The sequence below is a fragment of the Alkalilacustris brevis genome, from assembly GCF_003350345.1.
In the GTDB taxonomy this organism is placed as follows: Bacteria; Pseudomonadota; Alphaproteobacteria; order Rhodobacterales; family Rhodobacteraceae; genus Alkalilacustris; species Alkalilacustris brevis.
Map to the genome: position 1 here is coordinate 285,308 of NZ_QNVJ01000064.1, position 57,671 is coordinate 342,978.

Consider the following 57,671-nt stretch of genomic DNA (forward strand, 5'->3'; position numbering starts at 1 on the left):
CTCGTAGGTGACGCCATTGGCGTATTCGACGCGCCCCTCGCCCGTCATCTCGCCGGTGTCCCAGTCGCCTTCGTAGTGGCCGCCATCGGCGAAGACCATGCGGCCATGCCCGTGCGGGCGCCCGCGCAGGAACATGCCCTCGTAAACAGCGCCGTTGGGATAGCGCGCCACCCCCTGGCCGGTGATTTCGCCCTCGACCCATTCGCCGGAATACTCGAACCCGTTGGGCAGCCGGTAAGTGCCCTGGCCATGCTGACGACCGTCGCGGAAGGTGCCCTCATAGACACCGCCATTATCGTATTGCCTGACAACAATCTCGCCCGGCTCCTGCGCCCAGGTCGCGCTGCCCTGCGCCAACAACGCCACCGCACCCAGACCTGCCGCCATGATCGTGCCGCGGCAACCGCCGATATCCGCCATGCGATACGCCCTCGCTTGCCTCACCTGAGCCCCCGTAACCTGTTGCCCCCCGGCGGTGCCGAGACTAGATGACCCCCTTGCACCTGGCAAGCTTTTGTCCCCGCTCAAGGCGCAAGACCGCCGGGAAAGGCACGCGGTAGCGACCATCCGCGGATCGCCATTCAGAACATGTCTTGGCCCAGCGGCTGCCGCGTCATCAGCGGACGCCCGCACGCTTCAGCCCCTCGAGATACAGGTCAAGCTGCCCGCTGCGCCTGAGGTAGAACAGCCGCGACCTGGCAAGCGCGAGGCTGAAATCGGGCCGCACCCGCGCCAGACTTTCCCGCACCTGCGAGATCTGCCGCTTGTCGCCCAGATGGCCAAGGGCCGCCAGCAGGTTCGCCTGCGCCGAGTAATGCGCATTGGGCACCTGAACGGCACGCCGCGCCACCCGGACGGCGGCTTTGAAATCCTCGCCGAACAAAAGCGCAAGCGACATGTAGGAATGAAACGCCCAGCGAAACGGGTCATGCGGGCTCAACTCGATCGCCCGTTCGAAATGCTGGATGGATTCGGCAATCCGCCCCTCATAGGCCAGCGAGTCGCCAAGCCCGCAATGCGACACCGCCAGATAGGGGTTCAGGTCCAACGCGTGCTCCAGCGCATCGATGGCCAGATCATACTCGCGCCGGGCAAGCCGCACCCGGCCGAGCGCGAAATAGCCCTGCGGATCGCGATCGTCGCGCTCAAGCCCCTGCAGCGCCAGCGTCAGCGCATCATCCAGCCGCGCCTGGCTCGCCGGATCCTCGAAATAGACCATGCCCAGCGTGATCGCATAGGCGAGGCGGGTATACGGCTCGGCGAATTCCGGGTCGGTCCGGATTGCCATGCGCAGGAAATCGCGCGCACGGCGATTGCTTGGCGCGGTGAACCTGTAGAATTCGCTCATACCCAGATGATAAAGTTCCCAGGCACCGCGGTTTTCGCGTGGTGTCCGCTGCGCCCGGCGCTGCTCGAACCCGCCGACCTCGACCGCCAGCCGCGAGGCGATGAGGCCGCACAGCTCGTCCTGGAAGTCGAAAAGCCGTGTCATGTCGAGGTCGAACCGGTCCGCCCAGATGGCACGCATCGACCTGACCTCGATGGCTTCCGCTGAAATGCGCATCCGGTCGGCGGATTTGCGCACGCTGCCGGTGACAACATGGGTCGCGCCAAGCTGCCGGGCGATGGCATCGACCCCCTCGCCGGACTTGCGGAAGGCAAAGGCCGGGTTGCGCGCAACAACATTCATCCAGCGGTGCTTGCTGAGGCAGTTCAGGATATCCTCAGTGATGCCGTCAGCAAAGAAGCCGCCGCTGTTATCGGTGGAGCGGTTCTCGAACGGCAGCACGGCAATCACCGGGCGCATCAACCCCGGCTCTGGGTGGGGCGCAGCCGGAGCAGCCGGGGTTGATGCGCCCCCGCCCGTCACCTCCTGCAGAAAGCGGAAACCCCGCCCATGCACCGTGCGGATCGTGTGCTGCGCGCTTCCGCTATCGCCCAGCGCCTGACGCAGCGCCTTTACCTGGCTGCTCAGCGCGGTCTCTGAAACGGCACGACCGCCCCAGAGCGTGCGAAAGATTTCATCGCGCGAAACCGTCCTGTCGCGGTTTTCCATCAACAAGAGCAGCAGGTCGAAGGTGAGCGGCTCCAGCGGGACACGCCGGCCATTGCGATGCAGTTCAAACTTGGCGGTATCGACCGAAAAGGGACCGAAGTGGCGAACCGCACCCAACCCTGCCCCGTCAGGGCCGAGGGCCACGCCATGCACGCGGCGTCTTGCAGGCGGGCTTTCCCCTCCGGGTTTTCCGGAAAGATCGACAACGGCCGAGGCTGAGGTCTGTCCAGGCATCGCGGTTCCCGAGATCTGCCGCTCAAGGGCCGGACGCTGCCCGCAAGCACCGAGCTGCAATCCTGCGTCAGCGCCGCGGCACCTTCGGCGTCAAGGCTGTATTATCCACGAAAATGCTTGAAAATGCAAATGAGCCACACCTTTTCCACGGCGCCACGCCCCGACCGCAACTGGCCGGGGCGGGTGCTGTAGGGGCGTGGTCCAACTGTCACCCGGCCGGGTTGCGCGCCGAAATGAACCAGGACGAACTGTCCATGACGATGCCGTCGCTGTCGCGTTTCTGCCGGTTGATTGCCTCTTCCAGCGCGGCCTCGATCTGCGTGCGCTTTTCCTCGGCCTCGGCGCCGGCCTCGCGGAACACTTCACCCGCCGGGCCGATGGCAAGTTGAAAGGCGATCGCGTCCTTCACATCGTGGCCGATCATCACCGGCGCGTCGATCCGTTCAAAGGTGATGTCTTCGTAACCGGCGATCTCCATCATTTTGCGCACCGTCGGCTCGTCGGACATCGAGAACGGGCCTGGTCCGCAGGTGCGAGCGTCCTCACCCGGTGGTGGCAGGAAGCGCAGCACCTCCTGCTTGGCCATCGACAGCCAGGGGTTATCCTCGGGACTGCGCCAGACGATATGCACCATCCGCCCACCGGGCTTGAGCGACTTGCGCATGTTCCGCAGCCCTGCGACGGGGTTTGCAAAGAACATCGTCCCGAACCGTGCAAAGGCGAAATCGAATTCCGCCTCGGGCAGGGCGACTTCGGCGTCACCGCGTACGAAGCTGACATTCTTCAGCCCGGTCTCGGCCAGATCCTTGCGGGCTATTTCCAGGAACATGTCGCAACAGTCGATCCCGACGACCTGGCCATCCGGCCCGACCATGCGCGCCAGCTTGAGCGCGGTATCCCCCCAGCCGCAGCCGACATCGACGGCCCTGTCACCCTCGCGCACCGGCAGTTTGGGAAAGACGGCCTCGCTGTGGCGGGTCAGCCCGCCGACCAGGATATGCCGGAAACGGTTGAACTTGGGCCCGAGCACCTCGTTCCAGAATTGCACGAACTCCGAATCCGCGCCCTGTCCGGGTACCTGTTGCAGCGTTTCTGTCTGTGTCATGCGCGCCTCCCATGCTGATTTGCACAAGCATGTCGCGAAGCCCGCCACCATGCTTGAGGGAAATCTGGAGAAAACATGAGGAGCGCGTGGATTCGTACGGTGGCCGCCTTCACCCGCGTCCGCGCGCAGGCGGCCCGCCTGAAATCCTTTCGCCGAAGCGGGGCCGGATCAGTCCGCCTTGCGGCGCAGACGGATCACCACATCGACACGCGCAATCTCGGCATTCCGGGGCGGGCTGGGCAGGCGCGCGATTTCCATTTCGCTGGCCGGCGCATCCGTCAGCTCAGCCGTGTCTTCCCAGTAGAAATGCGGGTGGTCGTCGATCCGGGTGTCGAAATAGCTTCGCGCCCCGTCCACCGTAACCTCCTGCATCAGCCCCGCATCGCAGAAGGCACGCAGGGTGTTGTAGACAGTGGCAAGCGAAACCCGCTCGCCCGCGGCCTTGGCGGCGCTGAACAGGCTTTCGGCGGTGACATGCCGGTGCTGGCCATCACCCACGAGAAGCTCTGCCAGACTTAGGCGTTGCCGGGTCGGGCGCAGCCCGGCACGGGCAAGCCAGTTTGCGGCGCTGTGCGTCGCGGCATCAACGGCATTGATCTGGGTTTTCTGCGTGGTCATGTGGTAAATAATAGGTCTGCCCGTTACGGTTTTCAAACGCTTTCACTGCATCACCGGGCGCGCCGGCACAATCGCGACGTCTGTCCGGCTGACCGTGGGCGCCGCGCCCTGCAGACTTGCCAGCGCCGCGACCGCGATGATAGAGGTGCGGCTGACCAGAATGAGGAAGGAATATCCCCCGATGCCCGATTTCCCGAGCCATTTCGACAAGGAGGCTCTGCTGGCCTGCGCAAGGGGCGAATTGTTCGGGCCGGGCAACGCGCAGCTGCCTGCGCCGCCCATGCTGATGATGGATCGCATCACCGACATTTCGGGCGACGGCGGCGAACATGGCAAGGGCCATGTGGTGGCCGAATTCGACATCACTCCCGACCTGTGGTTCTTCGAGTGCCATTTTCCCGGCAATCCGATCATGCCGGGCTGCCTGGGCCTTGACGGGCTGTGGCAGCTGACCGGGTTCAACCTGGGCTGGCGTGGCTGGCAGGGGCGTGGCTATGCGCTGGGGGTGGGCGAGGTCAAGTTGACCGGCATGGTGCGCCCCGACCGCAAGCTGCTGCGCTATTTCGTGGATTTCACCAAGGCGGTGCAGACCCGCCGGCTGACCATGGGGGTTGCCGATGGCCGCGTCGAAGCCGATGGTGAAACCATCTATTTGGTCAAGGACATGAAGGTCGCCCTTTCGGAAACCTGATCAACAGCTATTCAAGGAGAGCGCAATGCGCCGTGTCGTCGTTACCGGGCTCGGGATCATCGCGCCCATAGGCAATTCCGCCGCCGAGGTCGAAGCCAGCCTGCGCGCGGGCCGTTCGGGGATCGTGGCCGCGCCCGAATATGCCGAACTGGGCTTTCGCAGTCAGATCCACGGCAAACCGCAGATCGCGCTGGAAGACCATATCGACAAACGACAGCTGCGGTTCATGGGGGCCGGTGCCGCCTATAATTATCTGGCAATGGAACAGGCCATCGCCGATAGCGGCCTTGAAGAGGCCGATATCTCGAACCCGCGCAGCGGTCTGGTGACGGGCTCGGGCGGGCCGTCGACCTCGAACTTCTTTCTTGCGCACAACATCGTGAAGGAAAAGGGCAGCCCCAAGCGGATGGGCCCTTTCATGGTCACCCGCTGCATGAGCAGCACCAATTCGGCCTGCCTGGCCACGCCGTTCAAGATCAAGGGCGTGAACTATTCCATCACCTCGGCCTGTTCGACCAGCGCGCATTGCATCGGCCACGGCGCCGAGCTGATCCAGATGGGCAAGCAGGACATTGTCTTTGCCGGCGGCGGCGAGGAACTGGATTGGACGCTTTCCTGCCTGTTCGACGCGATGGGCGCGATGTCGTCGAAGTACAATGACGCGCCCGAGACCGCCTCGCGCCCCTTTGATGCCACGCGCGACGGCTTTGTCATCGGCGGCGGCGGTGGGATGCTGGTGCTCGAGGAACTGGAGCACGCCAAGGCGCGCGGCGCCAAGATCTATGCCGAACTGACCGGCTATGGCGCCACCTCCGATGGCTATGACATGGTCGCGCCCTCGGGCGAGGGCGGCGAGCGGTCGATGCGGCTGGCGCTGGACACCCTGCCTGCAGGGCGGCGGATCGACTACATCAACGCGCATGGCACCTCGACGCCCGCGGGCGACGTGACCGAAGTGGAAGCCGTGCGCCGCGTCTTTGGCGAGGGCGACATGCCGCCCATCGCCTCGACCAAATCGCTCACCGGGCACAGCCTTGGCGCCACCGGCGTGCACGAGGCGATCTACAGCCTCCTGATGATGCAGGGAAGTTTCATCGCCGCCTCGGCAAATATCACCGAGCTGGACCCGGCCCTGAAACCCGGCGAAATCGTTACCGAACTGCGCGAGGGGGTCGAGCTGGACAGCGTCCTGTCCAACAGCTTCGGCTTTGGCGGCACCAACGCGACACTCGTTTTAAGCAAATTTCTGGATTGAGCCGGGGAAAACCGAATGGCCGAATTGATGAAGGGCAAGCGCGGGCTCATCATGGGCGTCGCGAACGAACGTTCGATCGCCTGGGGTATTGCCAAAGCGCTGGCTGATGAAGGCGCAGAGCTTGCCTTTACCTACCAGGGTGAAGCCTTCGGAAAACGGGTGGAGCCGCTGGCGGCATCGGTCGGCTCAGACATCCTCGTGGATGTGGATGTGACCGACGATGCCTCGATGGACGCAGCCTTCGCGCACCTGCGCGAAAAATGGGGCAGCATGGATTTTCTGGTCCATGCGATAGCCTTCTCCGACAAGAAGGAACTGCACGGCCGTTTCATTCATACCAGCCGCGAGAACTTCACCAACTCGTTGTTGATCTCGAGCTATTCCTTCATCGATGTGGCGCGCCGCGCCTCCGAGATGATGCCGGATGGTGGCACGCTGCTGACGCTGACCTACCAGGGCTCGAACCGGGTGACGCCGTTCTACAACGTGATGGGCGTGGCAAAGGCGGCGCTGGAATCGGCAGTGCGCTACCTTGCCAACGATCTGGGGCCTGACGGTATTCGCGTGAACGCCATTTCGCCGGGGCCGATGAAGACACTGGCGGGCGCGGCCATTGGCGGCGCGCGGCGCACCTATCGCCAGGCCGAGCTGAATTCGCCCCTGCGCGCCAACCCCACGCTTGAGGCAGTGGGCGGCACTGCCGTCTACCTGGCCAGCGATTACGGAGCCTGCACCACGGGCGAAATCTTGCATGTCGATGGCGGCTATCACGTGATCGGGATGCCGCAGTCGGAGAATATCTGAGCCTGCACTCCCCGGCCACGCGGGGCGCTCTTCGCTTGTATCCGGTCAGCCCGCGCGCACCTATTCAGGCGCGGGCGCGACGCTCCAGCCGCCGATAGACCCAAGGCATCACCAGCGGCGTCAGATACATGGGAAACTGATAGACGCCCAGAAACAGCAATAGCCCCAGCGCCAGATCGGGTGGAAGCGCGCCGAAGAACAGCGCAAGGTTGCGGTTGCCCGCGATGATCCCGATGGCCGGGGCGGCGTTGCGCGCGCCAGCCTGCCGCGCCAGCGCCCAGGCCAGGATCTGCGCGCCGAAGTTCAGCACCAGAAGCAGCGCAAGGATCCACCAGAACTCGGGCGCGCCGCTCAACAGCGCGGGGCTGACCGCCGACATCAGCGCCACGACCACGGCCATCATGCTCAGCGCCGTGAGCCCGTCGATCGCCTGCACCGAGCCGGGGCTGCCAAAACGCGGCACCAGCGCACGCAACAAAAGGCCACCGCCGCCAGCCACCGCGATGATCGCCATCAGCCGCCCCGCCGCCGCAAGCGTGGCGCCCGCATCGCCGAACACCGGCATCAGCCACAGCACCGGCAGCGCCGTGAGCGGCAACAGCGCCGTGCCCAGCACAAGCTGGCGCAGGGCCGGCACCGGGTCGGAGCCCGACAGCACCGCCAGACCGGGGCTGCCCGAAATCGGGCTGGCCGCCAAGAGCAGCACCACGCCGATTCCGATCAGGCTGTCAGCCCAGCCCGCCAGGAACAGCACCCCCAGCGCCAGCATCGGTGGCAAGGTCTGCAACACCAGCGTCAGCGCAACCTGCCCCGGCAATTCCGCCAGACGCGGGCGCGCCGCCGCAGGCCCGATGCGCAGCGCCGCCAGAAACAGCAGGAAGGCGATGATCGGCACGATGGCCGGTTGCAGGTGTTGCGCCAGCCCCGGCAGCGCCACCCCAAGGACCAGCCCGCCCACCAGAACCAGCCGCCCGTTGCGGGCGCTCCACCACAGAAAGCGCAGCATCCTAGAGCGCCGCCGCCGCGCGCGCCGCCTGGTCGTAGCTGCCCGACAGCATCCGCATCAGTGCCGCCAGCCGCGACATCTCGGCCTCGTCCAGCCCCAGCTGGCCCGCGCTGCGTAATAGAAGCGCCGCGCGCACCTCGGCATAGCGCGCGCAGAGCGCCTGCCCCGCATCAGTGATGGCGATGGTCTTCTCCTTGCCCTTGCGCCCCGGCGCGACCAGCCCGTGACCTTGCAGCTTGCGGATCGCATAATTGGCAAGGTGCGTATCCTCGATGTTGAGCACCAGGCAGATGTCGGCCAGCGTCTTGGGCCGCGCGCGGTGATGCACCAGATGCAGGATCAGCACCTCGAGCGGCGACATCGACGGCCCGCCCGCCGCCGCCATGCAGCGCACGATCCAGCGCTGATAGGCGTGCGTCTGCATGGTCAGGGCGAATTCAACCTCCGACAGGGCCGGCAGGCTGGCATCGGCCAGATGCGCCGCCGAGACCACCGGGCCGACCCCTGCGCCCTGCGGCCCGCTCTTTCGCGCCTCATCGGTCATGGCTGCGCCCTCATGCCGCCTGCGTTTGCGTTGACCCGATACTTGACCTTTCACTGACAATTTGTCAACAAAATGCCAGCGCCAGCCTGCAGCCCCCAGCGAAAGGACAGCCCATGCCCCGCCACGACCCGCATTGGGATTTCTGGATCGACCGCGGCGGCACCTTTACCGATGTGATCGGGCGCGCACCTGACGGGGCGCTACACCCGCTCAAGCTGCTCTCGGAAAACCCCGGCGTCTATGACGACGCCGCGATCGAGGGTATTCGCCAGCTTCTTGGCGGTGTGGTGGACCCGGCCCGGATCGGCACGGTGCGGATGGGCACCACAGTGGCCACCAACGCGCTGCTGGAGCGCAAGGGCGACCGCACGGCGCTGCTGATCACCCGAGGTTTCCGCGACGCGCTGCGGCTGGGCTATCAAGCCCGACCCGACATCTTCGCCAAGGAAATCATCCTGCCCGAGATGCTCTATGAGCGGGTGATCGAGGTGGAGGAACGCCTGCACGCCGATGGCGCGGTCGAGACTCCGCTCGACCTGTCGTCGCTGGACACCCCGCTGAAGGAGATACGCGAGGCCGGCATCGACGCGGTGGCCATCGTGCTGATGCACGCTTGGCGCAGCCCCGAACACGAGGTGAAGCTGGCCGAGCATGTGCGCGGCTTCGGCTTCGGCCAGGTTTCTGTCAGCCATGAGGTCTCGCCGCTGATCAAGCTGATCGGGCGTGGCGACACGACGGTCGTTGATGCCTATCTCTCGCCCATCCTGCGGCGCTATGTGGCGCGGGTGTCGGACGCGCTCGGCGCGACGCCGGCGGGCACGCCGGGGCCGACGCTGCAATTCATGATGTCCTCGGGCGGGCTGACCGCGGCGGAACGCTTTCAGGGCAAGGACGCCATCCTGTCCGGCCCCGCCGGCGGCGTCGTGGGCATGGCGCGCACGGCCGAGATCGCCGGTTTCGACCGGGCCATCGGCTTTGACATGGGCGGCACCAGCACCGATGTCGCGCATTACGCGGGCGACCATGAGCGGGCGTTTGATACCGAAGTTGCCGGTGTGCGGATGCGCGCGCCAATGATGCGGGTGCACACCGTGGCCGCCGGCGGCGGCTCGATCCTGCACGCCGAGCCGGGGCGCTTTCGGGTCGGCCCCGACAGCGCGGGCGCCGACCCAGGCCCGGCCTGCTATCGCCGCGCCGGGCCGCTCACCGTCACCGACGCCAATGTGATGCTGGGCAAACTCAACCCCGATTTCTTCCCCGCCATCTTCGGCCCCGGCCAGGACCAGCCACTGGATCGCGACACGGTGGCCAAGGCCTTTGCCGAAATCGCCGAAAGCACCGGCGAGGGGCGCAGCCCCGAAGAGGTCGCCGAGGGTTTCATCCGCATCGCGGTCGAGAACATGGCGAACGCCATCAAGAAGATCAGCGTCCAGCGTGGCCATGACGTGACGCGCTACCTGCTCAACAGTTTCGGCGGCGCGGGCGGACAGCATGCCTGCCTGGTGGCCGATGCGCTGGGGATGGAATCGATCCTGGTGCACCCGCTTTCGGGGCTGCTTTCGGCCTATGGCATCGGGCTGGCGCGGGTGTTCACGACAAGGCAGAAGGCGCTTGAGGCCCCGCTCGAACCTGCCAGCCAGCCCATGATCGGCACCGCGTTGGCCGAGCTGCACAAAGAGGTTAAGGCCGAGTTGCGCAGCCAGGGGCTGGACGCAGGCGAGGTCAGGACTCGTGCGCTGCTGCACCTGCGCTATGAGGGCACCGACACCGCGCTGCCGGTGGATTTCGGCGGCCAGGACCTTGCCGCCGCCCGAGCGGCCTTCGAGGCCGCGCACGAGGCGCAGTTCGGCTTTGTCAGCCCGGGCAAGCGCCTGATCGTCGAGACCGTCGAACTCGAAGGATTTGACATCGAGCCCGCTGCCGCACCCGAGCGCAGGCTGGAAAGCCTTGACACAGACGCCGACAGCGACACCACCGCGCGGCTGTTCAGCGGCGGCACATGGCATCAGGCGCGGGTGTTTCGCCGCGAGGGGCTCGCGCCCGGGCACAAGCTGCGCGGCCCGGCGCTCATCATCGAGGCCAACCAGACCATCGTGGTGGAACCCGGCTGGCAGGCGCAGATCACGCCGCGCGACCATGTGCTGCTGACCCGCCACGAGCGGCAGCGCCGCGAGCAGGCCATCGGCACCCGCAAGGCCGACCCGGTGCTGCTGGAGGTGTTCAACAACCTGTTCATGAATATCGCCGAACAGATGGGCGTGGCACTGCAGAACACAGCGCAATCGGTCAACATAAAGGAACGGCTGGATTTCTCCTGCGCGGTGTTCGATGCTTCGGGCGCGCTGGTGGCCAATGCGCCGCATATGCCGGTGCATCTGGGCTCGATGGACCGCAGCGTCGAAACCGTGATCCGTCTGAACGCGGGCCATATCCACCCCGGCGACGTATTTGCGCTCAACGCGCCTTATAACGGCGGCACGCATCTACCCGACATTACCGTGGTCACGCCGGTCTTTGACGAGGCTGGCGCCGAGATCCTCTTCTGGGTGGCCGCGCGCGGCCATCACGCCGATGTCGGCGGCACCGCGCCCGGCTCGATGACGCCGCTGGCCACCACGGTGGACGAGGAAGGCGTGCTGATCGACAATTTCCGCCTGGTGGAGCGCGGGCAGTTCCGCGATGCGGCGCTGCGCAAGCTGCTCACTGATCACCCCTGGCCCTGCCGCAACCCCGACGCCAACATTGCCGATCTCAAGGCCCAGGTCGCCGCCAATGCCCGCGGCATCAGAGAGTTGCGCCGCATGGTCGGCGAATTCGGCATCGACGTGGTGCGCGCCTATATGGGCCATGTCCAGGATAACGCCGCCGAGGAAGTCCGCCGCCTGATCGAGCGGCTGGACGATTGCGCCTGCACCTATCAAACCGACACCGGCCAGCAGATCCAGGTGCGGATCACGGTCGACCGTGACCGCCGCGAGGCGACAGTGGATTTCACCGGCACCTCGGACGCCACCAACAACAATTTCAACGCCCCCGAGCCGGTGACACGCGCGGCAGTGCTCTATGTCTTCCGCGTCATGGTCGAGGCACCTATCCCCATGAACGCAGGCTGCCTGCGGCCCATCCGCATCACCATCCCCGAGGGCTGCATGCTCAAGCCCGCCTATCCGCGCGCCGTGGTCGCCGGCAATGTCGAGACCAGCCAGCATGTCACCAATGCGCTGTTCGAGGCCCTTGGCGCGCTGGCCAACCACCAGGGCACCATGAACAACCTGACCTTCGGCAATGCCCGCCACCAGTATTACGAAACCATCTGCTCGGGCAGCCCCGCGGGCTGCATGAATGACGGGCGCGGCTTTCACGGCACCGCCGGGGTGCATGTGCACATGACCAACTCGCGCCTGACCGACCCGGAGGTGCTGGAGTTGCGCTTTCCGGTGCTGCTGGAAGAATTCAGCCTGCGGCCCGGATCGGGCGGGGCGGGGCGCTGGCACGGCGGCGATGGAACGCTCAGGCGGCTGCGCTTTCTCGAGCGGATGGATTGCGCGATCCTGTCCTCGCATCGCAGCCATCCGCCGCGCGGGGTGCAGGGCGGCGGTGACGGCCAGCCCGGCCGCAGCATCGTCACCCGGCGCGACGGCCAGGAAGAAGCGCTTCCCGCCTGCGCCCAGACCGTACTCGAACCGGGCGAGACGATCACCGTGATCGCGCCGACCCCGGGCGGCTATGGCCGCGCCGGGTAATCGCCGAGGGTCATTAAATCACACCATGAACTCCCCACATCGCGCCTGTAGCAGTTGCAACAAAAGGAAGTGTCGATGTTCGTGCGAAATGTTGGCATCATCGATCGCGTGCTGCGGGTCGTGATCGGCCTTGCGCTGATCGCGGGGTATTTCATCTGGCCCGAACTTGCCTGGAACTGGGCGTTCTGGATCGGCATGGTGCCGCTTGCCAGCGGCCTCGTCGGCTGGTGCCCCCTCTACCGGTCCCTGGGCTGGAGCACCCGCGACAGCGATGACGGAGGTGCGGCACGCGCCTGACGCACCGCACCCGCCGGACATTCCGGCGGGTTTCCGGTCTCGAACATCGCGCGGCGGTGCCGACACAAGTCAGCGCGCATTTCTTCTTGGCAAAAATATCCTCGCCGAAGGCCACCGCCGGCAAGGGGCACGCGCCCCGAATAATATGCGCGCGAGGAACAAGACTACTCATATTCAAATTCATTACTATATCTTGAATGTGCGCTGTGCAGCCCTTCAGGAAAGGAACCAACACCATGTTCGAACAGAATGTCGGCGGCATCGACCGCATCCTTCGCATTGTCCTGGGCCTTGTGCTCATCGCCGGGTTCTTCCTCTTTCCCGAGGCCGGCCTGCGCTGGCTGTTCCTGATTGGCATCGTGCCCCTGGCGACCGGAGTTTTTGGCACCTGCGCACTCTACAGTCTGCTTGGCATCAACACCTGCCCCGCCAGCCGCCACTGAGGTTGGAAACACTCCGCGCATAACGCGCGCCTGCGCGCGGGCGGCCCCGGCTTGTCTGCCCCCGCGCATGGGAGTAGGCCTTCGCACATGCGACTCGGCGCCGCGCAACTGCGGCCCGCAACCGGAGCCTGCCCCGCGTGACCTCAGCCCCCGCCCGCGATAATTCGATCTACTTCCTTGCCACCGCCACGTTCTTCATGATTTCCGCGATCATGGGCACGCGCCCGGTGATCCCGCTATATGCCGTGACACTGGATATCGGCGCGGGCGAGGTCGGCGTCCTGGTGGCGGTATTCTCGCTACTGCCGCTCGTCGTGGCCACGGCGGCGGGCGCGTGGATGGACAGGCATGACAGGGCCATCGCGCTGCTGCTGGGCGGGGCGGTGGCAATGCTTGGGCTGGTGCTGCCCTTCTTCTTTCCAAGCCGCGCGGGCATCTATGCGGCGCAGGTTATCGCAGGGTTCGGCTTCACCTTATATGTACTGGCCAGTCAGAGCAGCGCCGGAAACCCGAAAAAGGACAGCTGGACCCGCGAAAGGCACATCGCCATCTTCAGCATGTCGTTTGCGCTGGGCAGTCTCGCCGGTCCGATGCTGAGCGGATACCTGGCTGACCAGATCGGCTTCGGGCTGACCTTTCTGTTCATGTCGCTCAAGGGGTCGGTGGCACTGCTGCCGGGTCTTGTGCTGCTGTATCGTGAACGCAAGGCCGCCCGCGCCGCTGCCTCCCTAACGCCCGCGACCGAAAAGCCCGCGCCCCGCGGCAGCGCCTGGCCCGAGCCGCGGCGCATCCTGGGCTATCATCCCTATATGCACCGCGCCTTTCTGGTCAGCATCCTGATCTTGATGGGCAAGGACATGTATGTCGCCTATTTTCCGCTTTACGCGATCGAGGCCGGCGTCACCGCCACCTGGATCGGTATCATCATCGCGGTGCATAACGGCGGCGGGGTGGTGATGCGGGTGGTGATGCTGCCGCTGGTGCGGGCCTTCGGCAAGAACCGGGTCATTGCCACCTCGGTGCTGTTTTCGGGCCTGACGCTGTTGGCATTGCCGCTGTCACAGGGAATCGTGGCGATGACGCTCGTCTCGCTTGCGCTAGGGTTGGGGCTGGGCATCGGCCAGCCCTTGTCGATCTCGCGCACGATCAATCTTTCGCCGTCTGACAAGGTGGGCGAGGTGCTTGGCTTCCGCCTTACGCTGAACCGGCTCACCCAGGTCGTTACACCGCTATGCTTCGGCGGCGTGGTGCTGGCGACGGGGATCGCCGGGGTGTTCTGGAGCCTCGGCCTGATCCTGGCATTGGGCAGCAGCCGGCTTGTCATCCCGGGCGAGGACGGCACGGCCAGACAACCCAAAATGCGCCGCCGCTGAACGGGGCATCCGAAGGCAAGGCCATCACACGACGGCCACAGCGATTTGAGGGCTTGGCGCTCAGGCGTCACCCGGCTTAAGCTTGCGGCTTCATTCAGGCGACCCCATTTCCTGCCGATGTTCAAAGCGCTTTTTCCAGTCGTACTTGCCCTTGCCCTGCCTGCCGCACCGCTGGCCGCGCAGATCGGCCCGGCCGCCGGTGGCAGCGCCAGCCCGCGCCTTGCCGCTGAACTGCAAGACGCCGCCAGCGCCTTCCTGCGCGCCTATCGCCTGCAAGATTGGGCCGCCGCTGTCGAACTGGGCAAGCCGCTGCTCGCCCGGATCGAGGCCAGTCACGGCCCCGCCCACCCCGAGCGCGCGCAGGTCGGGGCAAATCTGGCCTGGGCGCTGTGGCATTCGCGCGCGCATGAAGAGGCGCTGCAACTCTTCGACACGCTCCACGCCGAGATCCCCCCCGACAACCCCGGCCATGACGCATTCCAGGCCGACTATGCCCTGTTCCTGATCCGCGCCGGGCAGAACACCCGCGCCCTGCCCGTGGCGCTTGCCGTGGCCGGACGCGCCGAGCGCGAGCGCGGCCCCGACGCCCCCGAAACGCTGTCGCGCCAGCGCAGCCTCGCCGACCTGCTGCGCCAGATGGGGCAGCTGGAAGAAGCGATCGAGATCTATCGCACCTTGCTTGCCCGGCAACAGGCCCGCCCCGGCCTGCCCGCCGCGCGCGAGGCTGCCACCATCCAGTTCATGCTGGCCGACAGCCTCGACAAGATCGGCGAGATGGACCGCGCCATTGCTGCCTATCACGCCAGCGCCCGCGCCCATGATGCCGCCTATGGCCCGGAACACCCCGAAACCCTTGCCGTGCGCTTTGCACTGGCCCGCGCGCTGGACTGGATGCGCGACAGCGCCGGGCTGGCCGCCGAACTGGAGCATACCATGCCGCGCATTGCGCGCGTTTTTGGCGCCGAAGGGGTGGAATATGCAGGCTGGGTGCAGCTGCGCGCCTGGCAACGGCTGGAGGCGGGCGACACGACCGGCGCCCGCACCGACATGACCGAGGCCGCGCGCATGATCGCCGGCCAGCTGCCCGACAATCACCAGCTTGTCGGCGTGGCCTATCGCTGGTTGTGCATCCTGCTATGGGAACTGGGTGATATCGAAGGCGCCTGGGGGGCCTTCGAGGCGATGCTTGGCGCTCAGGCACCCGACCGCAAGATGCTGCTCGACCTGCTGGAGGAACGCCACGACCGCGGCCTGATCGACGAACATGAGCTTGCCCGCCTTGCCCTGCTCCACCTGCAGGGCACCGTAAGCGGCTCGGTCCGCGGCGCCGTGCGCGAACAATACCTGCGCGGCATGTTGCGCGACCCCGAACTCGCCCGGCTCTACCGGCTGGGCACCGACACGGTCGAGGAACGCAACGCCGTGCAAAGCGAGTTGATCGAACTGGTGCGCCGCCCGCTGGAACAGCGCCCACCGGGGCAGGAAGCCGCCCTGTCCGCGCGCCACGCGGAATTGAACCGGATCGCCAAGGATGCCTTCGCGCAGGTCGATGCAGCCGAGCCTGCCTTTGCCGCCCTGCGCGGTGAAACTCTGGTGGAGCTTGACGCGCTGCAGGCGATGCTCGCAGCCGACGAGGCCTTTGTGCTGATCGATCACCAGCGCCATGACGAGGAATGGAGCATCGTCATCGCCGTCACCCGCGATCAGGCCGCCGCGCGCATCTTCTGGCACCCGGTGGACGGGATCGAAGGCGCCGTTGCCGAGATCCGCGACAACATGAACCTGACGCTGGGCACCCGCGGGGCGGTGGCGATCGGCGGCGGCGCGGACGATCCGCGCGTCTTTCCCTGGGAGGCGGCAGTCAGGCTGTTCGACCTGTCTTTCGGGCAGGTGTCCGACCTGACCTATGGCAAGGCGCACCTTTACGTCGAGCAGCGCGGCCCGATGTCGAGCCTGCCGCCGGGGCTGTTGCTGCCCTACGTGCCCGAAGCTGACCTGAGCACCGCGACGGCACCCTGGCTGATCCATTTTCACGCGCTCACGGTCCTGCCGTCGCTCACCAGCCTGCAAGCGCAAGTGCTGGGCCGCGAGGCCCCGCGCGCGCCCGAACCTTATGCCGGCTTTGCCAACCCGGTCTTTTCCGGGGTCGCGCCTGAACCGGCATTGATGACTGCTGCCACCTCGGAAAGCGCCTTGCGCGGACTGCTGGCCCCGCTACCCGAAACCGCCATCGAGGCCCGCGCGGTGCAGGCCGCGCTGAGCGGCAGCGCCGGGCCGCAGGCCGCCGCCACCCAGCCGCCCGCCGGTGCGCTGTTGCTCGGCCCGGAGGCCAGCGAGGCCGCGCTCAAGGCAATGCCTCTCGATCGCTACCGGGTGCTGCATTTCGCCACGCACGGGCTGATTACCGGCGAAAGCGCGGGGGGAATGCTGCTGAACGAGCCGGCACTCGCCCTCACCCCCGGCGGCGGCGAAGACGGGTTCCTGACCGCCTCGGAAATCGCCATGCTGCAACTCAACAGCGACTGGGTGGTGCTGTCGGCGTGCAACACGGCGCTCGGCGAGCGGCCGGGGGCCGAGCCGCTTTCGGGGCTGGCGCAAGCCTTCATCTATGCCGGCGCACGGGCGCTTCTGGTCAGCCATTGGCCGGTGGAAAGCCACTCGGCCGTGCAGCTTATGACCGATATCTTCCGCCTGCGCGCGCAGCACCCGCAAGAACGCGCCGCCGAAACCAAGGCGCACGCGATGTCCGCCATGATCACCGACCCGCCCGATCTGCGCTGGTCGCACCCGGCCTATTGGGCGCCCTTCATCCTGGTGGGCAACCCCGACTGACGGGACACCGGCCGCGGCAGGCAGGCAGATCGCGCGGAGTGTCAGCGCAGGCGCGGCGGGCGCTCCGGATCCGTCCCCGGCGCGGGCCGGGGGCCAGGCGGCTCGGGCGCGGCCTCGGGTTCGGGCAGGTCAAAACGCAGACCGACACGCGCCAGCCTGGGCAACAGGGCGTCCTCTGCATCCAGAAACGCCACGTCCAGCGCCGCGGCCTCAAGCCCCGAGAACGCCAGCGCCTCGCCCACTGCGCGGGCCAGCGCGCGCTCGGCCTCGGGCACGGTGCCGACAAAGGCCAGCAGATGCCCCTGCCCGCCCCCCTTGTAGCGCACGCCGCACAGCCAGGCCGCCTGTGCCAGCCCCGCAGCCCGCGCCAGCCGCGCATCGAGCGCGGGCAACAGCGCCTCGGGCAGCGCGCCGGGCGGGGTGATTTCTTCGGGACGTGCGGTCATCTCGCGCGGGGTCTCATTCAGCATCCCGGCCAGCCAGTCCATTGCCTCGGCGGGCAACAGAATGGACGAGGGTGCAACATCCAGGTTCAGACCCAGCCCTAGCGCCTGCCCCGCCAGCATCCGCGCCAGAACCCGGCCCGGCAGCGCGGCATAAGGCACCGCCGCCCCGGCAAAGCCCGCCAGCCGCGCCTCCGTGTCAAAGGCCAGTACCACCGGTCCGCTTTCCAGCGGAAACACCTGCGGGCGCAAGGTTTCGCCCTTCGCCTCTTCCTCGAGCATCAGGAAAAGCTCGCTGTCGGCAAGGCAGGCGTGAAAGGCCATGCGCGCGGCCACATCGCTGGGCGCGGCGGACATCGCCGCATGGGCGTGGTCAAGCGCGGTTTCGTCGGGCATCTGCTGCTGGGGTGTCGTCATTCGGACAGGGCCTTCTGCACGGCGCGGCGCAGCGCGGGCAACAGCTCGGCCGCGAACCACGGGTTACGCCTGAGCCAAGCCGTATTCCGCCAGGACGGATGCGGCAAGGGGAAGACGGCAGGCTCGGCCCCGCGCGCGGCAAGTTCGCGCCAGCGGGCCACCGTTTCAGTCACACCCGCGCGGCTGCCCAGGTGCCAGCGCTGCGCATATCCGCCCACCAGCAGCACCAGCCGCAGGTCGGGCAGCGACGGCGAACAGGGCGGGGGGCCTGCATGGCAACCGCAGCGCGGGCGGCAGCACTCAGCCGTCAGGCATGAACGCCCGGCAAGACGTGCCCGCGATGATCGCGCCGTCCTCGTTGTCGATCAGGGCATGAAGCCGGAAGGTCTGGCTCACCGGCTCTATCAGCACATCGACGAACGAGATTTCGGCCTCCACCTCATTCCCGTCCGCCAACGCGATCACAAGCGTCTCGCTGACGCTGAGCGGCTGATGAAACTGGCCGGGCACATCCAGTTCGGCCTGCAGCGTATCGACCTGCACGAGCCGGATCAGCGGGCCATCGGGCGCAACCTCGCCCACATCGGCGAAAAGCTCGACCACCACGCCATCGTGGGGCGCGCGCAGAACATAACGCCGCTGCTCGGCGATCAGCCCATCACGCTGAATCTGCGCAATCAACAGCTCCGATTCAATCTCGCTCAGTTCCGCGACGGACAGAACACCTTGCATCTGATCGGCCCGCTCAAGCCGCTGGCGGGCCATTTCAAGCGTGACCTCGGCCTGCCGCATCTGCGCAACAAGGCTGCCCTGGCCCAACTCGAGCAGCACATCGCCCTCTGAAACGCGGTCGCCAAGCCGGTGATGCACGGTCTCGATGATCTCGCGCGCACTGACCGACAGGCTTGAATCGCGTTTGGGCACCAGGCGGCAGTTGGCCGCCCCCAGATCGAGCACGCCACCGGGCGCGGACTGTGCAAAAGTCGGCGTCGTGAACGCAAGCGCAACGGCCAGCGTGCTACCTGAGACGGCTGAAAAGAAATACTTCATCACGCTCCATATCCGCTTTGAACAGTTGCTTTCTCACCCGCGCCTTCTGCCGCTCTCGGTTGCGCTGATACAGACGCAACCATACCCGAAACACACGATCTGCCAAGCCCGGAGCCGTGCGCGCCAGCGCCACGAGGCCCTGGCGCACCAGCGCTGTCATCGCCTCGTCAAGGGGGCGCTCGTCCAGCGCATGGGCGAAATCGTGGCTGCCGGGGTCGCCCTGACGCCCGGCGCGGCCGAAAAGCTGCCGCTCAAGCCGCGCGGAAGGCAACACCTCGGCAATAATGACATGCAGCCCGCCAGCCGCGCGCACCTCCGGGTTCAGCTTGATGTCGGTGCCGCGCCCGGCCATGTTCGTCACCACCGAGATCGCGTCGATCTGCCCGGCCTGCTTGACGATCTCGGCCTCCTGCTCAAGATGCTTGGCGTTCAGCACCTGATGCTCCAGCCCTTTACGGTGCAGGGCGGCACTGATCGCGTCCGAGGCCTCGACCGTGTTCACCCCGATCAGAACCGCGCGGCCCGCGGCCTGCATCGCTGCGGTGCGCTCGGCCACCCAGGCGTCACGCTGGGCCGAGGTGACGAATATGCGATCATGCTGGCAGAAATTGCGCACTGGCCGATGTGTCGGCACATGAACCGATGCGGCCCGGTAGACCTTGCGCAATTCGCCCCGCACCTCGTGCAGGGTCCCGCTCATGCCGCAAATCTTGTGATACTTGCGAAAATAGCTCTGGAAGCTCAGCTTGGCGATTGTGCGCCGGTTGGGCGAAACCTCAAGCCCTTCGCGCACCTCCAGAACCTGATGCAGCCCCCAGGGCAGCGAGCGGTCGGGGGTGGGGCGCCCTGTCTGCGGGTCGATCAGCACGATCTTGTCTTCCTCGACGAAGTAATGCACATCGCGGCGGAACTTTTCCCGCGCGGTCTTGGCCTGCATCAGCACCTCTTCGGCCAGCGCGAAGGACTGCCATTCAGGCGCCGGATCGGAGATGTCGTCGATCAGCGTTTTCAGGAAACGCGGGTTCAGATAATAGCTTTCGCTACGGCTGACATACTCCCAGACACTCGGGTCCATCCGGTCAACCAGATCTATGGCCTGCTCGACGAAATGGCGCGACAGGGCAGACGACTCCTCGCGGGTGAGGATTAGCGGAATGTTCGCATCGTCGATCAGAACGCTGTCGGCCTCGTCGATGATGACAAAGCCCAGTTCCGTCACCATCCGGCGATCCTGCTGGAACGAGGATTTGACCCGCTCGGCGAAGGAGCCGGATTCCTGCAGCTTGATGCGATCCTTGAGATAGTCGAAGACCAGTTCCTTGTTGGTGCAATATGTCACGTCGCAACCATAGGCCGCGCGACGTTCCTTCGGGTTCATGCCGTTGACAACGGTGCCCACCTCAAGCCCCAGCATACCGAGCACCGGCGCAACCTCTTCGGCGTCACGCGCGGCGAGATAGTCGTTCACCGTCACCACATGAATGGGCGTGCCGGCCAGCGCATGAAGCGCGGCGGGCAGTATGGCGGTGACAGTCTTGCCCTCGCCCGTTGCAAGCTCGACAAAATTTCCGTTGGCCAGGTGAAACCCGGCCAGCAACTGGTTGTCATGGTAGTGAAACCCGAAGACCCGCTTCAGAACCGCATCGACCAGCGCAAAGCATTCCGCCAGGTCGACATCTTCCAGCGCGGCCTTGCGCAGCCGCGCGGGAAGCGCACGCGCGCGCTGCCTCAGCTCCGCCTCAGGCAGGTCGGACAGGGCTGCCCGCTCACGGTGAATTCCGCGCAGCACCCGGCGCGCATGCAGGCGGCGGTTGCACTGCTCGCGCCAGCGCTGCCTGGCGATGTCGATCAAGCTGCGCTCGCCATGTGCGATTTCGGCGGCATTCAGCGCCAGCCCGGTGCGCGGCGGGGGGATATCACTGACCCGGGCCAAAACGCGCCATCAGTGCGGTGTAGACCACCGGCCAAAGCCGGTCGAACACGGTTTCGGGCGGATGGTGCAGCTTGATGCGCACCCGCGAGCCGATGGCGGCGGGCGGAAGCGGCCCCTCGATTTCAAGCGCGAATCCCGACTGCACCGTGTGGAAGCCGTCCATGTCCTCGCTGTCCTGGGTCATGACCGGCCCGCCGAAACGGTCGGCCAACTGCGGCGCATGCAGGCTGCGCGTGGCATTTTCCAGGATATGACCCTGCGCAGCATCGGCCTGCGCCTGTGTGCCGTCAGGGAAAAGCAGCGCATAGCCGGACACACCGCGGCGCAACTGCCGCGCGCGCCGTTCCTGCACAAAGCCCACGATGCGGCGGTTTTCCGGCGCATCGACCACCCCCAGCATGGCCCGTAGGGGCACGAATGCCCCTTGGTGAAACACTGCAGCCTCGGCGGACCAGCGCCCCGAGGCCGCCGCGCGCACCTCGGCCTCGCCGATGCGGCGGTCAAGATCGGCGCGCACGGCCTCAAGCGCGTCGATCTCGCGCTGAACCGCGGCGGCGAAACCGGCATTGCCGCTGGACTGCGCGCCGCGCAGGCGGATGGTGGCGCCTTCGATCTTGGCGTCGAGCACCTCGCGTTCGGTCAGCAGGGCATCGGGGCGCAGAGAGAAAAGCGGTGCCCCCTCTTCCACCGGCATTCCCATGCGGACATGGATTTCATCAATGAACCCGGCCACCGGCGCATAGACGGTGCCCGACTCGGCATGGATCACAACCCCATCCACCACGGTGCGGCTGGGCAGCGGTACCACCGCAAGAAGTACGCCGGCGCCAAGCGCGAAGGCCCCGGCACGAAGGAAGAACTTGCGCGGCATGAATGTCCCCGACGTGCCTTTGAAGAATGCAGTAACCGATTTGATGCTGGGATGCACCAGCCCCGCATAGACAACCCATATGGCCAGAAACTGCCCCATGAAGGGAACAATCTCGATCACCAGAAGCGCGATGGTCAGGGTGATGAACACCTTGTAGCACGCGGCTGCCACCCCGTAGGCGGCCAGCCACATGCGCGCACTCGGCCCCGCCGTTTCGCTGTCGGGCGCAAGCTGAGAGCCCAGCGCAAGACGCAGCCACCGCCCCAGAAGCTTGTTCGCGCGGGTGCCCAGATTGGGTGTCTGCGTCAGATCGGACAGGATGTAATAGGCATCGAAACGCAACAGCGGGTTGCCGTTGAAGAACAGTGTCGAAACCGTGCAGATGAACACCACGTTGAACAGCACGGCCCGCCACAGCCCCGGATCGCTATAGGTCCACAGGATCATGGCCATGGCGGCCAGCGCAAGCTCGGCCAGGATACCCGCCGCGGTGATCAGCGCACGCGATTTGTGCGCGCGCAGGCGGTTGGCCTCGGAGGCGTTGACATAGGGCATCGGCACGAAAACCAGAAACATCACGCCGGCTTCGAACACATCACCGCCAAAGCGGCGGATGGCCAGCGCGTGCGCCAGTTCGTGAATGAGCTTTACCACCGGATAGACCAGCGCGAGGATCAGAAGATTGTCGGGCGCAAGCGCCCGGTCGGCCAGGTTGCGGCTGAACGGCTGCCAGTTACCGATGGCGAAATAGACCCCCGTCGCAATCAGCGCGATGAAGGCCAGCAGCCCAAGACGCGAGAACAGCACATGCGCCAGCAACGTGGCTGGTGCGAGGCGCAAGAAGTTCTTGGGATTGATCAATGGGATCTTCTGACTGACAGGCGATTTCAGGACGCGCAGCACCTTCTCCCAGGACTTCTTTTTCTGAAGACGCGCGATCTGGGCCGAGCGCGGCGGCGTATCGACCGAGATCAGCCCCGACTGATACATCTGCGAAAGCGTCTCGATCAGTTCGTTCTGGGTGGGCAGGTTCGGCGCGTTCGACCAGGCAAGCTCGTTCCAGACATCCTCGATCGAATGCTGCCCGTCGAATTGGCTGAAGATGCGGAAATCGGCCTCGGACAGGCGATAGGTCTTGCCGCCGGTGCGGTCGTGAAAGACATACCAAAGCTCACCCAGGTAATCATGCACGAAAACTTCAAGCTGGGTGCGCAGCCTTGGCCTGAGGTCAGCAACCCGGTGCCAGTCCTGGCTGAGAAGCTGAAGATGCGCCATCAGGGGGTCCAGCGCCAGAAAAACTGGTAAAGCGTATCGAATACCGGTTTCACCCAGATACGCCAGAGCGGTTCGGGCGGCAATTCCAGCCGGGCCACGCCCTGCATCCCGTTTTCCAGCCGCAGGCCCTGCGGCTCGACCAGCGCGTAACCAACGAAACGCAACTCACCCTCTTCGGGCTGAGCCGCCGGATTGACGCGAAGCACCTGAACGGGCAGCGGGCGGTCGGGGGCAACATTCATCCGCAGCCGCCCCGAAAGCCCCTGCTCAAGCCGCGCGCCGTCGCGGTTCGAGACACTGAGGCGCGCCTCGGTCGCCTGGCGCGAGGCGATCATCAGCAGGTTCTCGCCATGCTCGATATTCGAGCCCACCCTCTGGCGCAGGTCGCCCTGCAGCACGATGCCGTCGATCTCGCTGCGCACAAGGGTGCGCGCGATGTCACGTTCGATCAGTTCCAGCCGCGCCTGCACTTCCGAAGCCTCGGCGCGGGCGACAGCGGCGGCGCCGAGGTTGCGTTCGCGTTGGGCGATGGCCTCTTCGGCGCGCAGTTTTTCAAGCTGCGCAATCAGTTCCAACCGCCGCAACTGCATGTCGGTATCGTCGATCCGCGCCAGCACGTCACCGCGCTGCACCGCATCGCCCGGCAGCACCATGATTTCCAGCAGCGTGCCGTCCATTGGAGCGGCCACCGCGCGCAGACCCGGATCGTCGATCACCGTTTCGGCCCGCAAGGTCGCTGGTGTCTCCACCAGAACCAGAGCCGCAATCAGCGCCGCCAAGGCCAGGCCGATGACCTTTGCCCAGATATGCCGCGGCCCGAGCAGATAGCCGAAGAACTGGCCCAGATCGTCAACCGCCTTGCCGATCAGGGTGCGCGCGTTCTTCTGCTGAAGCTCCAGCACCGGTTGCGCCATGATCCAGAGCGGCTCCCACAGCTTGAGATCGGGCACGGCCTCAAGCCTGGTCCATTGCAGCACCATCGCGCCACGCATCTCCGCACGGGCATCGGATAGCGGAATCACCGCGACCGCCTCGTCGCCATGCTCGGCGGCAAGCGTGGCCAGCGGGGTCTGCACCGGATCACCCTTTTTCCAGAACAGTTCACGGCGCTGGCGCAGGGCCTCGGTCGCGGCCTGTTCCGTCAGGTCATTGAGTTGCGTGCGCCGATCAAAGCTGACCACGCCCGAGATCGAGCGCAGCCGCACCCGGCGCCCGCGCCCCCTGCTCACGAGCGAGATCCGCGCGGCATCGAAAACCTCGGCCACTTCGACGCAAAGGCTTTGCCGTGCTTCGGTAATGTCATCGGAAGACAGCATCTCGGCCGAAATGGTGAAGGCGCGCGCCTGCACATTCAGCCGGTGCTGCGCCGCCTCAAGATCCTGCCGCGCGACGAGATGCACCACCCAGCCGGCCGCAATCTGGATATGCTCCATCAGTAGCTCGACCTGCCGCGCGGGCATCGCCTTCAGCCCCAGCAGCACGAAGATCCGCCGATTGCTGACCCTCAGCGGCAGCACCAGCGCCTCGGCGATGGTGTCTTGCTCGACATCGAGCGGGGCGATCACGCCATTGCCGCTGTCTGCGGCCTCGGTCAGCGGCTTGTGATAGGCCCGGCGCAGGGCAAAGCTTTCAGGGGCAGCGGCGCGCACCTCGAACGAAGTCTCGGCCAGTTCGACGACAGCCGCCTCGACGATGCCGCGCAGGCTCCCCACCACATGGCGACACCATGCGTGGAGATCGGGAAACACCGTCTCGCCCGCGCCCGGATCAATGCCCAGAAAGCTCTCATTCGCCGCCACCATCGGGCCGCCCTACCCTGTGCACGCGTTCCGGTCAGCCGGTTGTGATCGTGCCTTCACCCTGCGGCTGCACCGTCTGCCCCCCGGCTTCGATCTGGCCGTAGCGGGCCTCATGCTGGGCGATCGCGTTGACCAGCATCGCCGCCAGGCGCTTGGCCGTGGGCGGCGTCATGATGATGCGGTCGTTCAGATCCACCTCGAAATCCTTGGTCTTGCCGTGCCAGGAACGACCGATGCCGATAAGCAGAGCGAACTCTTCCTGTGTTGCGGCCACGTTGGCCACGTTCGCATAGCTGGTGCGCATGTTCTGGTCGCGAAAGACGACCGTCTTGCCACCCTGTTCTGCCTTCATATCCGTCATCAGACCTCCAGTAGGTTTCCAAGCCATGCGCCGTTCGCGCAGCTGTTACTGTATCCGCCGCTCCGCATCGCCGGGCTGCCCGCACAACACGAAGCGCGACCCGTCCCACATGCGCAGCCTGCTTTCCAGGCTGTTCACGCGAATCTCGCGCCGGCGGGTCATCGTGGCCACCGCGAAGATCCCAGCGCCCGCCTTGAGCGTATCATAAACCGCCAGCCCGTCATCGGCCAGTGGCCATGCGTCATCGGCACCACCGTCTTCCGCAGCCGAAGCGCCGTTCATGGCTCCCGACCGCAGCGCGGCAAAACGGCCCAGCCCGTCGTCGCCGGAACCATTCAGATACAGGGCGGCTTCTTCTTCGGCCTCGGCGTCTTCCTCGCCTTCCTCGCCGTCTTCGGAGTCTTCCTCCGCCTCCTCGCCGTTGGCGTCTTCGCCGGCGCCTTCGGCGGGTGTCTCTTGCTGGCCATCCTCGGCGGGTTGCTCCGCATCTTCTTCGGGCAGTGGAAGAAGGTCGTCGTCTTCCTCTTCATCCTCGCCGGCTGTCAGGTCGGCCATCATGCTGCTGAAGGCCGCCAGAAGATCGTCAAAGGTGTAGCTGGCCTGCGGCCCGGTCGCGGAACTGGGAACGCCGAAGACTTCGGATACGAAAGAAAGCGGCTCGGTCGTGCCTGTCAGGTCATCGAGCGGATCGTCACCTTCATAGGCGTTGCGCGTTTCGCGGTCGAAGCGGTTGTCGGTGGCGCCGAAATTCTCGACCTTGTCGATCGCCAGCCCGGCCGCCCAGCCCTGATACCCTTCTGCCGGGTCCAGCGCGTCAATCGCCTTGTCGGACTGGAACAGCATCCGGCCATAGGTTTCCAGCACGATGTCGCGGGCAATCGCCACCCGGAAAGTGTTGATCATCGTACCGCCCATGACCAGCGCGCCGTCGAAATCCTCGGTGGCCGAAGCCCCCTCGCCCACGAAATGGCCGGTCAGGATCACATCGCCACCGCCCTGAAGGAAACTGCCCGCGCTGGAGACGATTTCATGCAGCAGCCCGTTGTTGAAAGTGATGTCGGCATAGTCGCCCAGCAAGACATCGCGCCCGGCATCGCCATAGATCAGATCACTGCCGCCGCCGCCCAGGATGATGTCGTTCCCGGCACCGCCGCGCAGATCGTCATTGCCACCGAAGCCCAGTTCGCTGGTCGCCATGAACACCGGCGCCATGGCGTCAATCGCCGGGTCGAACTCCGCAGTGCCGAGATCGCCAAACAGGATATGCGTGCCGCTTTCCGGGCTGAAGCTGTGGTCGCGGTTGTCGCGCGAAAGGTAATCACCCTCGAGCCTGCGGCCAGTCCAGATCGTGTCATCGCCGCCGCCGCCAAAGACAACTCCCTGCCCCGCACCGGCAATCAGCATGTCATTGCCCGCCAGATCGGTATGGATGTCTTCCATATAGGCCAGGTTGCCGCTCGACGCCCATTCGATGCGCCCGTGATCGAGCAGCACGAAGACATCGCCATCGCCCAGCAGCACGGTGTCGTCGCCACGGCCGAGGATACCCACATGCAGCCCATCGCCGCTCTGCCAGAAGTTGTCGCCACCATATTGCGCGAGGCCCACGGGTGCCGATTGCATCTCGACCATGTTGTAGGTGGCCGGGTCGTTGCGCATCAAACCGACATCGCCCAGCACATGAGCGTCGCCATCGCCGTGCACCAGCGTATCCGAACCAAAGCCCATGATCGCCCAGAGCTTGCCATCGCCCAGCATGGCGGTGTCGCCATGATCGCGGCCCGGCACCGGCGGCTCGTCGGATGGCTCGAACCAGAGCATCGCCACCTCGTGCAGCGCCGCCGCCCCGGCAAGATGCGGGTCAAGCATCAGCTCCGCGCGATCGCCGGCCAGATAGGTCTGGTTGCGCGCATCCGGCCCGATCAGGCTGCGCTGCGGGTTCGCTGGATCGGTGAAATCGGTTTCGTGCTGGGTCCAGATATTGTCTGCCCCTGCACCACCGAACACGATCTGCAGCGGCCCGGCCCCCAGCGCGATCTCGTTGTCGCCGGCGATGTCGCCGGCTTCCCGCGCCTCAAGGTCACGCAACTGCCACAGGCGGGTAAGCGTGCGCTCGGTGAACAGCGCATCATCGGTAAAGAAGCTGATCTCGCCGGTATCGCCAAACACCACCGCCGGGCCGCTACCGATGTCAAGCAGGTCGTTGCCGCCGCCGCCCAGAACGAAGCTTTCGCCATCGCCAATCAGGATGGTGTCATCGCCGGTCAGGCTGCTGTCAGTCTCCCATGTCTCGATCAGGGCCAGCCGCTCCTGCCCCTCGGGGCCGGTAATGCTGACATGCTCCAGCCCGTTGCCGGCCGCGCCCCATGCGGTGGCGTAAGCCTCCGTCGTGGGCGTGACCGCGCCGCTGCCGCCGATCACCACATAGCGATGCGGCGCATCGTGCGACTGGTTCCGATGCTCGCGCCCGATCTCGATATGGTCGTTGCCGATGCCACCGATCACGGTGGCGTCGCCTGCGCCGAGGATGATCCGGTCATCCCCGCCCGCGTCGTTGAGCGTGCCAGTCGCATCGTCGGGCGACATCCGGCTGGCGTATCCGCTGCTCCACATGCTGGCGAGGATGAAATCATCCTCGCTGGGGAACAGCGTGATCTCGGCCACGTCGCCCGCGACGATGGCGCGGCCGGTTCCGGCCTCGATATCGTCATTGCCGCCGCCGCCGATCACCACCTTGCGGCCGTTGCCAAGCCGGATCTCGTCGTCGCCGCCCATGGCATCGGTGGTCGTGGTCGTGGTGGTGGTGTCACGACCCGAGATGCGCGCGAGGCGCTCCATGTCGAAGAGGTCGATGAATACGCGGGCATCGGGCGTGCCGCCAGCCTCGGGGCGGATGCGCCCGGCCAACGGGTCGCCGCCCGTCGTCAGCACCTCGAACTCCATCGTGCCGCGATCGCCGATCACGATGGCGCGGCCTTCCTCGTCATCGGCCATGCCCTCTTGCAGGTGCATCACGTCGTTGCCGCCGCCGCCGATGGCGATCACGTCATGGGCGCGCGAGGTGATGTGATCATCCCCGCCCGAGACCGAAAGCAGCACGTCGCTGATCCGCATCTGCGCGCTCACACCATCTTCGTCCCAGGCCAGCGTGCGGATGGTCACGCTGTCGCCGGCGATGATGTGCCGCCCGTCGCGCGTGGTGATGATATCGGCGCCCACGCCGCCGGCCACGACGATATCGCCCGAACCCAGCGAGATCACATCGTCATTGCTGGTGCCCGCGTTGTTGATCTGCGGGTCATCACGCTCGGCGGTTTCGAAATACATCAGCGTGCGCTCGGCCGCCGCGTCGCGCGGGTCGAACAGGATCACGCCGCCGTCACCGGTGACATACTGACGGAAATGCAGATCGCCCACCCCGCCCTGGTCCGCGATGCTGATCACATCTTCGCCCGCGCCGCCGATGACGACATGGTTGCCGCCGCCGATGCTGATGCGATCGTCGCCGCCGCGATAGGTCTGCGACTGCGGATCACCCGCGATGCCCACCGGGGTGTCGTCTTGCGTAGTGCGCACGCGGATCAGGCGGTTGCCGTCGAGCGGGTCGCCCTCGACATCGAGGCCCAGAAGTCGGTCGATCACGCCTGCGTCGGCCACGACCGCGAGCCCCGCGTCGAGCGCCGACATCTCGATCAGGCGCACCTGCTGGTCCACCGCCGCGTTGTCGGCCCAGGTGATAACGAGCCCGGTGCCATCGGAGGCGATGGCGAAGGGGCTGCCCGCCGCATTGGCCGCTGTCTGAAGCTGGTCCGCGAGCTCGGCAAGCCGATCCTCCGGTGAACCTTCCGTCAGCGCCGTGGCCTCAAGCGCCACGGTCTCGCCGCCCGCCGTCTCATAGACCAGGGCGAAGCGCGCGCCTTCAGCGGGTGCGATGTCGATGCGCTGGGTCTCGGGCTGGATCTCCAGCCCTTCGGTGCGGATATGCGCACTCTGCTCCAGCGTTGCGGTATGGGAGACTGCGCCATCCTCGATCCAGGTCAGGACAAGCTGGTTCAGCCCGCCCGAGATGCGGAACGGCAGGTCGGCATAGCCCTCGGCGGTGCGGAACTGCGCGACCGCCTGATCCATCGTGCCCGCGCGCAGTGGCCCGGTTTCCAGCACAGTGTCGTCGAAGGTGAGCGTGTAGCTCTGCCCCACGACCGGGCGGAAGGCGATGTTCTGCACCTCCTGCGTACCGCCCATACCAGAGACCACCTGCACCGACCCGATGCTCAGCACGGCCTCCTCGGCCACCGGGCCGATCTCGTTCCAGGTCAGCACCAGGCCGTCACCATCCACGCCGATGGTGAAGGGTGCGCCGCTTGCGGCGGCGGTCAGCTTTGCCTGAAGATCGTCGAGCAGCGCAGCCGTGGTCGTGGCCGCACCGAGCGGCGCGGCGGTATAGGTCTGCCCGTCGAAGCTAAGGCTGTATTCCGCGCCCGCGACCGGCATCAACGCGATGGACTGCACCGCATATTCCCCGGTTGCGGTGCCCTCCTGCACCTGCGTTGACGGGGCGGCCAGGGCGTCCTCGGCTTCGAGGATATCGTCGCCCTCGCCCAGCACGATATTGCCCACGGCCGAGCGCAGGTAAACCGCGTCATGCCCACCATCGCCGCGGAAATTGCCACGGTAATTGTGATCACCCGGCGTATCGCTGTAGGCCGCGCTGGCCGCGAAAACCGCCTCGAAATCATCCGAGGGCGGCACCGACGAGACTTGCAACACCACCGGCGGTGCCTGTTCATCGTCGAAGAATTCGTAATCCGGTGCGATGTTGTAGGGGTTCTCGACAATCACGGTGCCGGTGGAGCCATCTGGCCGCAGGAAGCTCGCCTCGCCGAAGGTGATCCGCTCGATCCGGCCGTAATCGCCAATCAGGTTGACGTTCTGCACGCCACCCGCGGGCAGGTGCTCGTCGCGCACCGGCGCGAGGATCGGCGCCCAGAGCCAGCCCTCGGCATTGTCGGCCATTTCGGTGCCGCGATAAAGCAGCGGGATGAAGGTGCGGTCAGCGATGTTGACGCGACCGAAGATATCGGTCGCGCGGCCATCATGCTCGCTCAGCCCTTCGGTTGCGGTGAACTGCTGCGCCGTGGCACTTGTCAGGTCGTTGAGGAACTCGAACCCGATCCAGATCCGGTCGGAGCCGCCGCCGCCGATCCAGTCGACGTCGCCGCCGCCGATGATGATGGTGTCGTCGCCACCGGCGCGGTCTGTCGCGCTGCGCATGAAGGTGACTTCGGGGGTCTGGCCCTGCTGGATACTCGGCTCGTGCAGACGGATTTCGCCCATGTCCGAGACGATCCGGTGCTGATGGGTGCCATCGGCCACGGTGCCGTCAGGGTCCAGCCCGCCCAGGATCACGTCATGCCCCGCGCCCGAAAGCACATAGGCATCGCCCGCGCCGTACTGGATCCAGTTGTTGCCCAGGTGGCGGTCAAGCAGCGACACCGGCGCGGCCACATCGACCATCTCGAGCATCCGCACCCGCACGCCGTTATCGTCGGTGCGGTTGAGTTGGATGCGCGCCTCGTCGCCGACGATGATATGGCCGTGGCCATGTGCCGGGTCGGCGTGGCCCACATGGATACGGTCGGCCCCGGCCCCGCCGATGACCAGAACCGTGCCATGCAGCGCGGCGTCGGTCTGCGGCGTGCCGGTGGCAAGGCCCAGCAGGTTGGGCAGCGCGATGCCTGAGAAGATCAAATCATCGCCGCCCTGGTTGAGCGCCAGCGACGGCACCGCAAGGCTGTTCCAGATCGCGCGCGGATCGCCGCCGCGATAATTGCGTTGCGCATCGCGGATCAGCACGCCTTCGGAATCGACGGCCTGCGACAGGTCGGCCAACTGGCCGGGGCTGTCGCTGCGGTCGAAGACATAGAGCCCGCCGGCCTCCATCCAGCGTTCGTCGTAATACGCGCTATGGACATCGATGAAGGCGGATTCGAGCCGCGGCACCATCACACCGAAGCGCTCCACCATAACCACCCGGCCAAGCTGGTCGCCAACCAGTATTTCGATCTGCTCGCCCCAAAGCTCGCCGTCCTCGTAGGGCGTGCCGTCAAGCTGTGGCAGGATCGCCGCGCCGTAGCCTTCGATGATGTTGTTGCCGGGGCCGCCGATCAGGATATCGACGCCGGTGGAGCCCTTGATGATGTTGTCGCCGGTGCCGCCGAAGGCATGGACATTCACCAGCGCCGCCGACAGGTCGATGATGTCGTTGCCGTCGCCGCCGAACACCTGCAGCAGGTCGTGCGGGTCGGCGCCGATGAGGTTGCGCAGGCCCAGATTCTCGCCGCCCGGCGCATCGGTATTGGGCAGCACGGAAAGCACGTCATCGCCCGCGCCCAGGTAGATGCGGGTCGGCCCGTCGTCGTGGATGCTGAGTACCTGCACCGCCTTGTCGTCGCCGTCGCCGGTGTAGAGAACGACGCCGCGGTCAAAACCGTAGCGGGTTTCATGCACCCGCCCGCCGGCAGACGGGTTGGACAGAAAGCGCACCGCCGAGACGATCGGCGCGGTGGAAAGGTCTTCGCCCTGGAAGTGGCGCACGATGAACGACTGGTCGGTGATCTCGATATTGGCGCTCGGGTCGGTATCACCGCCACGGCTCATCACCAGACGGTTGGAACCCGATCCGGCGTCGAGCGTGAGCGTGGTGTTCACGATGCCGTCGAGGTCGGAGGCCAGCGCGTCATCGGGCGTGGAGCCGATGAAGAACTCGTCATCGCCGCCGCCCGAATGGATGTAGATCGGCAGGATCGCGGCCATGATCTCGATCCGGTCATTGCCGTTGCCGAGGTAAAGCTCGGTTGTCGAGAAACCATTGATGGCAATCGTGCCGGTCGGCGCCGCGCTGTCGTAGCGGTCGCGAATGGCGACCTGGGTGAAGTCGATACGCTGTTGTAGCGGATCGGCGGCGATCTCCTCGGCGCTGGCGGTTGACGGATCGTTCGGGTTATAGGGTTTGAGCGTAACCGTCGTGACCCGCGTCAGCGTGTCGATATCGCGCATGTTGTCGTAGATGCGCACGACATTGTTGCCGGTGCCGCCGATCAGGATCGCGCGCGACTGGATATCCTCCAGCGTGCCCACGGTGCCGGGCAAGCGCGGGTTGTCCTCGTCCCAGCGGTCGGTCAGGGCGGCACCGTCCAGATCACGCAGGCTGGTGCCGTTATCAGGGTCGATCAGCGCATTATACCAGCCAGTCAGCGCGCCGACCTCCAGGTCGATCCCTTCCAGCACCGCCGCAGTCAGAAGCTGTTGCGTTGTCAGGTTGTTCAGCGCCAGCCCGACCTCGCGGTTGGCAAACCATTCCTGCACATCCGGGGTCTGCACCCGCAGGGTCACGCCGGTCAGCAGGCGCGCGGGTATCAGCGTGGGGTTTTCGCTCTCCCAAGCGCGGCGCAGATCGTGCACGTCGCGCACGTTCAGCGCTGCCGCATCGAACCAGTCATCCAGATCGTCGCGCAGCAGGACGATGCCGTCCAGCACCGCCGCCGCAAGCAGATATTCGCGCGCATCGGCCTGGCTGAAGGTTTCCAGTGTGCGCGACGGGTCATAGAGGCTTTCCCAGTCGCCGGTCAGCACACCAGAGGTCAGCTTTTCATCGACCCAGTCGCGCACGTCTTCGCTTTGCGCGTCATATAGCACGCTGGTCAGCGGCCCCTGCCCGATTTCCTCGACCCGGCCGACAATCACCGTATCGTCGCCGCCCCCGGTCGAGATGACGGCGTTCTGGATATCCTCATGCACCCCTTCGAGGTGGAAGACATTGTTCGCATCGCCAAGCTGGATGCGCACCAGCGCCACGCTGCGCAGCAAGATACCCTGGTTGTTGCCGCCAAAGCCCGTGACCCAGCCGTAGGTGGTATTGTCGGGGCTGTCTTCGGGCACCAGTTCCCCTTCCGAGGGCTGGTAGCTTTGCCCGTAAAGTGCCTTCAGCGCGCGTTCCTGCACCTCGCGCTCGGTCGTGACCGACATGCGGCCATTGGCAAGGCTGCCGTCCTGCGTGCCGTAAAGCTGGAAATCGACCGTGTTTACGCCGTCGCCGCCATTGATGACGACAAGGTTGTTGAAGGCGCTCAGATCGTCCTGCCGGCCCACGCGCACTGCATCCATGGAAAGCGTGGTCTGGGTGCTCTGGGTCGTTTCCTCGACCGGGCGCAACACCACCGTGGCGATGCGCTTGACGACCGTGTAGCCGGGCACGAACACACGCCGCACGGTTTCCGTGCCGTCGGGGTTTATGGTGCGCTCGACACGGGTGTAGCCGGGCACCTCTTCCTCGACCTCGATGTATTCGATCGTCGGCTCCAGCGCGCCGGGGGCGGTGGTATCAAGCTGCACGCCCTGACTGATCGGGTCGAACACCCGCGCCGGGCCACCGACAAACACCTGGTCATTGCCGCGCCCTGTATTGATCACGATCCTGCTGTCGGCGGTCACGCCATAGAGATAGATCGTATCATCACCATCGAGCGAATTGATCTGGATCGACTGGATATTCTGCAGCGAGCCGATATCGACACCGGCGCCCTTGATCTGCTGCACACCGTCGTCATCGACGAATACGATGAACTGATCGCCAATCTCGGTGCCTTCCAGAATAAAGGTGTTGAACCCGCTGCCGCCGTCGATATGCAGCGGCGCATTGCGGTTGTAACCCACGTTGTTCTGCCCCTTGCCCGAGCCGAGGTTGGACACACCAAGCGTGGCCCGCACGAGGAAGGTGTCATCGCCCGCATCGCCGTAAAGCCAGGTTTCGGCCTTGTTGCGGATGATCTGGAAATAATCGTTGCCGCCGCCACCGAAGAGCCGCGTGTCATGCGCGGTGCCCGCCGTGGTTTCCACCACGGTGACAGTGCCGTCGCCCTCGGGATTGGGGGCCTGCCGGGTCTCGATGATCGAACCGACAAAGAACTGGTCGGCGCGGGCGTGCCCGAAGGCATAGGTCAGCGCGCCGGTGTTGTCGAAGGTGAAGGTGCCCTCGCCATTGGTGCCATGCACGAACACCTCGTCCATCCCGTTATACGAGACGAAGCGGCGATCGCCCAGTTGCGGCAGCGCGACCAGTTCATCGCCCTGCAGCTGCTGCAGGAAGCCCTGCGATGCGGCAATGTCGATCTGGGTGCGCGTGACCGTATAGCGGAAATTGCCGCCCGAGGGGTCTTTCGGCATCCAGGCGCGATGCTCAGCCCATTCGACCGCATTGTCGGGCAATTCATTGATCCCGACAAGCAACTGGTCGCGGTTTTCGAACGAGATGCCGTCGAAGGTGAAGGTCTGCCAGCCACTGCCATCGAGCGTATCGATAACCACCGCACGCCCGCCATCGCGGTTGAAATCGAGCGCGAGGCCCTCAAGCGCCAGTGTGCCGTCGGCGCCGGCCCCTGTTTCGGCCACCGCGTTGGCAAGGTAGCGCACCGAACCCAGCCGCAGCCCGTCGATGGTCAGCCCTGCCGAATTTGCCGCCAGCGCGATGTTTTCGCCCAGCGCGACATCGCCCCAGTAGGTTTCCATCACGGTGAAGGTCAGCTCGTCCTTCTCCGGGTCCCATGCGGCGATGCGGCCGATCACCGTATCGGTGCCTGCCAGATACACCCGGTCGCCCGAGGACGGGTCGATATCAGGCCGGCCGATCCCGTCCTTTAGAACTGCGGCCACGGTGGCGTCGGTGCGCACTGCGCCCACCTGGCCGCTCTGGGCGGTCACGCCCTCGGCCGGGGTCCAGGTCAGCGAAAGCCCGGCGGTCAGCGGTGCCCCAAGCAGCGCCTCGCGGTTGATCACCACCTCGACCAGCGCAGGCAGGTCGTTATCCGCCCCCATGTCAACCCCGGCGATGCGACCGATCTCGACCCCATTCGACAGAAGGATGCTGCCCACGCGCGGCGCATTGGCGGCGTCAAGCCAGGCGTCACCGCCCGCTGTCTGCAACTCGATCAGCACCCGGTCGCCCACGATCACTGCACCGGCGGTGTCGATGTCGCTGGCAAGGCGGCTGGCGTCGATCACCAAATCGTCGATACCCAGGGTGAGCGTGCCTTCGCCCGCAAGCGGGCTGCGCAGGCGGGAAAGCGTGATGATCTCGGTTTCCGGGTTCCAGTCGGCAACCCGGCCGATCGCACCGATCTGGGCGATGCGCGCCGTGGCATCCACCACGCCATCGGCCTTCCAGGTCAGCAGCAGGTCATCACCATCGGCGGCAACGGTGAAGGGCATGTCGTCATAGCCATCCGCAGCCTGAAGCGCATCAACCAGCGCCGCGATATCGCCCGTGGCCAGCGGTTCGGCAATCAGCACCTGCCCACCCAGCGACAGCCGGTAGCCGGCGTATTGCTGCGGCGTGATTTCGATGCGCTGCACCTCGCTGGTGGACGCATCGCCCACCGTTTCGCGGCTGGCATCGCGGGCCGTACCGGCGACCTCCAGAACCACCTGCTGGTTGGCGTAAAACTCGCGCGGGGTGGCGGCATAGAGCCCCTCGGCGCGGCGGGTTTCGAACTCGGCCGCGTCCACGACGATCTCGCGAGACTCCACCTCGCCCGCCGCAAGGATATCGAGCGGCGCCCCGCCACCATCCTTTTCCAGCTTCATTCCGGCGGCAAGCGCCGGGTCCTGCAAATCCTGATACCGCACCTCGACAAAGACCAGATAGCGGAACTGGCCCTCAAGCTCCTGCACGTCGCGCACGGTGGCCTGATCGTCCTCGCGGAAGCGGTCCTCGCCGATGAAGCCGCGATAATGCAGCCGGTCGTTCACGATGGGCCGGAACGGCATGACCATCTGCTCATAGATCAGCACTTGTTCGGGCGTCAGCGTCTCGCCCTTGGTCAGCAGATCAAGGATTTCCTGCTCGGCATCGGTGGGTTTGTATTCCACCTCGACAGCGTAGACATCGGTGCGCGCGTCGCTGGCAAGCTCCACATCGTAATCGCCGTTGTTGGCCTCGGTGATCAGGGTGGAGCCGCTCATCTTCCATTCGGCGCCGCCCACCAGCGCATCCTGGCGGATGATGGTGAACTCCTCGACATTGTCGAACGGGTTCTCGCCGCGCCGCAATTCCAGCGTGACCGAGGCGCCGTTGACGGCGGTGACGACCCCGACGATGGAGCCGGTTTCCGCCCCGGCCTCGACCAGCGTCACCCGGTCATCCACCGCAAGCCCGTGGCCCGCGCCCAGATCGACGGTTTGTTCAAACAGCGTCACCGTCCAGTCGAGATCGGAAAGCTTCACCCCGGCCGAGAAATCGGTGACGGCGCTGTCATAAACGCCATCGCCCGCATCGGGCATCACAAAAACAGGCATCCGCGATGCCGCGCCGAGGCGCAGCATGTCGTCCGCCAGCGGCAGTGTCGCGTTCTGTCCCATGGCCACAGTCAGCTCATACTGGCCACCGACCAGCGCCACCGAGACCACCTTGCCAAAGGCGGTCGTGCCGAAATCGCCATCCACGACGCCCAGCACCTGCGCGAAACGGGCCGCGCCAGTGTTCTGGCTGAACTCGATCATCACCGCATCGTCGGCAGCCAGCGTGATCTTCGCCAGTTGCGCACCGCTGTCCTCGTCGATCTCGCCTGTGAATTCGGCTGCGGCAACCTTGGCCTCCACGTCGAAGGCCTCGGCCAGAACGTAGCGCACGCTGCCATCCGTGATCAGCGACCAGTCGGAGACGGAGCCATCGGCCAGCGTCGCGATCAGTTGCGGCGTGGCGTTGTTCACATTCTGGTCACGGATGGAGGTCTGGCTGGCCTCCTGATCCACAGTGGCAACAGCAATCAGCGCATCGGTTTCGGCATCCAGCATGTAGACATGCGTGTGCCGTTCATTCAGGCGGTGGTTTTCGGGGAAGGTCAGCGGGTTAAGGTCAAGCGTGACCGTGTTGCCGTCAACCGCGACCCCCTCGGGCGTGAAACCCGCATCATCGACGCGGAACACCGGCGGCAGGCGCAGGAAGAATTCCTCGCCCAGATGCTCGCCGATATGCGCCTCGGCCCGGTCGGTGCGCAGGATTTCCAGCGTCACGGTATTGGTGCGCGCGTTCCAGCCGACGACGCGGCCAGTATCCTGGCCCTTGTCATTACCCAGAAGCGGCAGCGACGACAGGTAAAGGCCCAGGCGATCAGGGTCTTGCGCCATCTCGTTGAAAGCGATGTCAAACAGCGCCTGATTGCCCGGGTTTTCGTCAAAATTCGGGTTGATGCTGCGCAGGTAGGCTTCCAGCTCGTCCGCGAAGATCACCGCCGCCGAGTCGGTCAGGATCACATCCCAGCCATTGGGCCCGAAAGCCACATCCAGCGCGCCGCCGCGGATGTTGAAATCATCCTCGGTGACGGTGCCGCCCACTTCGGGCACGGTGTAGTTGTTGCCGTCGATGACCGAGGCAAAGCTGTCACCCGCCTCGCGCTTGAGCAGGTCGATGCGCTGGTTGGGCTGGAACGGCGCCTGCACCGCACGCAGGCGGTTAAAGATCAGGTCGATGCCGCTGGTCGCGTCCTCATACATCAGGTTGCCATAGGCATCGCGCGCGACGCCGACATAGCCGATTTCCAGCAGCGTGCGCCCATCGGACGACACCAGGTTGTCACCCGTGGCAAAGCCCATCAGGCCGAACAGCGCCGGGTCGAGATCTTCCCAAAGGACGCGCTTGTTGCGCAGATCGACATCGCGGTCGTCTTCCGAGACCACCTCGCCGCCATGGGCCTCGTCGCCCTGGGCGATGTATTCCGAATAGATGCGCGTGCCGAAGGTGACGACCTTGTCGTCATCGAGCGCGATGTGCAGTTCGCGCGCGCCGGCCTTGTAGACATCGACAATGCCGATGCGGGTTGCATTGCCCGCGTCATCGACCTCGAACACCTCCTGCCCCTTGATGAAGGTGCCATCGAAGCCCGGCGGCATCTGCACCACGGCGATGCCAAGGTCGGAAACGATGCTGGTGCGGTCGATGTCGGGCAGGCCGGACACGTTATCCAGAATCGTGCGCGCGCCTGCGCCGCTGTCGGCCACCGCTACATTGAGGTTGCCACTGTCGAGCGCCATGCTCGATATCGTGCCGGTCTTGCCGGTCTCACTGCCGTCAATCAGGATCAGCCGCTGGCCGTTGTAGAAGGGTGCCGAGATCCCCGAAAGCTTCACGCCGGTCCCCGGTGCCTGCACCAGGGCAGAAATTGCGGCCTCGCCCGCGCCTGCGGTGATATGCACGATGGTGACCGCGGTCTCCGCACTGTAGTCACCGTGGGCATTGATTGCCGTGGCCAGCGCCGAGGCGATATCGCCTGGCTCATCGTCAATGCCGGCACGGTGGCTGAAGCGCTGGCCGTCGATTTCGATAGAGTAAAGCGCGCCCTCGCGCACATGGATCGAGGCCAGTTCGATCTCGCGCGCGCCACCACCGGGCTGCGAGATGATCGCACCGTTCAGCGCGACCGGGGCAGCCTCGCCCACCACGCGGGCGGCACCGATGCTCATCGCCTGCGGGGCAGACTCCACCTCGGACAGCAAGCGCAGCACCGGCCGGTCGCCGATGGCGGCGGCATCGGCGCTCTGGTAAAGCGCCATGTCGGCAAAGGCGATCTGGGTGCGCGCGGTGCCCACCGCATCGGCGCTGGGCGCGGTGAAGCGGAAGCTGAGCGTGCCCTCCGCCGCATTGATGCCGGTGACGATGACTTCTGCGCCATTGGAGGTGTAGAGCCGCTGCACCTGGCCCGCGTCCAGCGCACCAAAGACGCGCGCATCGACGGTGCGGCCCATCAGGCCGGTCTCGACCATGGTGAAGCGCACCGCGCCCTGCGCTGTGGCCGACGCGGACTCGAGCGGACGCTCCAGTGTGAATACCGGCGTGTCGCCCGTTTGCAGGTTGGGCGATCCCGCCGCTCCGCCATCGGGCGCGAGGTCGAACAGCGCCACGCCGGAAAGAAGAAACTCAGCCGGCCCCTTGATATCAATGGTACCGCTGTCGGGGTCGACCCCGACCACCTCGACCGCCTGTGCGGTGCCGTTGGCGGCGATAGCGTAGAGCGTGACCGCCTCGCCGGCCCTGAGCCGTTCCGCGACGTCGATGCTGGCGCGCGTGAGCCCGGTGAAATCGCCTTCGACATCGACGTTGAAGGTGTAGTTCTCGGTCAGTCGCGACGACACGATCCCTTCGAAGGTGGCCAGCCGCGCGTTGCTGCGCAACTCCCACTCGGCGCCGGTGATCAGGCCGGTCAGCACCATGCCGGCCACGGCCTCGCCCCCCACCAGGAAGGCCCCCGCGCTGGTGACGTGGATCAGCGCAACCTCGTCCTCGCCATCAGTGGCGACGAAGATATCGAACTCCGCTGCCCCGAGGTCAGGCAGTTCGCTATCGACAAGTGGCAAGACAGGTGCCGCGATACTCTGCCCCCGGATCGAGATACGGATTTCCGGCGTGTTGGTCGCGGCATCAATGCTGCGCAGCCCGAGCGCGCCGGGCAGCGCCAGCACCTCGTTGGCGCGCTGGATGATCTGGAACACATCGCTGCCATCGTCGGCCAGTGCCACATGCGTAGCCGCATCGAGGATTTCCAGCGCTGCGGGATCCTCGTGGCTGAATGTCACCTGCCCGGTATCGTTATCGACCGATGCAACCTCGCCCACTTCAACCCATGCGCCCTCATCCAAGGCATAAATGCTGTCACCCACCGAGACGTTCGGGAAATCCCCGTTGCCCCACTGGCCGATGAACGCAAGCGCATCTTCCGCCGCTTTCAGCGTCGGGTCGAGGTCGGGCAGATTTTCGCTATCCAGCGGCATCGCCAGATCGCCGACGATATGATCGACCGTGATCTGCCCGCCATCAATCGCCACCACGCGCAGCAGCACATCGCTGTCCGCAAGCGTAGTTTGCAGAATATCACCCACCTCGGGCGCGGCCTGCCCTGGCAGCACCGAGTAGGGCAGATCGAAACGCGGGTATTCGGCGGATTGCGCCCGCATCGGCAGGGTTTGCGGGTTCAGCACGAAGCTTTCCGGTGCCGCGCTTTCTGGGGTGCCGGCAACTTCGGCAGCCAGGCGATGCGCCGTATATGTGCCGCCCGCCAACGGCGAGCCCTTGAGCACCAGAAGCCGGTTGCCCGATGTCGCTGCGAGAATGCTTTCGCCATCCGCGCTGACGAGAATCCGCGCGCCTTCCGGCAGGGCATCGAGGTCGGCCACGACCTCGGGCAGGCCCGACTGCGCGGCAATGGCGGTATCGCCGATGCGGATCGCGGCCAGCGTGGCGGTATCGCCAAAGCGGCTGATGCCGTAAACTCCGGGCTGGGCTGCGGGTGTGATCGGCTGCGGCCCGGCAAGCGCCACCTCCAGCGCGGCCATCTCGCTGTCGAGCGCGCCGGTGCCAATGCGGCCCATGAGCATCTCGAATTCGAGTTCGCCATCCGTCACCCCGAGGATGCGGATATACGCCGATTGCTCGGCTCCGGTCAGGCGCCAGATCTCGCCTGCCTGCGGTGCCACGCGGCTCACGGCCGAAACAGTGCCGGTATGGTTGAAGCCATCATCAACCCCGGCCAGCGGCAGACTGTCGCCCGCCACCATGTCGGGCCGCCCTTCGATCATGGTCAGCGTGGTGGCGCCGGTCACAACGTAAAGCCGCCCGGCGGCATCGGCCAGGAAGCTGCCCACAGCCGCCCCATGCGCGGCGCCAAGCGTGATCTGCGGCTGGCCATTCGCGCCCAGATCACGGGCGGCGACGCCTTCGGCAAACGTGGCGTCAAGCGTCGTTGCACTGCCCACAAGGGTGAGAGCCTGTTCGCCCTCGCCCAACGCGCCCGCAAGCAGGTGCGCGCTGATCGCGCCGCTTTCCATAACCTCAAGCACCCGCAAGAGCGCGGTGCCGCCTGCGCCAAGCAGCATATCCCCGCGCGAGACAGACTCCGCCTGGGCACTGTCCAGATCGAAGCCGACAACCGCCGCATTCAGCGCTGCATCCAGCGCCAGCAGATCAAGCGTGTGGCGTTCCACCGTGACACCCGGCGCATTGAAGACATAGCCCGCCGGCGCCTCCAGATCCTGGGTGAAGCGCCCTTCGATCACCGCAAGCTGGATACTGTCGGCATCCAGCCCCGCCACGCGGAACAGCGTGTTGCCGCCCGCGTCGAAGATCAGATCGCCCAGCTCGGGTGTGGCCGTTCCGCGCGCAACCGTCACGACCGTCGGCGACGGGGCCGAGGCCGCATTGCGCAGCGAAACCGTCACATCGTCGCTGCTGCCCTCGATGGTCAGCCCCGTCTCGCCCCCGCTGAGCGCGCCGCTCAGAAGCCGCCCCGCGAAAGTGCCAAGCAGGCGATCCACGCTTTCGACGCGCAGCACGGTATGCGGCGTGACCTCGGCAAAGACGACATCACCGATTTCAAGACGCTCGCCGGACTCGACCGAAACCGTGAGCCTCTCGCTGAATTCATCGAAGCCCACGACCGTGCCGATGGCACGCACCGCGCCGTCGCGTTCGACAAAGACATTGGCGCCGGGCACAAGGCTTTCACCGACCGGGGCATAGACAAAGGCAGCCTCGCCGCCCGAAACCGAAACCAGTGTGGTATCGCCCAGGCTGGTGACACTGCCCGCAGGCAGCACCATCTGTTCCTCGGCCTCCGGCCCGGCAAAACCCAGAACATCGGTGGCGTTCAGGGTCAGGGTCGGGCGCAACTCAACCATGAGTTCGCCCGCGCCGGCCTGCACGATGCCGCCGATATCCTCATAGGAGCCATCCACCAGCCGCCGCAGCAGCCGGTCGCCTTCCTCCGGGGTGGTGCTGCCATCATAGGCGATGCGCACCAGGCCCTCGGCGCTGGCCAGCCCGTCATCGGGCACGATCGGCGCGAATGAGGTGTCACTCACATCACGGGTGGTAAAGACAGCATCGCGCGTGAGCAAGTCGCCGACATTGATCGCGCCGCCAACTTCGGCATCGTCCGAGGCCAGCGTCACCAGCGGCCCGCGCTGGGCGGCCTTGCCGTATACCTCGAACTGCTCGCCATGCTCTGGCACGCCGGTCAAGTCGCGCAGCAGAAGCCGCCCGGTCTGCGCCGAAAAGCTCATAACCGTGGCCAGCACGCCCGAGCGGGTGCCGCGCAACACGGTCACGTTTTCCTCAATCCCCGACAGGCTGCCTCCGGCCTCCAGCAGGAGGCTGGCAAGGTCCAGCCCGACCAGAAGATCGCCGTCATTCGCGCCCGAAAGCTCGATCGGGTTGCCCTGCGCGTCGGTGAAATCGCCGCCCTCGATATAGACGACATTGTCCGAGAATTCCTCGATCCCGTAGCGCGCCACCCCGGTATTGGAGCGGACCACATAGCGGTCGGAGCCGTCGCGCCCGTCAACCACCACTCGCGCCTCGACCTGGCGCAGATCGAAAAGATCGTCCTGCGCGGTGCCCGAAAGCATGACCTCCTCGATATCCCACAGGTATTCGCGGGTCTCATACACGATGGCGCCGCTGCCGTCGCGCTGACGCACGATCAGTTCGGCGCCATCCATCAGGTATTCAACCGGCAGATGCGCGAAACCCGACGCCTCGATATCGTAGATCACCTTGTCGAAGCCGCCGCCATCGATGATCCGGTCATTGCCTGCGCCAGGCCAGATGATGTTGCGCCCGGCACCAAGGGTGAAGATATCGTCCAGCGGGCTGCCGATCAGGTCGTTGTTGCCGTCACCCACCATCACATGGCGCACGAATCCGCCAAGGCTGCCGGCCGGCACCCGCAGGCCCGAAAGGTCGACCAGGTTGTCGCCCTGCCCGGCCTCGATGCGGATCGTGTCTTCCTCGCCGCGGGTGCGGGCGTGGTCGTTCACATTGACCGTCTGACGTATCACGCCAAGCTGCGCGGGCCGCTCTTCGGCATCGGCGGGGATATTTTCGTGCACGAAATAGGTCGAGCTGCTGCCCGAAAATGCCTGCGCCGAAATGGCGTTGGACTCATCGGTGCCGATGATCCGCACCACGTCGCTCGTGCCATCGCCCGGCCTGCCCGGCGTGACCGTGCCGAGATTGACGACGATATTGTGCAGGTCCACCCCTTGCGGCGTGGCGTGGATGATCGCCGTATCCTGCCCCTGCCCGAGCCGCAAATCGAGCGTGCCGACATTCTTGATCTCCAGCGTCTCGACCCGCGCGGCCTGCCAGGTGACGATACTGCCACCGTTCTCTCCGGCGCGCACCTCGACGGTGTCATTCGCAGCCGTGCCGCCGTTGAATTCGGAAGCGAACATCACCAGCTGATTGCGCCCGCTTCCACCGTCGATCACATCCAGCCCGTCGCCGACCACCCAGTAGATCGTGTCATCGCCGGTGCCGCCAAGAATGCGGTCATTGCCCAGCCCGCCCACAAGCAGGTTGTTGCCGGAATCGCCGCGGATCTCGTTGTCGCCCTGGATACCGAAGATCTGGTCATCGCCGCCGCCGCCAGAGATGAAGTCATCCCCCTCGCCGCCGAAGATGATGTCATTGCCCGAACCGCCATAAAGGAAATTGCTGCCATACTGGCCATAGATGACGTTGTTGCCCGAACCGCCATAGATGAAGTCGCCGCCGCCGAATCCGCGCCGGTCGTCACTATCGAACAGGTCGGGGTGTTCGTCGCCATAGATGATGTCATTGCCGGTGCCGCCATAGAGCCGGTCGCTGTCGGGACCGCCAATGATGACGTTATCGCCGCCCACCCCGTAGATGGTGATCGGGCTGTTGCCGCGCTGCCAGAGCAGGTCATTTCCGGTGCCGCCGTAGAAAGTGACCTCGGCATCCGACTCGTTGATGAAAGTGCTGTTGCCCGACCCGCCGCGCGCGGTGACACGGCGCGTGTTGGTCTCGGCGATCAGCACCTTGTTGTTGCCCGGCCCGGTGTCGATGTAGATCTCTGTCACATCGTCAAAACGCTGCATGTCGCCGCCGACATCGACCAGCACCTTGCCATCCTGGGTTTCATGGATGGTGACGGTGTCGGAACGGTCAGAGGTGAAGACAGTCAGCACACCGTTGTTGACCTCGCCCAGCGGGGCAAGCTGGAAATGCTTGTGGTAGTCGAAGCGCCACAGCACCACATCGACCAGCGTGGCCGATTTGTCGAAGATCGTGACCGTGACGAAAAGCAGCTTCAGCTTGATCGTGACAAAGGCCGAGACCTTGGCGCGCACCTCGGCCGATACATCGAAAAGGCCCAGCGGATCGCGCTGCATGATATAGGCGAATTCGTCGATATAGACCTTGCCGTCATAGGTGCCTTCGCGGCTGGCCACATCGTTCAGGTCGAACTCCACCGCGGCGATCAGCTCGCCGCGCACACCGGCCTTGACCTGCATGATGACGAAATCGCCGCCAATCTGGGCGCTGACGCCGATGCGGAACTCGACACGCAGTTCCACACGCTCGGTCCCGTCATCATACCAGTCGCGGGCGTGGAAACCGTAGAACAGGTATTCGGGGTTCTCCCAGCCGGAATCACGGAACAGGTTCAGGCCGCGGCTGTCGAAGCCGAAGCTCAGTTGCACTGTCGCCGAAACCCCCGCGCTGAAGGTCGCCGAAAGAAACGGCGCCCAGATCCAGACGGTCTTCGAAACATCCTTGCTGACATGCAGCGTCGGCACATCGAAGATCAGCAGATCGACATTGCTGGCGCCGGTAAACAGGCCGATTGCCGAAGCCGGATTTTCCAGGATCGGGAAGCGCAGCCCCTCGACCGAGTTGAGCTTGCCGAGGAAGCCCGAAGTCTTGGCATTCGCCGCCTGCCCCTTGCCCGAGGACGAAGAAGGCCGGTTTGTACCGTTTTGCGCCGCAGCCGGCGCCTTGGCCTGGCTGAGCGGATCGATCATGGTGCCGCCGGTCTGCGCCTCGATCGCTTTCTGGTCATAGGCCTGTTTTTGCCGCGGGTCGCCCTGCGCCGAAAAGCTGTAATCGCCAAACCGGATCACCACACCTTGCGCATCGCTGGGCGAAGGCATCGCGTTGATCAGGTCTAGTATACTGGTTACTGTATTGAAAAACTTTACATAATTCGCCGTTCCGCTACCGCCGAATATCTCGATCATGCGCAGCATTGAGGTGGGCGAGCCCAGCAGGTTGGAGATTAGCGGCAGCGGGTCGATGATCGGCGCCAGCGCGTCGCTGATCGGCTGGGTGATCTTCTGCACCTCGCCGATGATCGGGCCGGCGAACTGCGAGATGAAGCTGCCAAGATCAAGCCGGATATCCACCAGCTCGATTGTAGGTGCGCCGCCGAACACCGATTGCACGGTCGGATTGGTCAGATCGACGCTGGCGAAGATCTGCTCGTAATGGAAATCCACCATGAAGCGCGGGAACTGCGCACTGCCACCCAGCGATGACACGAGCCCCAGGCTGACCTGGGCGCGCGCATCGAATTGCGCGCTGACAATATCGCTGAAGCGTTTGCCGCGCAGGTCGTTGCGCAGCGAAAGCTTGCCGTTTTCTTCGGCAGTGCCCGCCTTGGGGTCTTTCAGATCGACGGTGAGCGCGGCCTCTATCTCGCGGTGGCCCGGCCCCATCAGGTTGAAGATGTCGAAGTTGAGGAAGCCAAGCTGCGCACTCAACCGCGCATCGTGTGAAATGTCGCCATAGAGCGCGAGGTAGATTTCCTCGTCGCGGTTGGGGTTGGGGTTGGTGTCGAGGTAGAAATCGAGCGCCCCGTTCAGATAGCTGACCCCGAAGCCCAGCGACACATCGTAATCCATGCCGATACGGATGCCGACATCGCTGTCGAAGCTCAGCGGCAGGCCGGGCACAGACAGCCCCATGTCCAGGTCGACCTCAAGCGGCGGGAAGACATCGCCCATCGCGCGCAGCTTGATCAGCAGGTCGTCATAGCCCTTGGACAGCGACACCTCGACCTGGCGGTAATGGGTGATCTCTTCGCCATCCATCGTATAGAAACGGATGCCGGTGGCCGAGTTGATGCTCGAGAACAGCTCGAACATGCCATACTGGATCAGGTTCACGCTGGTGAAGGTGCCGCCGGAGGCGTCCTTCTCCTCGCGGATCAGCCCGGCCAGGTCGTCCAGCGCGCTGTTGAGCGGACTGACCAGCGTGGACGAGATGAAGTTCGCCCCCCGCCGCGCCGCATCGCCGATGAACGGGATATCGAGGCCGAAAAGCGGCGCGCGCCGGATCTGCGCATCCAGCGCGGTGAGCGCAAATGACAATCCCTCGACCAGCAGCAGCGGGTCTTCGATGAACATGCCGATGCCGATCTGCGGCATCGGGTTGGGCACGTAGTAATAGAAATGATCCTGCATGCTGCCGTCGGCCGTCAGCCCGGCCAGGTCATAGCCCAGGAAAATCTCGTTGCGGTTCAGGAATGAAGGCACCGCCGAGGCCAGGTTGCTCGACGCATATTTGGCGTATCTGTCGGATTCTTCGGCCAGCCACTCGGCGGTGACAAAGGCGTCCGAGCCGGTCAGCGGCGCGGTGCGCGTGGGGAAGTAGACCGGCACCTGAAGCGCGGCATAGCCGGTCGATTTCAGCGAGGCGTTGAATTCGCCGGAATCGTTGGCATTTTCGGTCGAGATCGTGACATCGCTGTCGGTGGTGAACTCGATCGTGGCCAGCCCGTCATCGACGATCTTGCCTTGTGCGTTGGTCACCACTTCGCCATTGGCATCCACCGCGAAGGTGGCATCGAGGATCGCGGCCTCGATCTTGGCGCCGGGGATCAGCGTCAGCCCGGCAGAAAGCGTGGCCTCGGGCACGATGGCGCGCGCGGCATAACCCAGATAGGCGCCGCTGCCCTGCTTGAGCGTCAGGCTGATTTCAGGCTCGGAGATCGTGCCATCCAGATCGAAATGCACCGCGCCTTTCAGGCCGATATCGAAATCGAGCTGCAACTCGATCGGCGAGATCTGCATATCGATATCGATGCCCAGCGCACGCAGGGCGTTCAGCTCGTTGCGCGGCAGGTAATCGCTGGGCCGGATCGTGCGCGTGACCGTCGGGTTGACGTTGGCCACACCATGCGCCAGCGCGAAGGCAAAGAGGCTGATGTCGAATTCCAGCGCCAGCGTCTTGGGCACCGCCGTGCCGTTCTGATCCTCGAAAATAAAGCGCGCGCCCAGGTTCAGGCGGTCGTTTTCCTGGTTGTTGAATAGCTTTTCAAGGATCAGATCGTTGAGCGCGGTGAGATTGTTGTCCGCAGGGTCGTCTTCGTCAAGTTGCTGCTCGGAGATCGCCTTGATCTCGCCCGCGACCGTATCCATCACGTCGAGCACCGCGCCCATGCCGGTCAGGCTATCGATGGATTCGTTGACGAAGGGCAGTTCGATCCCGATCGGCACCCGCGCGATGGCGCTGAACATCAGCGCCATGTCGGCCAGCACCGCGAAATTGAGCGGGGTGGAGCCGATATTGGCCAGATCACTGAGGAACCCGGCACTCAGGCTGGTGATGCCCGGCGCCAGTTCGTATTCGATCAGGATGTAATGCGTCTCAGCGTCGGCATCGAAATTCGTGCCGTTCGCTTCACGGAAGTCAAACCCGGTCGGGGTGCCTCCGGGCATCGGGTTCATCGACACGTTCAGTTGCAGAAGCTTGGTGCTGAAGCTGGTGCCCGCCAGTTCAAGTTCGCCGATCAGCGGCAGCGACAGGTCGAACCGCTTCTCGTTTTCCAGCGTGACGCCATCGAGAGCTTCAATATACACCCGGCTCGGGTTTTCCGGGTCGGTGTCGACCGCAACGCCGGAGCCGTTTTCGTCCTGCAGCAGCCGCAGCGCGAGGAACACTGCCTCCTCGATATCGGCAATGCCATCGCGCGCCACCAGCGCGGCCGAGAACGGATCACTATCATCGGTGGAGGTATAGACACGGGCAGAGGCATTAACGGCGTCAATGCCCAGTTCGGCTTCCAGAAGCGCGTCCAGCACCTCGAAATCGAGGTCGAGCACAAGCTGCGTCTGCGAGCCGAGGAACACTTTCGGGTCGGTCACATCCGACAGGTCCACGCCGATATCCATGCGCAGCCGCACCGAGGCGGCGAACAGCGCCTGCAACCGCCCGGTCATCTGCAGGATCTGCTCAAGCCCGTCTATATTGATAGACGCATCGGCCAGCAGCGATTCCAGCGTGACTTCCAGGTCGATCACCTCCGAGAGCGACTTGCCGATATCGATGCCGATCACCAGGTCGTTACGGTCTGCCGTGCCGGTGGTGTCGATATAATCCATCCGCTCGATCAGCACCCGGCTGCCGCCGTCGATGCCTGCATCAAACCCGAGCTTGGCGAATTCGCTGTCGAGCATCGCCTGAAGCTCGAACAGCGAGTCGTCGAGCGAGCCAACAGCGGATTTGATCACCTCGAACACCCGCACGATGCCCAGCTTGGAATCAACCGAGAAGCCCAGCAGCGGAATCGCCGTGGTCAGCGCCAGGTTGCCCGCGCGGCCGGGAATGATGACCTCGTCGGCGACCTTCTCGATCAGGTTGAGGATTTCAGTCAGCGAGGAGCCAACCCCCAATGAGCCCAGCAGCACCGAAATGTCGAAATCCGGCAGGCTGAAGGAAAGCTGTGGCAGGCTCGGCATACCCGGCAGGCTGGGCAAGTCGGGCAGCGACGGCAGGCTGAACGGCATGCTCAGGCTGGGCAGGCCTGGAAGGCCAGGCAGCCCCGGCAGCACGATATCGGGGAAGTTGATATCGGGCAGACTGAGATCGGGGAAATCGGGCAGGTTGGGCAGGCTGATGCTGGGCAGGCCGGGCAAATCGAAAAGCCCCGGCAGGGACAGCGACGGCAGGCCGAAGAAGCCAAGCCCGAAATTGATCGACGGCAGCGACATGCTGAACGACAGCCCCGGCAGCGTCAGCGTCGGCAACTCGACGCCCAGTGCTTCCACGTCGATGTCGATGGGCAGGACGGCGTCGAAGCTGATGCCCGAGAATATCTTGCTCAGCCCAATCGTGTCGGCATCGACCAGGTTGTAGCTGACAAGCACATCCTCGCCATTGAGCGTGCGCAGGAATTCGGTGCCACCAGAGCCGTCATCGACGATATAGCCAGCCGCATCCTCCGACAGGCCCATCGGCCGCAGCGCGAAGAAGATCGGATCAGCGGTGAGGGTCTTGGTGCCGCCGCTCAGGACATCGGCGGCAGCGCCCAGGTCTTCCGGCGCGCTCAGCGTGTAGCTCGTGCCCGCCGCTGTGGCGACGAATTCGGTGGCCACACTCATTGTGCGCTGGCCCACGCGAATCTTGATCTTGCTCTTGTCGATCTCGACGCCGTTGATCTCGAACGTGCCGGAAGCGGCATCAAAGGCGGCCTTGACCGCATCGATGTCGGCCTCGGTTTCGAACTGATAGAGAATCCGGTCGGGCGTGACCGATACGCTTGTCGGGGTCTGGTTGATCGCGTCGCCGCCGGTGCCGAAAGCCGTCTCGGCGGGCTTGCCGCCACCGTCTCGCGCGACGATCAATTCCGGCTCGCCCGCCGCCATCCAGACCACTTCGACCACACCCGCCTGCGGGTCGGAGGAAAGCACCCGGAAGCTTTCGTCCCCCACGGTCAGAATCGAACCCGCGCGCAGCGCGGTGAGCGCCGCAAGCCTCGCCGAGGCGGTGTCCGCATCCGAGGCGAGCGTCAGCCGCAGCGCCGTGCCGTCCGACGAAAGCGCAAGGCCATTGAGTGTGAACGTATCGCTGCTGACCGCATCGGTGAACGTGTCGCCCTTGCCAAACGGCAACTCCAGATCGAAAGCGAAAAGCTGCGCCACCGGCTGCACATCGCCTGTCCAGGCCACGGTGACAAGATCGGCGGCATCGGCGTCGAATTCGCCGGTGACGACCGCCTCAAGCCCCTCGCCCAGGACAATCTTGTGCCCCCGCGCGGGGTGTTCGCCCTCGGTCAACGCGCGTGCCAGCTTGAAGGTGGCAAGCCCCGTGGACGGGTTGAAGGCGACAGCCACGATTTCGGTGTCATTGCCATCGATGAAGGAAAGGCCCTGAAGCTCGGCCACGCGGCCGTTGGACAGTTGCACCGCCATCACATCGGCGTCGAAGGCAACGGCGCCGTTCCACTCGTCCAGCCCGTCGGTCAGCCCCTCGGGCGGGTCGGCGAAATAGACCCGCAGGCTGCCGTTGCCGCTGTCGGGCAGTTGCGCCGAAGTGCCGACAGACGGCCCGGTGAGGTCGGAGCCGGTGACAGCCGCGCCATCAAGCTCCGGCGTGCCGGAAAGGCGCTTGAGCTTCATCTCGCCGGTGGTGTTCTCATCCATATCACCGGGCAGGAAGGCGAGCACCTTCAAATAGGCGCTGCCCTGCTTGAGCGTCTTGCCGACGAGGCCCTGGTAGTCGTCGTTATTCGCCGCATCCAGCCCGGTCAGCGTCATCGTGCCCGCATCGAGCGACAGCCTTGCCGCCTCGTTGATCGACACGCTGCCCGAGGCGAAGTCGAGGTCAATGCCCACCGAGCCTTCGGGGATCAGCTCAAGCGTGTCGATGGCCACCGATAGCCCGGTCTGATCGCTGATCATCAGTTGCGGCGGCGGGCGCTGGCCCACCGGCACATTGACGTCGATGCCGAACATGAGATCAAAGACCAGGTCAGCGCGCGCATCGATCCGCGCGGTCGCCCCCGCCTCAAACTTCAGCGGATCAAGCCCGAAGCCGCCCAGAAGCGCCTCGGACAGATCCTTGTCGTCCACATCGACGCGGAATTCGTTGCTGAACCCGTAATCGAGCACGGCGATGGACACGCGCATCATGCCATCGGTGCCGTAGGGCTCCAGCACCACCGAGACGTTTGGCGCACCGTTGAGCGACGGCAGAACCGATTGCAAAGCGTTGGTCAGCGTCGTTTCGATCTGGTCGAGCGCATCGCCGCCCGCATTGCGCAGGCGGAACAACTCGTCACGAAGCGCGCCAATGCCGGTCAAGTCATCGAGCGATTTGTCGATCAGCGGAATCCGCGCGTCGATCAACCCGCCCGAGTCGCCATCGCCCAGGATCACATCGAGCGCCGCCAGAATGCCGCGCATCACGTCTGCATAGGTCAGCCCTTCGGCCAGGCTGGCCAGATCACCCGTGATCTTGCGGTATTCGTCGATCAGGAAATCGCTCAAGCCCCCGGGCACCGCGATTTGCGGCGTGGTCAGCGTGCCGTTGCGCAACTCTGTCTCAAGCGTGATGACACCCACCGCCGAATTGCGGCCAAGGCTCAGCGTGACAGGCAGGAAGGCCCCGAAGCTGCCGCGCGCCTCGGTCGAAAGGGTGACGGGCGCGCGTGGCTCGATCAGCGTATCCACAGCATCATTCGAGCCATTGCGGGTGCCGCCCACGAAACGGGCCGATCCGTCATCAAGCTTGACCACCAGCTGATTGCTGACGGCGTTCACAAAGGTGACGACACCGCTTGCGCCGTTTTCGCTGGCCTTGACCTGCGCCCCTTCGATGAAGCCGGCGGCAGCGCCCAGCGTCAGGATCTGATACCTTTCGCCCGACAGATGAACCGGGGCACTGGGGGTGCTGAAGCTGCGCGGCGTCAGAACCCGCCCGACCAGGTCGAGATCGCCGGTATCGACGGCAGAGACATCATTTTCCGCACGATCGAACACGATGGCATCGCCCGCCTTGAGCACGTCAAGCTGCGTTTCGTCGAGCACCTGCGCCCCGAGCCGGGCGAAATCGACCTCGTCAAACCCGGTCTGCCCCGTGACGTGCACGGCCAGTGTGAAACTGGCGGAGCCGGCGGCGTAGATGGATTCCGAGTCCGCGTCGTCGGTTCCTATCAGCTCCAGCGTGCCGCCCGCCCCGGCCAGAATTGAGGCCAACGCATTCCAGTCTTCCACTGAAAGGGTGATCGTCGTGTCGGTCTCCTCGGCGCCGCCCAGGCCGACGGTGACACCGGTGGCGTCGGCATCGTTCGTGGCAACCAGCGCAAAGCCGGCCGTGGCCTCGGTCAGCAGATTTCCGATTTCATCGTTCAGCGTCAGCACGACGCTCCGGTCGGCCTCGGCAATGGTGGCATCGACGCGGGTGCCAGCGCTTTCGGTGAAATAGGAAACCCCCGTGGCACTGGGCGTGAAACCCCGCGCCGCGGCATCGAGCAGCACCTTGCCATCCTCGAGGCCCAGAATGCGGGCACGGATCAGCGTGCCGTCCTCGACCTGCTGCACCAGATGGCTGGCCCCGGCCAGATCACCGGCGGTGATCCCTTCGCCAAAGCTGTAGGCGTCCACAGTGACGGCGCCGAAGATGCCCGAGCCGTCACCACTCAGACCCAGGCGGATGTAATCGCGGCCAAGGCTGTCGGTGCGGCTGTCGCCCCCCGTCAGCCCGACCGAGACGCCGGCCTGGCCGGGCAGGCCCTGCACATCCGACAGACCGCCCGAAGGCGCAAGCACATCGCCCAGCCCCGCCGCGCGCAGATCGCCCTGCGGCACAGCATCACTGCCCATCACCAGCTTAAGGTCAACCGTGCCCTGCGCCGGGTTGAAGCCCGTCACCTCATACCAGTTGGTGCCGTCAGTCAGGTGGCGAAGCTGGTTGAGCCAGACGCCCAGATGCGCCGGGGTTTCCACATCGACCCGCTCGCGGGTCTGGCCGGGGCCAACCTCGACCGTGGTGCTGTTGATGGTGCCGCCCAGCGCCAGAACCGGCGCGCGCAGGTCTGAACCCACCTGCGGCCGGCCCTCATGCCCGATGGCGGTCAGCCAGACGGAATCGCCATTGACCCGCACCACCTCGAACCAGCGGTTCATGCTGTCGAGCAGGTAAAGTCCGTCAAGATCGCTCAGCGACGAGTCGCCATCGAAGGCCACGCGATAGCGGATATCGCCTGTCGTGCCCTCTATGGGCGCCCCGACCTCGCTGATGGTGAGCGCGGGCAGCGTAGCATCGGCAGCCGCGGCGAGATCGCCCAGCAATACCTGCTGACCGTTGCCAAAATCGACCACACGATCAAGTTCGCGCCCCTCAAGCCCCAGGCCACCGGTCTCGACCGAAGCGTTGAGAATGGTCTTGGTCGTGCCGTTGGCAAGCTGGCCTACCGAGGTGACCCGCCCTTCCCAGTCGGTCCCCTCGCCAAGCGCGACCAGAATATCGCCGTTGCGCAGGAAGACTTCCGCGCCGGTCTCAAGCTCGGCCCGCACCGCGCCGACGGCGGCGCCGCTGGCCTCGGCAATCGTTGCGAAAGAGGCCGAAGCGACCACGCCATTCGTGGCAACCCGGTGCAGGCTGTCATCTGCGGCAAAAACCCGGCTGGGCGCCAGCAGGGTCAGCGTGCCGCTCTCGTGATCCCAGGCCTGCACGATGCCGAACGCGGCATCGGGGCCGGTGCCGTTGCTGACCAGTCCGCCCACGGTGAAATCATCCGCGCCATAGACACCGCCGTCGGTTTTGACGCCGAGGCGGATGGTCTGCTGCTGCGCGGCCGGGTCGGAAGACAGCCACATCACCGCGCCGTTGAGCGCCAGTTCCGGCGCGAAGCTCGAAGCATCGCCAAAGGCGCCCAGCACATCCATGGCGCCACTGGAAAGGGTCAGTGTGTTGCCGCCTGTGCCCTGCTCGACCCGCAGGCCAAAGGCCAGATCCAGCCCCGAGCTTTCCAGCAGGCGCAACTCGCGCGGGTAGATCCCCTGCCCGGCAAGCACCAGGTCGATGCGGAGGTTGGCCAGCCCCTCAAGCGCCATGTCCAGACTGACCGAGCCTTCAAAGGCGGTGGCCGCCACCGGGCCGATATCGCCCAGATCATCCAGCGAAAGCTGGATTTGCAGCGCCTCGCGCAGGATCGCCTCGAAATTCAGCGAAACGTCGAGTTCCCACTCGTTGCTGGTCTCTCCCTCGCGGTAGGTCAGCGTCAGCAGGTCGTCGGGCACGCCGGCCTTGCCGGCAATGTCGGCCAGCCATGCGTCCAGCGTCGGTGTCTGCCCGGCTTCGGGGCGGATCACGTCCAGCACATCGGCCAGCACCGCCTTGATCCCTGTGAGGTCTTCGAGCGACTTGTCCACGATCGGCAGGTTGAGTTCCAGCAGGCTGGCCGCCGCGCCATCGCCCTCGATGATCGCCTCAAGGCCCAGCGTGAGGTATTCGATGATCTGCTGCGGGGTTAGCTGATCAAGGTTGGTGATGGCGTCGGTAATGGCGTCGACCCGGCCCTGAATCTCAGCCGCCAGATCACTGGGATCGCCAAAAATCCCGCTCCCGCCCTCGGCGCGCAGGGCATCGAACAGAGCAACCGGGTTGAGATCCGCAAAACCGGCAATCGGCGCCGCGCCCTGAATTGCGCCAATCTCAAGCCCGCCGAAATCGGCCTTGAGGACAATATCGGCGAATACCTCGGCATCCAGCACCGGGCCGAGGTCATCGAGCGTAAAGACCGGCGCAAAACCCGCGCTGATCCGCGTGTTGTCCAGCAGATCCTGAATGAAAGCGGCATCGCCACCGTGCAAGGCGGTCTGGATCGCATCATGCGGTGCATCCAGGATCACCGTCACCGTGCGGCTGGCGGTATCCAGTTCGATGATCCGTCCCACAAGGCCGGAGGCCCCGAAGGACAGATTCGCCAGATCGCCATTCACCGCCTCGGCGATCGTGCCGAGTTCGGCGAGGAAATTGTTGGCTTCTGTCGTGTCCGCAAGGGTGATGTCATAGACAAAGCCCATTTCCGGGCCGACTTCACCGCGCTGGACATCGCGCACCTCGGTCTCGGCGTTGCCGATGGCTTCAAGCGTCAGGTTGCTCCATGTGCCATCCAGAAAGCCCGAAGGCACCGCGACATACACATGATCGGCCTGCGCGTCGGTGGGCGGGACGAGCGGAACGGCGAAGGACAGGCGCTGGCCGTTGTAATCGAAGGAAAGCAGCACATCCGAGAAATCATCAAACCAGCCGGCAGTTTGCCCGGCCGGTAGATCAAGGCGGATCTGGCTGCCCTCGCGCGCGAAGCTGGCGATATCCATCGCTGTGCCCGGCACCACCGGGCGGAAGAGATCGCCCTCGCCGATGGTCGTTTTGGTGGCGTCGGCGTCCGTATGGCGTTCGTCAAGCCAAAGCTCGTTTTCGCTGACCAGCACCACGCCATAACGCGTCTGCCCCGCGGCGATGGCATCGACGCTGCTGTCATGTAGCGCCGATTGCGACAGCGTGGTGTTGACCACGCGCGTTGCACCGCCAAGGATCAGGTCATTGGTCAGCGCCAGCCCTGTGATGTAGACACCGCTATCCGCACCGATCTGCGACACGCTCTCCACGCCGCCCGCCGCCAGGCTGGGCGCATCGGTGCCGATCAGGTAATACTGCCCCGGCGCCGCATAGTCGGGATGCGCCAGCCCGAAGCGGAGCGAGGCCGGGCTGGAGCCATCGCTGCCACGCAGTTCCAGCACCCCGCCGCTGATTGACGCCGCAAGATCGCTTGAAAGGCCAACGCGCATGGCGATGTCATCGGCGCCGATGCCGAAATTGACTGCCAGGTTGCTGTCGGTGGAGACGTAAAGCTGCGGCGCCAGCAGGCCCGGGTTGCCCGCAAGCGAACCGAGCGAGTTGAGCGAGGCATCGACCGAGAGCGCGCCGCCGAATACCAGCAGCCCCGAAACCCCGACACTGGCCTGCGCGGTGGCGCCGATTTCGGCGCTCAGCCCGGTGCCGCCCGCGCCGATCATGTCGGCGATATCGATGTCGATCGCACCGCGCGCCAGCACGGCATCGTCGAAATCAAGCCGCATCTCGATCCCCCGCAGCGGGATGCCGCCGTTCCACGGGTTGCCCGGCAGGGTCGAGAAATTGAGGCTGAACACCGGCGGCTGGTTCCAGCCCGTGACCGAGGCCAGCGCCGCGTTCACGTCACGCTCAAGGATCAGCAGCGCATCGGTGATCGTGGCCTGGCCGGCATCGATGGTATCGAATACCTGATTGATCGCATCGAACACCGCCTGCACCGGCAGCAACTCGTTGATCGACTGGTCGATGAAGGGCAGCTTTTCGGCAAGGAAGCCTTCGCTGGCATCGGGGTTGCCACGAATCCAGGCAATGGCCTCCTCGGCCATGCCGCGCAGATCCTCAAGCGTGAAGCCCGTGAAATCGTCGAGGATCGGCATCAGCAACGCGCGCAGGTCCAGATCCTCGGGCACGTTGATAAAGCCGATGTCGATCTCAGGCGTTTTCAGCGCGTCGGCCGACAGCGTGCCGGTCAGCGCGGCATTGGCGTAGGCCTCGATCGGCTGCAATTCCTCGCCGAAAGTCCGGTGCAGCGCCATGTCGGCGCGGAAACCGCCCTCGACCAGCGTTCCGACATTGCCCGCCTGATCGACTGTCAACGCGATCCGCGCGCCCGAGCGGGCAAGCTGATCGGCCAACGGTGCAGAGGTCAGGCTGATGTTGTCGGAACGGCCGAAGCTGACCGCCGCGTCGCGCGCCACAAGGCCGAAGCGGCCCAGGCTGCCCGCGTCGATGGCCAGCGAAATGTCGGTCGGGTCGAGCGCGGCCAGCGCCTGCACCGAAATCGGCGTGATGGTCTGGCCGCTGGTCAGGGGCTTGTAGCCGCCGTTCTGGACATCCTCGACCACATAGCTGAATTGCGGCCCGTTATCCCAGGAGACCTCAACCTTGAGATCGAGATCGAGCTTCAGCGCATAGCGGATCTTGGTGCCGTGAATTGCCGCCACCTGGATCAGGCCGGGGTCGAACAGGCCAAGCTGGTCGATCAGTGCCTGCGCATCGGCCAGTTTCAGCGCGCCCAGGTCGATGCCCAGATCGATACTGCCCTCGATCAGCCGCTGCCCGGCAATATCCAGCACGATGCTGTCGGCAAGCCCGCCGTTTACCGGCGCACCCGCCGCGATGCTGACCACCAGTTCTTCCGGTGCAAACCGCGCCGGATCGCTGTTCGAGGTCATGGCGTCATGGATCAGCCCGGCGGCGAATTCCAGCGCCTGGCCGGGGGCGTCGCGCATGAGATCAAGCGCCGCGCGCAGCCCCGCCTTGAGGCCCGTCATCTCCTCAATGGATTTACCAAGGCCCGGAATGACCATGTCGTACAGGCCGCCGTCGCGGTCGAGATCGCCCAGAAGCTGCTCGCCCAGCATCTCCAGCGCGGCGGTGATGCGGCTGAGGTCGCCCCAGCCCGCCTCAAGCGCCGAAATGCCGGCGGCATCCAGGATGCGTTCTATCAGGTTGCCCGAGGCGAATTCGAGCGTCGGCGCGGTAAAGGTGCCCACCTGCAGCCCCGCCGCAAGTGACGCGCTGCCCAGCGAAACCGTCAGCGGCGTGGCGCCATCGGAAAAGATTACCCGCGCCTGGGCGTCGAGTTCGGCATCGGCGGCAAAGGATATGTCGGTGCGCGGGCGCATCGCGGTTGCATTGAACTGCGGCGCGATCTGCGCGTAATCGGGCTGCTGGTCGTCAAAGCGCGCCTCGATCCGCGCGGTGCCCAGCGTCACCGGGGTGTCGCCCGCCCCGAGCGTGACGCGCACGTCCTTCGCGCCGATGATCGGCACCGAGAAGTTGAGAAGCGTGCCGTCCTGCGCCAGT

General features: G+C 65.2%; 22 protein-coding genes (2 of these 22 running past the window's edge). 8 read left to right on the top strand and 14 right to left on the bottom strand.

Annotated features, from left to right (window positions below; translation table 11 throughout):
• The 4 genes from DQ229_RS10885 to irrA form a co-directional block, all read right to left on the bottom strand.
• Positions 1-420 carry the beginning of an MORN repeat-containing protein gene (locus DQ229_RS10885; protein WP_238381040.1) on the bottom strand. 1,053 nt of this gene lie to the left of the window's left edge, so only the first 420 of its 1,473 coding nucleotides appear in the window; it begins with the start codon at positions 418-420; the stop codon falls past the left edge of the window.
• A 196-nt stretch (positions 421-616) separates the two neighbouring features.
• Positions 617-2,290, bottom strand: coding sequence for a winged helix-turn-helix domain-containing tetratricopeptide repeat protein (locus DQ229_RS10890; RefSeq protein WP_114966274.1), 1,674 nt, complete (start codon positions 2,288-2,290; stop codon positions 617-619).
• 208 nt (positions 2,291-2,498) lie between these two features.
• Positions 2,499-3,395 (bottom strand): class I SAM-dependent methyltransferase, encoded by an 897-nt coding sequence (locus tag DQ229_RS10895; protein ID WP_114966275.1) that lies wholly within the window; start codon positions 3,393-3,395, stop codon positions 2,499-2,501.
• A 168-nt stretch (positions 3,396-3,563) separates the two neighbouring features.
• Positions 3,564-4,013, bottom strand: coding sequence for an iron response transcriptional regulator IrrA (gene irrA / locus DQ229_RS10900; protein ID WP_114966276.1), 450 nt, complete (start codon positions 4,011-4,013; stop codon positions 3,564-3,566).
• Between the two features lie 181 nt (positions 4,014-4,194).
• Here irrA and fabA point away from each other — a divergent pair, with 181 nt between their 5' ends.
• Genes fabA through DQ229_RS10915 form a run of 3 tightly spaced genes read left to right on the top strand, consistent with a single transcriptional unit; the run spans position 4,195 to position 6,763 of the window.
• Entirely contained in the window at positions 4,195-4,704 is a 510-nt protein-coding gene (gene fabA, locus DQ229_RS10905) for a bifunctional 3-hydroxydecanoyl-ACP dehydratase/trans-2-decenoyl-ACP isomerase (protein WP_114966342.1), read from the top strand.
• Positions 4,705-4,729: 25 nt separating this feature from the next.
• Complete coding sequence (gene fabB / locus DQ229_RS10910; protein WP_114966277.1) at positions 4,730-5,959, top strand: beta-ketoacyl-ACP synthase I; 1,230 nt, start codon at positions 4,730-4,732, stop codon at positions 5,957-5,959.
• Positions 5,960-5,974: 15 nt separating this feature from the next.
• A complete protein-coding gene (locus DQ229_RS10915; protein ID WP_114966278.1) occupies positions 5,975-6,763 on the top strand; it encodes an enoyl-ACP reductase FabI in 789 nt (262 codons plus the stop codon).
• Positions 6,764-6,827: 64 nt separating this feature from the next.
• Here the strand turns inward: DQ229_RS10915 and DQ229_RS10920 are convergent, their stop codons facing one another.
• Both DQ229_RS10920 and DQ229_RS10925 read right to left on the bottom strand, forming a co-directional pair.
• The gene (locus DQ229_RS10920) at positions 6,828-7,769 is read right to left on the bottom strand and encodes a hypothetical protein (RefSeq protein WP_114966279.1); all 942 of its coding nucleotides are present in this window, start codon (positions 7,767-7,769) and stop codon (positions 6,828-6,830) included.
• Position 7,770: 1 nt separating this feature from the next.
• Positions 7,771-8,313 carry a winged helix DNA-binding protein gene (locus DQ229_RS10925; RefSeq protein WP_114966280.1) on the bottom strand — a complete coding sequence of 181 codons (543 nt, stop codon included), beginning with the start codon at positions 8,311-8,313 and terminating at the stop codon, positions 7,771-7,773.
• A 113-nt stretch (positions 8,314-8,426) separates the two neighbouring features.
• Between DQ229_RS10925 and DQ229_RS10930 the strand changes: the two genes are divergently transcribed.
• The 5 genes from DQ229_RS10930 to DQ229_RS10950 all read left to right on the top strand — a co-directional run bounded on the left by DQ229_RS10930 (position 8,427) and on the right by DQ229_RS10950 (position 17,001).
• A complete protein-coding gene (locus DQ229_RS10930; RefSeq protein WP_114966281.1) occupies positions 8,427-12,056 on the top strand; it encodes a hydantoinase B/oxoprolinase family protein in 3,630 nt (1,209 codons plus the stop codon).
• A 75-nt stretch (positions 12,057-12,131) separates the two neighbouring features.
• Complete coding sequence (locus DQ229_RS10935) at positions 12,132-12,353, top strand: YgaP family membrane protein (protein ID WP_114966282.1); 222 nt, start codon at positions 12,132-12,134, stop codon at positions 12,351-12,353.
• A gap of 236 nt (positions 12,354-12,589) precedes the next feature.
• Positions 12,590-12,796, top strand: a complete 207-nt coding sequence (locus DQ229_RS10940; protein WP_114966343.1) for a YgaP family membrane protein — start codon at positions 12,590-12,592, stop codon at positions 12,794-12,796.
• A gap of 137 nt (positions 12,797-12,933) precedes the next feature.
• A complete protein-coding gene (locus DQ229_RS10945) occupies positions 12,934-14,169 on the top strand; it encodes an MFS transporter (RefSeq protein ID WP_114966283.1) in 1,236 nt (411 codons plus the stop codon).
• 117 nt (positions 14,170-14,286) lie between these two features.
• The gene (locus DQ229_RS10950) at positions 14,287-17,001 is read left to right on the top strand and encodes a CHAT domain-containing protein (protein ID WP_114966284.1); all 2,715 of its coding nucleotides are present in this window, start codon (positions 14,287-14,289) and stop codon (positions 16,999-17,001) included.
• A 41-nt stretch (positions 17,002-17,042) separates the two neighbouring features.
• On the opposite strand, the gene DQ229_RS10955 is transcribed toward DQ229_RS10950, so the two are convergent.
• The 8 genes from DQ229_RS10955 to DQ229_RS10990 all read right to left on the bottom strand — a co-directional run.
• Positions 17,043-17,840: an SseB family protein gene (locus tag DQ229_RS10955; protein WP_114966285.1), complete on the bottom strand. Its 798-nt coding sequence runs from the start codon at positions 17,838-17,840 to the stop codon at positions 17,043-17,045.
• 17 nt (positions 17,841-17,857) lie between these two features.
• Entirely contained in the window at positions 17,858-18,088 is a 231-nt protein-coding gene (locus tag DQ229_RS10960) for a uracil-DNA glycosylase family protein (RefSeq protein ID WP_420796863.1), read from the bottom strand.
• Between the two features lie 73 nt (positions 18,089-18,161).
• Positions 18,162-18,911, bottom strand: coding sequence for an efflux RND transporter periplasmic adaptor subunit (locus tag DQ229_RS10965; RefSeq protein ID WP_114966286.1), 750 nt, complete (start codon positions 18,909-18,911; stop codon positions 18,162-18,164).
• Positions 18,880-20,844, bottom strand: coding sequence for a preprotein translocase subunit SecA (locus DQ229_RS10970; protein WP_114966287.1), 1,965 nt, complete (start codon positions 20,842-20,844; stop codon positions 18,880-18,882). Before DQ229_RS10970 ends, DQ229_RS10965 begins: the two co-directional genes overlap by 32 nt.
• Positions 20,828-22,990 (bottom strand): HlyD family secretion protein, encoded by a 2,163-nt coding sequence (locus DQ229_RS10975; protein WP_114966288.1) that lies wholly within the window; start codon positions 22,988-22,990, stop codon positions 20,828-20,830. Before DQ229_RS10975 ends, DQ229_RS10970 begins: the two co-directional genes overlap by 17 nt.
• Positions 22,990-24,792 (bottom strand): efflux RND transporter periplasmic adaptor subunit, encoded by a 1,803-nt coding sequence (locus DQ229_RS10980; RefSeq protein ID WP_114966289.1) that lies wholly within the window; start codon positions 24,790-24,792, stop codon positions 22,990-22,992. Before DQ229_RS10980 ends, DQ229_RS10975 begins: the two co-directional genes overlap by 1 nt.
• A 31-nt stretch (positions 24,793-24,823) precedes the next feature.
• Positions 24,824-25,150, bottom strand: coding sequence for a DUF3467 domain-containing protein (locus tag DQ229_RS10985; protein WP_162300834.1), 327 nt, complete (start codon positions 25,148-25,150; stop codon positions 24,824-24,826).
• Between the two features lie 45 nt (positions 25,151-25,195).
• Positions 25,196-57,671, bottom strand: the 3' portion of a protein-coding gene (locus tag DQ229_RS10990; protein ID WP_162300835.1) for a DUF4347 domain-containing protein. It continues 9,254 nt past the right edge of the window; only the last 32,476 of its 41,730 coding nucleotides appear in the window; the start codon falls outside the window, past its right edge; its stop codon occupies positions 25,196-25,198.

Excerpts from the sequence above, each read along its gene's own strand:
- DQ229_RS10895 (WP_114966275.1), bottom strand. The coding sequence starts at position 3,395 with ATGACACAGACAGAAACGCTGCAACAGGTACCCGGACAGGGCGCGGAT.
- DQ229_RS10925 (WP_114966280.1), bottom strand. The coding sequence starts at position 8,313 with ATGACCGATGAGGCGCGAAAGAGCGGGCCGCAGGGCGCAGGGGTCGGC.
- DQ229_RS10975 (WP_114966288.1), bottom strand. The coding sequence starts at position 22,990 with ATGGCGCATCTTCAGCTTCTCAGCCAGGACTGGCACCGGGTTGCTGAC.
- DQ229_RS10920 (WP_114966279.1), bottom strand. The coding sequence starts at position 7,769 with ATGCTGCGCTTTCTGTGGTGGAGCGCCCGCAACGGGCGGCTGGTTCTG.
- DQ229_RS10965 (WP_114966286.1), bottom strand. The coding sequence starts at position 18,911 with ATGAAGTATTTCTTTTCAGCCGTCTCAGGTAGCACGCTGGCCGTTGCG.
- DQ229_RS10935 (WP_114966282.1), top strand. The coding sequence starts at position 12,132 with ATGTTCGTGCGAAATGTTGGCATCATCGATCGCGTGCTGCGGGTCGTG.
- DQ229_RS10930 (WP_114966281.1), top strand. The coding sequence starts at position 8,427 with ATGCCCCGCCACGACCCGCATTGGGATTTCTGGATCGACCGCGGCGGC.
- DQ229_RS10940 (WP_114966343.1), top strand. The coding sequence starts at position 12,590 with ATGTTCGAACAGAATGTCGGCGGCATCGACCGCATCCTTCGCATTGTC.
- DQ229_RS10950 (WP_114966284.1), top strand. The coding sequence starts at position 14,287 with ATGTTCAAAGCGCTTTTTCCAGTCGTACTTGCCCTTGCCCTGCCTGCC.
- DQ229_RS10890 (WP_114966274.1), bottom strand. The coding sequence starts at position 2,290 with ATGCCTGGACAGACCTCAGCCTCGGCCGTTGTCGATCTTTCCGGAAAA.
- DQ229_RS10955 (WP_114966285.1), bottom strand. The coding sequence starts at position 17,840 with ATGCCCGACGAAACCGCGCTTGACCACGCCCATGCGGCGATGTCCGCC.
- DQ229_RS10985 (WP_162300834.1), bottom strand. The coding sequence starts at position 25,150 with ATGACGGATATGAAGGCAGAACAGGGTGGCAAGACGGTCGTCTTTCGC.
- fabA (WP_114966342.1), top strand. The coding sequence starts at position 4,195 with ATGCCCGATTTCCCGAGCCATTTCGACAAGGAGGCTCTGCTGGCCTGC.
- DQ229_RS10980 (WP_114966289.1), bottom strand. The coding sequence starts at position 24,792 with ATGGTGGCGGCGAATGAGAGCTTTCTGGGCATTGATCCGGGCGCGGGC.
- DQ229_RS10915 (WP_114966278.1), top strand. The coding sequence starts at position 5,975 with ATGGCCGAATTGATGAAGGGCAAGCGCGGGCTCATCATGGGCGTCGCG.
- irrA (WP_114966276.1), bottom strand. The coding sequence starts at position 4,013 with ATGACCACGCAGAAAACCCAGATCAATGCCGTTGATGCCGCGACGCAC.
- fabB (WP_114966277.1), top strand. The coding sequence starts at position 4,730 with ATGCGCCGTGTCGTCGTTACCGGGCTCGGGATCATCGCGCCCATAGGC.